Genomic DNA, 54,747 nt, shown 5'->3' on the forward strand with positions numbered 1-54,747 from the left:
GCTCCTGCTGTACCGCCTCTTCACCGGGCGGCGGTCGCGCTGACCGCGACCGGCGATCCGCGTCCGTCCGTAGCCGCATTACTTGCCCGGGCCCGAGTCCGGACGCCGCATGTGGGACTCCGTATCCGGACAGCGAAACGGAACGGCATCGGCCCCGGGGCTTCGCCCCCGTGACCGGTGCCGTTCGCCGTTTCCCGGCGACAGAAGACGGACTGCCGCAGGTCAGCGCGCTGGAAGCGACCGAGGTGGTGGCTGGGAGACGAACAGCGGGCGTGTCCGGGCCAGTCATCTCACCGAGGGCGTCGGCGCTCCCCGCACCCGCGGGGACGGCTCCGGGACCGACTGCGGCAAGGAACCCAGGCAGTGTGCTCACCGGGGCCGCAGGGGTGGTGCCTGTTCGGGCGTCGTTGGGCGGGTGTGTCCGCGGGTGGGGGTGGGCGTTAGGGCTGGGCGGGGTTCGCGGTTATGGGGTTCTCCGGTGTATCCGGTGAGTGTGTAGAAGGGGCCGATGCGGTCGGGGGTGCCGTCGCCTTGGTGATGGATGAGGGTCTGGGCCAGATTGAGGGCGCCGGGAAGGGCGTTTAGGCCGGTTTCCTCGGACAGTTCGCGTACGGCGGCCTGGGCGGGGGTTTCGCCGGGGTAGGGCGGCATACGCTCCGAACGACACGTTGTTGACGAACACCCGATTGCCGGCGTGCCCAAGGTCCACGCGCAGCTCGACGCCGTCCGTGAGGGCCTCCAGCGCCGCTGAGGGATCTACCCGGTCCAGGCCAAGGCCCATCGCGAAATGATTGCGAGTACCCGCCGGAATCACCAGGAAAGGCAAGTGGCTCTCCGCGGCGACCTCGGCGACAAGCGCCTGCGTGCCGTCTCCGCCGGCCACCCCGAGCAGATCCGCGCCATCATCCACCGCGCGTCGGGCGACAGCCGCCAACTCCTGCGGCGGGCAAGGGTCGATCACGAAGACCCGGGCCCCGAACGCACGGGCTAGAGCTGCGTCGGCGTCTGCTCCGGTTGTCGGCCCAGTGATGTCGCGCCTGTACTGGCGTGTTCTCGCAGGCATGGGCGCCGCACGGTGCCCGTCATGTCCGGCCGGCTGCCTGATCCGCGCCGCCTGCGGGCGATCCTCGAGCACCTGGAGCGGCAGGTCGCCGAAACCGACGACCATCGGCATCCCTCTGCGGCTCCAGCGCGACCGGCCGACGGCAGCCACGAGTGCCCACCGAGTCCGACGCGCTCGACCGATCGGCACCGATCACTCCCACGCCGGCCCAATCACGGCCTCATGAGCAAGGACCAGGGTTCCTCGTCCTCTGGTGGGTCGGTGTCTCCCCGGAAGGCATGGAGTCGCTGCGAGCCACCGGTGCGGACATCGCCAAGCGCGTGGGGCCGGTCACGAGAGCCGGCCGCGCAGCGCCCGCACCGGTGCGCGCCGGGCGACCCAGGCGCTGACCAGGCCGGTCACGGCGCCCGCGGCGACATCGCTGGGATAGTGCGCGCCGCTCTGCACCCGTTCGACCGCGACCAGCGCGGCCGGGACCGCGCACAGCATCCCCATGGCCGGCCAGGCGGGGAACACGGCCGAGGTGAAGGCCGCGGCGGCCGCCGTGTGCCCCGACGGGAAGGAGGACGACTCGGGACGGTCGTCGACCTCGTCGTGCGGGATCCACTCCTTGGGCGGCCGGGGCCGGTCGGCCACTTGCTTGCACAGCCCGTTGGAGAGGAACTGCGCCAGTGCCAGCGCCGCCAGGCCCGCCCCGGCCGCGCGGCGCCCGCGAGGGCCGCCGGTACAGGCCATCACCAGGGCCGCACCGCACCACAACTTGGAACCCTGCGCGCACTCCTCGACCGCCGACAGGGTCCGGTGCACGCCCGGCGGGGCGGAGGCGGCCAGCCACTGGGTCAGGCGCCGATCGGTCTCACGCATCATCACCCGCACTGTCATGAGCTGCGGATATCCCCGTGACGCCCACGCCATGCCTGCGAACGGGCACGGTCCGTGGCCTCGCCGGACCCGGTCGGCGGCGTCCGCGGGTGCCCGGGGCCAGGGCCGCGCCCAGGAGCCGGGTCCGCCGGCCGGGTCCGAGGCGCGCGCCGGCCCACGGTCACCTCGCCTCGCAGGTTCCGCCCGGTCCCGCTCGCTTCGCCTGATCCGCCTGGTACCTCGCGCCGTTCGACCGCCCGGTACCCTGCGTCGCATGATCCGCGTGTGGACCCTGCCCCTGTTGTTCGTGCTCTGCGGCTCGGCCCTCGCCACCGAGTCGGCCGTCCAGGGCAAGACCGGCACCGCCGCGGTGCTCCTGCTGCTCTTCGTGGTGCTCGCGGGCGTGAACTCGCCCCTGGCGTTCCCCAGGTCGCTCGGCGCGCAGGAGGCGCGCCGCCGCAGCGCGGCCGACGGCCGGCCGGTCGTCTACTGGCGGCCGGGCTGCACGTACTGTCTGCGTCTGCGCTTCCGCCTGGGCGGCGGCGCCCGCCGCGTGCACTGGGTGGACATCTGGCGCGATCCGCAGGGCGCCGCGGAGGTGCGGGCGGTCAACGACGGGAACGAGACCGTGCCGACGGTCGTCGTGGCGGGGCGGTCGTACACCAACCCCGATCCCGCCTGGGTGCGCGAGCAGCTCGCCCGCCCGCGTGAGCGGTGAGCGTGCCCGTCCCCGGTGCGCGTGAGCGGTGAGTCGGGCGGGTGTGCCGTCAGACCGCCGAACTCCGTAGATAGGCGGGCAGGACCTGCCGGATCGCCGGATCGGACGTCCAGCCGGCGGCGGGCAGTTCGTCGGCGGTGACGGTCGACCGGTCCCCCTTGTCGGTGCGGACGACGGCGCGGAACGTGTCCCCGTGACGAGCCGACCTGTTGGCGAGGTAGCCGGCCAGGAGCGCCCGGCCCAGCTCGGCGGGATCGGCTCCGGTGGTGGCGCGTCCGTGGTCCTTGCAGATCCACACCCGGCTGAACGGCTCGTGCCACTGGATTTCCCACCGCAGACAGCCGGCGGTGTCTTCGCAGCTCATGAAGGTGATCCTGCCCCGAACCACGACCCGGTGACGTCGATACCGGCGGGTACTGTCCGAAAGCCACCGTCACAGGCCGTGGTGCGGACCGGGGACGCGGCACAGGGCGATGACCGCGGCGTCGTCGTCGAGGCGGCCGCCGGCGTGGGAGAGCAGGTCGCTCCTGAGGTGGTGCACGAGTTTCTCGGGGGTGCTCCCGGCCCACAGGGCGGCCCGCTCCGCGAGGGGGTAGAAGGCGCGTGAGGAGTCGCGCGCCTCGATGACACCGTCGGTGTAGAGCAGGAGGGTGTCGCCCGGTTCGAAGGAGAACACGTCGACGGTGTAGGCCTCCGGGTCCGGTCTGCCGATGCCGAGCGGGGGCGCCGGGTGCACGGGGACGGTGACCGCGCCGTCCGGACCGAGCAGCAGCGGCGGGGGGTGCCCGCAGCTGATGATCCGGGTGACGCGGTCCTCCTCCGGCACCTCCACCAGCAAGGCGGTGGCGAACCGTTCCCCGGTCTCCTCCTCGCGCTCCAGCTGGTGCAGGTTGCGGGTCACGCTCCTCTCCAGGGCGGCGGCCAGCATGGGCAGGCCGGCGTGCTCGTGGGCGGCCTCCCGGAAGGCGCTGATGAGCAGGGCGGCCTCGCCGATGGCCGGCAGCCCCTTGCCGCGCACGTCACCGATCAGGATCCTGACGCCGGAGTCGGTGGGTGTGGCGGCGTACAGGTCGCCACCGATCTGCGCCTCGTCCTCGGCCGCCATGTACAGCACGGCGATCTGCACGCTGCCCAGTTCCTCGGGCAGCGGCCACAGCAGGACGTGCTGGGTGGCCTCCGCGATGGAACGCACCCGGGCGAGCTGCCGTTGGTGGCGTTCGCGTGCCGCGCAGAAGAACACGATCAGGATCGACAGCACCGCCAGGGCGAGGACCTGCACGACCACGTTGCGCGAGAACAGCATGCCGAAGTGCCAGCCGACGTACGCCTGTGCCGCCACGCTGAGGAACCCGACCAGCGCGGTCAGCCGGGGGCCCGCGAAGGCCACGGTGAGCGCGGGGGCGATGACCAGCAGCGGGCCGAGGTGCACGTCCTCCGGGACCAACTGGTCGACGGCCGTGATCACCAGGATGAGCGCGACCGGGATCGTTAGGAGAGCGTGGTTCGACCGCCGCGGCCGCCAGACCCGGGCCCAGCCCTGCCGGGTGTCCATGCCTCCACACTGCACCGCGGCCGGGTCACCCGGCGAGCCGATCACCGGCCCGATCGGCCGGCCCGGCGCGCGGCGAGGCGGGGGGACGGCGGACGCGCGCGGGACGGCGGGGCGCGCCTCCGCCCTTCTAACTCCAACCTGCGTTGTTCCTAGACTGGGCGCATGGAGGACATCGACGCGATCGCGACGCTGCAGGACCCCGTACGGCGCCGCCTCTACGAGTACGTGACGGCCCAGGGCCGCGAGGTCGGCCGCAACGAGGCCGCCGAGGCGGCCGGGGTGACGCGCTCGCTCGCCGCACACCATCTGGACAGGCTGACGGAGGCCGGGCTGCTGGAGAGCGGCAGCCGGCGCCTCACGGGCCGCTCGGGCCCGGGGGCGGGCCGGCCCGCCAAGGTGTACACGCGGGCCCGGGCCGAACGGACGGTGTCCCTGCCCGCCCGCGACTACCGCACCGCCGCGGAACTGCTCGCCGAGGTGGCCGAGGGGGCCGGGCTGGACGCCGGGCTCAGCGCGGCGGCCCGTCGCCGGGGCGAGGCCCTGCGCGGCTCGGCGGCGCCCTGCGGCGACGTCGAGGAGGCCATGGAGATGCTGGCGGCCCGCGGCTACGAACCGCACCTGGAGGCCACCGGGGACGCCGACGGCTCGGACGCCGGGGAGTCTGCCGGGGAGGGCGCGCGCGTCGTCCGGATGCGCAACTGTCCCTTCCACGCCGTGGCCGAACGCTTCCCGCCCCTCGTCTGCGGCATGAATCTCGCGCTGCTGGAGGGGCTGCTGGGTGCGGACGGACCCGTCAGTGCCCGCATGGACGCTCGGCCGGGGGAGTGCTGCGTGGTGGTGGAGCCTTCTAAAAACAATATTCATTGACATAGAAAACGGGGGCGTGCTGGGATGTGGTCATGACCGCATCCCAGCACGCCTTCCACCTCGCCCAGCTCAACGTCGCCACACTCCGCCACCCGCTCGACGACCCGCGTGTGGCGCCGTTCGTCGAGATGCTCGACCCGGTCAACGCCGCCGCCGACGCCGCGCCCGGATTCGTGTGGCGGCTCGTGGAGGAGGGGGAGGCCGACGCCACCCGCCTGCGCCCCGCGGGCGAGCACGTCATCGTCAACCTGTCGGTGTGGGAGACCCGGGACGCCCTGTGGGACTTCTCCTACCGCAGCGGGCACCTGGACGTGATGCGGCGGCGCCGGGAATGGTTCGAGCGGAACGTGGAGGCGCACCTGGTGCTCTGGTGGGTGCCCGCCGGGCACCTCCCGACCGTCGAGGAGGCCCTGGACCGGCTGGCGGGGCTGCGGGCGCACGGACCGTCCCCGCGCGCGTTCACCTTCACTTCCGCCTACACCGCCACCGAGGCGGCCCGGTCCGAGCGGGATCCCCGGCCCGCGGCGACGGTATAGGGGCGCCCCGCGCCCCAGGCGCTGCCGTACGGCACTCCGTCCGCCATGACCTCCCGTGTCCCGCGCGCGAACCGCGCCCGCACGACGGGGCGCGGGCCGGACGCGTCCGACGGGCTCGCCGCGTCCCGGACCGGGGGCGCGGACATGCAGAACGGGGGCGCTCCCGGTGTCGAGAGCGCCCCCGTTGCCCGTGTCCCGGCCGTCAGTGCCGGCCGGTGTCCTTCAGCGACTCCTTCGCCTCGCGGGCGTTGCCCGCGGCCTCGGCGGCGTGTCCCTTGGCGACCAACTTCCTGTTGCCCGTGGCACGTCCGGCGGCCTGGGCCGCCTTGCCGACTGCCTGCTCGGCCTTGGCGCGGGCCTTCTCACTGGCGGACATGCTGCTCACCTTCCTCGGTGCCGGTGTCGACTGCTGGCTGTGCGCATGACCCCTCACCGTCCCGGTAAACACCACGACTTGAACCTCCGGCGCCATCCCCGCGACGGCGGTCCGTGCACGCGGCGCGCGCATGCCCTCCACCACGTGGAAGTAACGCGGAATGTGTGTGCTTGCGCCGAGGAAGCGGGGGCATGCGGTGGCCAGGAGGTTGATGACAATGGTTCCCCTGCTTCTGGTTCTTCTGCTGGCTCTGATCCTCTTCGGCGCGGGCTTCGCCCTGAAGGCGCTGTGGTGGATCGCGGTGATCGTGCTCGTGGTCTGGCTGCTCGGCTTCGTCGTCCGTTCCGCGGACAGCGGCGGCCGTAAGGGCCGCTGGTACCGCTGGTAGCCGCGCACGCCTGAGCGCCGCGGCGCGGACGGCACGTCAACAGGTCCCGGCCGGGAACGGCCGGGACCTACGTGTGTGTCCGCATCGGCCGGGGCGCCGGTGGCCGAAGCCCCGTGGCTGAGGGGGCATCAGATGTGCGCTGCCGCACCGGGACCCTGTGTGACCTGGGTGAGTCGGGCAAATGGGGCAAAGGTCGGAATTTGCGGCAATGGTCCGGGTATCGGGAGGTGACAGTCCCTACGAGGAGGAGGCACATCCCATGACACCGGAACAGGACGTCGTCGAGATGATCCTCGCAGATCACCGGAGGCTGGAAGATCTGCTCCGCCTGATGCGCAGTTCCGAGGCCGACCGCCGGACCGCGCTGCACGACTTCGCCCACCTGATGATCGCTCACGGAGAGGCCGAGCGCACCTCCGTGCACCCCGTCCTCGCCACCTTCGAGGAAACCGCCACCGTCGAGCACATCGAGGCCGCGCACCAGGAGGCCGTCAAGATCGTGTTCGCGCTCCTCCAGGTCCGCGAGGTCGGCTCCGCCGAATGGGACTGGAGGCTGGGGCAGTTGGCCCTGGCCACCGCGCGCCACTCGGACGAGGAGGAGCGCATCCTCGTCAACTGGGCGCGGGAGAGCCTCAGCCGGCGGTGCCGGGAGGAACTCGGCGCCGGTTTCGCCCGGACCGAGGACGACCTGCTGACGGCACGGTGCGGCAGCGTCGCCAACGTGCACCGCATCGTTCGCACCGCCGCGCCCGCGTGATGCCCCCCGCCCCCCGGAGCCCCGCCCCCCGGAGCCCCGCCTCCGGGAGCCCCGCCGGCCGTGCCGTACGGCCCGCCGCGAGCAGGAGACCGACGACAGGAGCTGCCATGGAATGGAGCCTGGACACCTTCCTCACCCAGGTCACCGAACGCGCCGGCTACGACCGGACGCAGCAGGGGGCCAGAGCCGTCCAGAACGTGCTGGAGGTCCTCGGCGCCCACCTGGTGGGCGACGACCGCACCGACCTGGCGGCCCTGCTGCCGGACGGGTGCGGCCCATTGCTGACCGCGAGCGAGCCGGCCAACGAGCCCCTGACGCCTGCCTCGTTCGTGCAGGCGGTGGCCTGCCGCAGCAACGAGGACCTCGCCGAGGCCAGGCGCGAGATCGACGCCGTGCTCCCCACCCTCGCCGAGGTCGCGGACGCCGCCCTGTTGCGCCGCCTCCTCACCCAGCTTCCGCCCGGGCACGCCGGCCTGTTCGGCTGCACGGACCCCGGCTGACGGGCCGGACCGCCCCCTTGCCGGCACCGCGGGGCCGGCGGGGGAGCGGCGGGTCAGTCGCCGACGGCCTGCACGATGTCCTGGGGGTCCAGGCCGGTGAGCTGCGCGATGCGCGGCGCGGGGATGCCGGCGGTGATGGCGCGGTGCACCAGCGACTGCCAGTCCTGGGTGGTGTCCCGGAAATCGAGCAGCTCCGCCTCCAGGTCCGTCACGGACGCGGGAGCACACGCGTGCTCGACCCGCAGCGTCTCCTGCTCGCTGAGCGGAACCGGCAGGCGTTCCGCGTCCTCCGGGATGAGCACCTCGGCGCCTGCCGGAACGATCCTGACGCGTTCGGAGGAAGCGGGGATCCCGTGGGCCTGGAGCCAGCCGTGCACCGCGGGGCTCCCGGCACACTCCAACTCACCGACCGCTGACAGGGCCGCGCCCAGACGCGGATGACGCTCGGGCAGGACGAACAACAAGGCATCGTCGGCCATGGCCAGGACACCCCTCCTTGAAGACACCGGACAGGAACCTCATCACTATTCCCTCAGAAGACGATCTGCCCGCATCGGCACCGCCCACTCACCCGGCGGGATGGCCGTACCGTTCACCTGTACGCATCGCGGGCCCTCGCCCGGGGGTTCCGCGGGGACCGGTCCGGTTCACGTGTCGTTGTACATGTCGACCCAGACCGTCTTGCCCTGCCCGGTGGGGATGTTGCCCCACTGGGTGGAGAGGGCGTCGACGAGGAGCAGACCGCGGCCGTGCTCGGCGTGCCGGCCGCTGTCACCGGCGTGGGCGGGCAGCGGGGGAGTGGGGTCGGTGTCGCGCACTTCGAGACGGAGGTGGTCGGGGAACTCGCGCAGGCGGAGGTCGACGTCGCTGTCGGCGTGGACGAGGGCGTTGGTGACGATCTCGGAGGTGATGAGCTGGAACCGGTCGATGAGGTCGTCGAGCCCCCAGGTGTGGAGGCTGTCGGTGATGAACTGCCGGGCGGACCTGACGGCGTCGAGATCGTGGCGGCGGCAGTGCATCCCGGTGATACGGCGGCCGGAACCGGGCTGGGGCCCTTCGTAGTACGCGATGAGGAGGGCCACGTCGTCGTGGTGGGTGGTGTGGGCGCCGGCGTGGCGGATCAGGTGGTCGGCGAGCTGGTCGAGAGCGGGCGGTGGCGGGGTGAGGAGGTTGCGGGCCCAGGAGTTGGTGTCGAGCCGCCGGGTCTCGGTGAGCCCGTCGGTGTAGAGGAAGAGGAGGGTGCCGGGGGCGAGGGGGGTGTCCGTCGTGCCGTACTCGGTGTCGGGGTCGATGCCGAGGGGGATGCCCGCGGGCGGCGCCGGGGTGGTGAGCGTCCCGTCGGGGGTGCGGATGAGCGGCGGGGGGTGGCCGGCGAGGGCGGTCTCCGCGGTGCCGGTGGTGGTGTCGAGGCCGATCACGCAGCAGGTGGCCATGAGGCCGGTGTCCAGCTCGCTCAGCAGGCGGTTGGCGCGGGTGAGCACGGCGCCGGGGGAGTGGCCCTCGGTGGCGTAGGCCCGTACGGCGCTGCGCAACTGGCCCATGACGATGCCGCTGTCGACGCCGTGGCCTTCGACGTCGCCGACGACCAGGGCCAGGCGCCCGCCGGACAGCGGGATCACGTCGTACCAGTCGCCGCCGAGTCCCGAGGTGGACGGGGCGGGGACGTAGCGGGCGGTCGTGATCATGCCGGGCACCTCGACGACATCGCGGGGCACGAGTTCCTCGCGCAGGTTCTCGGCCAGCCGGCGGGTGCTCTCGGTGAGCGTGGCGCGTTCGAGGGCGGGGCCGAGGAGATCCATCATCAGCAAGGCCACGGCCTGTTCGGCGGGACCGAAGGCGCGGGGGTGGGAGAAACCGAGGGTGCAGACGCCCAGGGGGCGGCCGCCGGCCAGGACGGGCAGGCAGGCGATGCCTTCGAGGCCGTCGTCGACGGCGTGGGGGTACGACTTCAGGAGCGTGGACCGGTCCTCGGCGTAGACCGGGGTACGGGTGAGCAGGGCGTCGGCGTCGGGGCGGTGCGGGGTGGCCGTGGCGCCGTGGTGGAGCCGGAGGGCGGCGGCCGGGTACCCGCTGTGCCCGGCGACCCAGAGCCGGCCGTCCTTGCACGTGTGCACGACGAAGGCGGAGGCACCGAACGGCGTCATGACACGCTGCCGGACGACGGCCATGACGTCCTGGACACTCGTCGCCTCGTTCAGCTCGGCGGCCAGCCGGTGGACCTGGTACATGAAGCCGGCCTCGGCGGAACCGGGGCAGCCGGGCAGCCCCCAGCCGGTGCCGCCACCGGCGTCCGGGCGGTCCGCCGGCGGGTGCGGCCGGACCGGGAGCAGGGCGGGTTTCGGGCCCGGGCGCATGTCGGTGCCGTGCCCGGCCATGACGTCGAGGGCCCGGCCGAGGGCGGCGGCCGTCTCCTTCAGCCAGCCGGTCTCGCGGGCGGGCAGGAAACGGGTGCGCGGGGGGACCCAGACGCACGCGAGGACCCCGACCCGGCCGCGCGCGGTGTCGAGGGGCACGGCGACGACCGAGTACGGGAAGGGGACGCGCGCGGCGAGCCGGAGACCGGGCGGGTGGGGCGTGGGGAAGCCCGCCGTGGCCGTCTCCCCCGTGCGGTAGGCGGCCGCCGTGGCGTAGGGGGAGTCGACGTCGACCCGCTCGGGCATGGCGAAGAGGGCCGGCTGGGAGCCGCCGATGACGGCGCCGTGCAGGGTGCGGTGGTCCTCACCGATCAGGTAGGCCAGGCCGGCGTCCGCCCCGAGCCGTTCGATCACGGTCTGCACGGTGGCGGCGAGCGCGCGGTCACGGCACAGGGCCGGGTGGGTGTCCCTCTGGTGGATCATGACCGTGCCCCCACGTCGTGGCCCCGTCCCCGGGGGTGGGACGTTCGGTTGTCGGGCGCCTTTCCTCCATGCTCCCTCCGGCGGGGGAGCGCCGCACAGCGATGGCGGCGGCCGATCGGCAGGGGCGGTCGCGCGGCCGGCGGGCGTGCCGGGCGCCGCGGGCCCGTCCGGCCGGCACCTCCGCGGGGCGTCGTGTCCAGCCGAGTTCGACGGCCGGCGTTCGTCACCCCTTCCAGCTGGCGGCTCATGCGCTCCAGGACACGGACGGCCGTGCGGTACTCCTCCGGGGAGCGGCTCGGGCTGTTCCGGACGACGTTGCGGACCTGCCAGGTGATGCGGGTGGGCCCGAACTCCTCCGGCATGCCCTTCATGTGGCGGGTGAGTGCCTCGCCGGTGCGGTTGAGCCGGTAGCCGATCGGTTTCATGTGCTCTGCTCGATGCCGGGCGTCACCGGTGTGCGGGCGCCGCGGACAGGAGGGCGGGCCAGTCCTGGGCGACGGCCCAGTCGGTGAAGCCGTGCCAACCGACCTCGGGGTGGTCGCGGCGCAGCCCGCTGACGTCGACGTCGAGACCTACGGTGCCGAAGTACTCGAACATGGCCGCCAGGTCGGCCGACCGGGTCCGGACATGGGCGAGGGGTACCTCCCGGTGGGCGACCGGGAGACCGGTGGCGGTCGTGAGGATCTCCGCCGTCTGGGCGGGGGTGCGTGCGTCGGAGGCGATGTCGATGCGGTGGCCGGTGAACTCGTCGCGGCGCTGGAGGACCAGCGCGGCGAAGGCGCCGATGTCGGCGGCGGGGATGAGCGTGAGGGGCTGGTGGGCGGGCATGGGCCAGGCGAAGGTGCCCTCGCGCAGTCCGTCGAGGGTCCAGCCGGTGGTGTAGTTGTCCATGAACGCGGCCGGGGCGATCACCGTCCAGGGCACTCCGGCCGCCCGCAGGTGCTGCTCGACCTGGTGTTTGCTCTCGTAGTGCGGGATGCCGGTGCCTCGGTCGGCGTGGGCGGCGGAGGTGAACACGATGTGCCCGAGGCGGGCCTGTGCCGCGGCATCGACGAGGGCTCCGCCCTGCCGGACCTCGGTGGCGGTGTCGGTGCCGAACGGGGTGGTGACCGCGAAGACCGAGTCCACTCCCGTGAGGGCGGCCGCCAGCGAGGGGCGGTCGTCGAAGTCGGCGTGGTGAACCTGGGCGCCGAGGGCGCGCAGGGAATCGGCGGCGGGTGAGGCGGGCCGGCGGGTGAGCGCCCGCACGTGGTGTCCTGCCGCGAGCAGGGCGCGGGCGGTTGCCCCGCCCTGGGCTCCGGTGGCTCCGGTGACGGCGACGGTGAGCATGGTTCTCCAACACGTAGGATTGCTGCGCGACACATTGACTGCGCCACGCAGGAGATTAGGGCAATATGCTGCGCCGCGCAGCGATTTGGAGGTGCGACCCAGATGACGGACTCACGTCGGGCCCGGCTGTACGAGGAGTTGTCGAGGGAGTCCCGTCGCTACCTGGCGGCGTACGTGCTGTTCAACCAGGCCATCGCCGACCATCTCGGACTGCACCCGACCGACGTGCAGTGCCTCAGTCTGCTGACGGTGGAGCCCGGGCCGCTCACGGTCAGGCAGGTCGCCGACATGACGGGCCTGACCACGGGCTCGGCCACGCGCCTGGTCGACCGGCTCGAACGCGGCGGCTACGTGTCCCGCGCCCTCGACCCGCGGGACCGCCGCCGCGTGCTGGTCAGCCCGGTACCGGACCGCATCGCCCGGGTCACGGCGGTGTGGGACGACCTCTACCAGACCTGGCAGGGACTCCTCGACGACCACACCGAGGACGAACTGGAGGTGATCACCCGGCACATGCGACGGGCGCACGACCTCAGCCACGCCCAGATGCGACACCTGCGGTCCCGGCCCGAGCCGGACTGAGCCCACCGCGGCGGCCGGGGAGCCGCGGCTGCCGCGGAACGCCGGGGCCGAGCCGGCGGAGCCGTCCGTGGCGCGGGCCGGCGAGGCCGTCGCGCACCGCCTCCCGTTCGGCTTCCCGGCGGGCGGCCGGTCGCCCGACTGGGTCCTCGGACGCGCACGCCGGTGCACATGTCGGCACAGTGGGGTGCAACTGTGGGACGAGCGCGTGGAGCGGGACGGTGGCACGTCGGCCCCGGCCGGAGCGCGCCGGCCGCGGGAGACATCCACACAGCGGTCCCGGGAGGATCCGTGCACGACAAGCCGCTCAGCAATCTCGTCAGCGACCTGCTGCGCCTCGCGCCGCACCCCGCACGCGGCGCGTCGCGCCGTCCCGGTCCGGACCGGTTCGGGCTGGAGGAGTCGAAGGTCCTCGGTTTCGTCGACGGCACCCTGGACCCGGAACAGGAGGCGAGGCTGGCGGAGGAGGTCGCCGAGGTCCTGCCCCTGGGCTGGTCCCTGTCCCCGCGGGCCAAGGAGCGCCTCAGCCAGGTCACCGACCACCTCGGCGGCGAACGCCGGTTGCTGGAATGGCTGGACGGCCACCCCGGGCTGCCGCGGCTGACGGCACGGCTGTTCGCCCTGACCGGCAACCTCGACCGGTACAGCGACGATCCCGCGGTCGTCGAGGCGCTGCGCTCCTGCCGGGGCCGTCAGCCGCTCCCCGCCCCCCTGAAGGGCGTCCTGCCCCCGGAGACCGGCGTGGAGACGCTCGGCGACATCGCCTACCGCATCGACGAACTGCTCTTCGAGCACCGGACGCAGGACGCGACCCGGCTCGCCCTGGCGGCGACGGACTGGATCAGGGACGCCACCCGGCAGGCGGCGAGCCCGGCACCGGTCATCAGTGAGGTGGGGGACCTGATGACCCACCTCGGCGAGGACATCGGCGAGGCCGCCGCCCCCGCGTAACCACGGCCGTCCCGTTCCCGTACGGCCCCGGCCGGTCCGCGGACACGCACCGACCGGGGCGCCGGACCCCTCATCCCTCCCGGTGGTCCCGCAGCAGCCGGCGGATCTCGGCCAGCGTCTCCCGGTCGAGGCCCTGGCCACCGGTCGTCAGGGCGTCCAGACGTTCGGCGGTGCGCAGGTCGTAGGCGCGTTCCTCGTCCTCCCCCGGCACCGCGGAGTACGTCTCCTTCTCCGCGAAGCCGACGACGACGTCGACGGCCTTGGCGATGATCCAGGTCAGCACGAACGAGTAGCCGGCCACGGCGAGAACGGCGACGATCTGCCGCCACAGCAGGGAGCCGCCGCCCCCGTAGAAGACACCCTGCTTGCCGCTGACGCTCGACGTGGCGAACAGGCCGACCATGATCAGGCCGACGAGGCCGCCCGCCCCGTGCACCCCGACGACGTCCAGGGTGTCGTCCACGTTCAGCCGGTACTTCAGGGTGACGGCGAACGCGCAGACGCAGCCGGCGACGAGCCCCGTCACCAGGGCGCCGGTGGGATCGATCTCGCCGCAGGCCGGCGTGATGGCGACCATGCCGGCCACAGCCGCGGAACCGACGCCCATCATGGTGACCCGCCGGGTCCGCCAGTACTCCACCAGCGGCCAGGTGACCATCGCGCCGGCCGCGCCGAGCTGGGTGTTGATGAACGCGGTCGCGGCGGTGCCGGTGTCGCGGAGGGCCGATCCGGCGTTGAAGGCCAGCCAGCCGAACCACAGCAGGGCCACACCGATCATGACCAGCGGGATGTTGTTGGGCCGCGGTTCCTTGCGCCGGAAGTCGTCCGGGCCCCGGATGACCAGCGCGACGGCCAGCCCGGCGATGCCCGAGTTCAGCTCCACCGGCAGGCCGCCGGCGAAGTCCAGCGCGCCCAGGTGCGCGGTGATCCATCCGTTGCCCGCGTCGAAGACCCAGTGCGCGATCGGCGCGTACACGATCAGCAGCCACAGCACCGAGAAGACCAGCCATCCCCGCATCGTGGCCCGGCCGGCGATGGATCCGCTGATCAGCGCCACCGTGACGATGGCGAAGCCCATCTGGAAGGTGGCGTACACGTAGGTGGGGATGGAGCCGGTCAGGGTGTTCGGGGCGATGCCGCGCAGCAGGGCGTGGTCGAGGTTCCCGATGAACCCGGCGCCGCCCGCGTCCGGGCCGAAGACGAGCGAGTACCCGAGGAGGTACCAGAGGATGCTCACGAAGCACAGCGAGGCGAAGCTCATCTTGAGCATCACCAGGATGTGCTTCGTGCGGACCATGCCGCCGTAGAAGAAGGCGAGGGCGGGAGTCATCAGCAGCACCATGGCGGCCGCGGCCAGCATCCAGGCGGTGTCGCCGGAGTCGTAGGCGGGGGGCATGGGGGCGGGTGCGGTGATCACGGCAGGGTCTCCTCGTCGCGGCGGGCGAAGGCGTTCACGGTTTGCGCAGGTCGGGGGCGGGGTGACCGGTGAGCAGCAGGCGTACGGCGGACCACGCGGCGCGGACGGCCCGGGTGACGCGGGGCTGTTCGTGGGCGAGGACGCGCACCCAGGCTCCGCACTCGTCCGGCAGGACGCTCGCCCCGTGCAGGACCTCGTGGCCGGTCAGGGAGTCGTGCAGGACGTCGGCGATCTCGGCGGCACGGCGGCGGCCGCTCACCACGAACAGCGAGGCGACGTGGTCGTGTCCGGCGAAGACACCGGGACCCGTCACCCCGCCCGGCCGCCCCGGCCGCAGCCGCAGGGTGTCCACCGCCCGCACCGTCCCGTCGGGCCGGCGGATCACCAGGTCGCTGCCGAGCACGGTGTAGGCGTGCCGTTCGCCCCGGGCGATCCGGCCCGCCGTGACCGTTTCCGCGTACACCAGCGTGGCGTCCTCGTCGACGGTCAGCTCCGCGTGCTGGTGGAAGCGCGCTCCGGCGAAGGGGATCAGCGGATCGGGCACGTACTCGACGTAGGAGCCGCCGGCCGCGGTCAGGTGGACGCGCTGCGTCGCGTAGTCCTGCTCCATCCGGTACACCTTGGTGGCGGCCTGCGTGGTGCACAGGACCTGGGTGTCCGGCCCGCACCGCAGGTCCAGCCGGTAGCGGTCCGCCTGGGCGACGCCCCCGCCGGTGGCCATCACGTAGACGCACGCCATGCCGGGCAGGGCCGGGTCGACGTACAGCGGGCGCATGATCTCCAGGGGTGACTTCTGGTACCGCTCGACCAGTTCCGTACGGTCGCCGCGGCGGGCGAAGCCGAGATCGAGGACGCCGACCTTGGCGGGCGAACCGGGGCCGAGGGTATCGGGCGCCGCCGAGAACGCCGACAGCTCCGGCGGGAGCCGGGCCGGCTCGTAGTACTCCGGTGCGAGCCGGTCGCGGACGGTCCGCACGTCGGCGACGCCGGCCACGTCAGACCAGCGCCTTGCGCCGGGACTCCAGGAAGGCGGCGACCTCGTCGACACCCTTGCCGGTCAGACAGTCGGTCAGCACCACCGGTCCGTCGCCGCGCACCCGGTGGGCGTCGGACTCCATCACGCCGAGGTCGGTCCGCACGTACCGGGCGATGTCGATCTTGTTGATGACGAGCAGGTCGGAGTCGGTGATGCCCGGGCCCCGCTTGCGCGGCATCTTCTCCCCCTCCGCGGTGTCCAGCACGAAGACGAACACGTCCACCAGGGCCGGGCTGAAGGTGAGGGTCAGGTTGTCGCCACCGCTCTCGTAGAGGAGCACGTCGATGTCCGGGCAGCGCTCCAGCATCTCGGCGCCCGCGGCCAGGTTCATCGTCGGGTCGTCGCGCACGGCGGTGTGCGGGCAGGCGCCCGTCTCCACGCCGACGACGCGGTCGCCGTCCAGGACGCCGGCGAGCGTGCGGCGGACGTGCTGGGCGTCCTCCTGGGTGTAGATGTCGTTGGTGATCACTCCGGGCCGGCGGCCGCCCTCGATCAGGACCGGCACGAGTGCCTCGACGAGGGCGGTCTTCCCCGAGCCGACGGGGCCGCCGATGCCGACGCGCAGGACGTTGTCTCGCATGGTCTCTTCCTCCCGTACCGCAACGGTCAGCTGGCGAACAGGCGGGCCTCGGCCCGCTCGTGACGGGCGGACATGACGTCCGCGGCGAACGTGGTGGCACCGATGTCGTCGAGGTCGCGGTCCAGTGCCTCACGGGTGGTCTCCGCGATGACCGGGACCGTCCGCCGCAGCAGGACCTGGGCCAGGCGGTGGTCGGTCAGCCGCAGTCTGAGTGCCGCGCCGGCGAAGCTCGCGCAGAACGCGAAGAGGTCGGCGGCGACGGCCTGCCGCGCGGGTACCCCGGCCGACGCGTACACGATCCCGGCGGCGACGGCCTGCGTGCCCGGCGCCCCGCGGGCCGTCACCTCGCGGTGGTACCGGGCGACGTCCTCCGCGCCGAAGACCTCGGCGGCCAGGTCCAGCAACTGCCGCCCGGTGCGCACGGCGGCCTGCCGCACCTCCCGGTTGAGCTTCGTGGCGTACAGCCGCCGGTCCGTCGCGGCCACCGCCGCCCAGTCACCCGCGCCGGCGGCCCGGTGGGCCAGGGCCAGCGCGGTGGCGTCGGACGGGCCGACGCCGTTCCTGAGCAGGTCGTGCAGCAGCGCGGGCAGGGAGTCCCGGTCGACGGCCCCTGCCTGGACGTAGCCCTCCAGACCGTGGGACAGGGTGTAGAAGCCGCTGGGGAAGGCCGAGTCGGTCAGCTGGAGGCTGACGAGGAGGTGCTCCAGGTCCGTGTCCGGTGGCGCACCGTCCCGGGCGGGGTCGTCCGGGACGGCTTCCGCGTCGCGGTACATGCGCTCAGGCCAGGAAGAAAAGCTGGTTCAGCGGCAGTTTCCCGGCCGGGTCGATGGTCACCACCTCGCCGTCCACCGTGACCTTGTACGTCTCCGGGTCGACCGCGATGTCCGGCACCACGTCGTTGCGCACCATGTTGTGCTTGCCGATGGTCCGGGTCTTGCGCACCGGCAGCACCATGCGTTCCAGGCCCAGCCGCTCGGGCACTCCGGCGGCGACGCCGGCCTGTGACATGAAGGTGACGTGCGTGGCCTGCAGGGCGCGCCCGTAGCGGCCGAACGACGGCCGGTAGTAGACGGGCTGCGGGGTGGGCAGCGAGGCGTTGGGGTCGCCCATCTGCGCCCAGGAGACGATGCCGCCCTTGATGACCATCTTCGGCTTGGCCCCGAAGGAGTGGATGGGCCACAGCACGATGTCCGCCAGCTTGCCGGCCTCGATCGACCCGATGTGGTCCGAGACGCCGCTGGCGATGGCCGGGTTGATGGTGACCTTGGCCAGGTAGCGCAGGACGCGCTGGTTGTCGTTGCGCTCGGAGTCCTCCGGCAGCGGTCCGAAGGCCTCCTTGCACACGTGCGCGATCTGGAAGGCCCGGGTGACGGACTCGCCGATCCGGCCCATCGCCTGGGAGTCGGACGAGATCATGCTGATGATGCCCCGGTCGTGCAGGACCGTCTCGGCGGCGATCGTCTCCGCGCGCACCCTGCTGTCGGCGAAGGCCACGTCCTCGGGGATGTCGTGGCTGAGGTGGTGGCAGACCATCACCATGTCCAGCAGTTCGTCCACCGAGTTCCTGGTGTACGGCAGCGTGGGATTGGTGGACGACGGCAGGACGTTGGGCTCGCCGGTGACCCGCAGGATGTCGGGGGCGTGGCCGCCGCCCGCTCCCTCGCTGTGGAAGGTGTGGATCGTACGGCCGTCGATCGCCGACCGGGTGTCCTCGAAGAACCCGCCCTCGTTGAGGGTGTCGGTGTGGATGGCGATCTGGATGTCGTGGCGGTCGGCGACGGCCAGCGCGTTGTCGATGACGGCGGGGGTGGAGCCCCAGTCCTCGTGGACCTTCAGGGCGGCGGCGCCGGCCTCGATCTGCTCGTCCAGCGCGCCGGGCAGGCTGCCGTTGCCCTTGCCCATGATGCCGAGGTTGACCGGCAGGCCCTCGGCGGCCTGCAGGAGCCGGGCGAGGTTGTAGGGGCCGGGGGTGCAGGTCGTGCCGTTGGTCCCGTCCGTCGGCCCGGTGCCGCCGCCGAACAGCGTCGTGATGCCGTTGCTGAGGGCCTGATCGCACTGCTGGGGGGTGATGAGGTGCACGTGCGCGTCCATGGCACCGGCGGTGGCGATCAGGTGCTCCCCGGCGATGACCTCCGTGCCGGTGCCGACGACGAGGCGGGGGTCCACGGCGTCCTGGGTCTGCGGGTTGCCGGCCTTGCCGATGCCCGCGATGAAGCCGTCCTTGACGCCGATGTCGCACTTGACCACGCCGGCCACCGGGTCCATGACCACGACGTTGGTGATCACCAGGTCGAGGGCGCCCTGCGCGGCGGTGGCCTGCGGATCGGAGGCCATGCCGTCCCGCATGGTCTTGCCGCCGCCGTAGACCACCTCGTCGCCGTAGGACCCCTCGCGGACGTCCCTCTCGACCTCCACCACGAGGTTGGTGTCGGCCAGCCGGAACCGGTCGCCCACCGTCGGGCCGAACATGGCTGCGTACTGCTCACGGGAAAGGGTGGGCATGTCAGTGGGACTCCTTCTTCTCGGCCTTCCCGGCCTTCCCGGCGCCGGACCTGCCCGGCCCCGCCTTCTTCCGGTCCGCCTTGTCCCCGCCTTCGTGCCGCGCGTCGTCGTCCTGGCCCGCGCCGCGGAAACCACGCCGCAGGGCCCGGCCGACGGCCTCGACCCGGGCCGGGTGCGACTTGGTGCTGCCGTTGAGGAGGCCGCTGAAACCGGTGAGGCGGCCGGTGCCGGCGTACGCGCACAGCTCCACCTCGTGGGTGCCGCCGGGTTCGAAGCGGACCGCCGTGCCGGCGGCGATGTTCAGGTGCATGCCGAGCGCCACGTCCCGGTCGAAGTCCAGGGCGGGGTTCACCTCGAAGAAGTGGTAGTCGGAGCCGACCTGGACCGCCCGGTCGCCGGTGTTGCGGACGGTGACCCTGACCGTCCGCCGGCCGGCGTTTATCTCGATCGGACCGTCGCCGTACTGGTATCGGGGAGGAAGCGTCATCGTGGGCTCCTGTGTGGGGGAGGGGCGTGCGGGACGGCACCGGGGTGCGTGCGTCCGTCGTACGGCGCCGCCCGGACGGCGGCGCGCGGGCCGTGGGGCCGGTCGTGGGGTGCTTCGGGTCCGCCGTCGAGCTCCGGGGGAGCGTGGGGTCCGTGCGGGGACCGGTGTTCCTCCGGGCCGTGGGCGCGGCCGGACGTGGGGGCGTGCCGCCCCTGCCCACGGGGGTCGGCGTGCCGGCCGGGCTCGTGGGCGTGCCCGCCCGGCCCGTGCGCGTGGCCGTGGCCGTGGGACGCGGTGAGGCCCCGGGACAGGCCGTCGTCGCCCAGCCGTTCGTGCCGCTCCCACGCCTCGCGCACCCGGGCGTCCACAACACCCGCCACCGCGGCGGCCGGGAGCAACGATCCGCCCACCCGGCAGTACCCGGGATCCGGGCTGCCGGGGACCACCCAGGAGGCGGGCAGCAGGACGGCGCTCCGCGCACCGAGGGCACGGCAGCGCCGTACGCCTTCGGCCGGATCCGGGTCCCCGCCGATCAGCGCCACCTCGACCGTGCGGTGCCGGCCGTACTGCCGTACCAGGCGGGCGATCCGGAAGAGGTCGGCGTCGGCGAACGGGTCGCCCGACGGCGCGGTGACCAGCAGCGCCGTGTCGTCGGCCACCCGCGTGGCCGCGGCGCGGAGCCAGCCGACCAGGTGGTCGGCGGTGCCGAACGGCGCGGCCAGCACGGTCCCGGCGCGCTGTCCGGCGGAGAGGTCCAGCAGGGCGCGCGCGGCGTCGGCGGCCAGTTCCGGGTCCCTGCCCAGGGTCATCGGCACCACGCAGACGGGCTCGCCCCGGTCGCGCAGCGCGCCGACGCACCGCACCAGCGCGCGTCCGCCGGTCACACAGGGAACGCGCGGGTGCAGCAGGCCGCGCAGGGCCCGCCCGCCGTCGCTCTCGTGCCCGGCGACCGCGACCACCTCGCCGCTGGGCACGGGTCAGCCGCCGACCGGGTCGTGGCAGGAGACGAGCTTGTTGCCGTCCTCGAAGGTGGCCTCCACCTGGAGCAGCGGCAGCATCTCCCGCACGCCCGGCATGGTCTCGTCCTCGCCGATGACGGTGCGGCCCAGCTCCATGCAGTCGGCGACGGTCCTGCCGTCCCTGGCCGCCTCCAGGATGGCCTCGCTGATCAGCGCCACCGACTCGCTGTAGTTGAGCTTGAGTCCGCGCTCGCGGCGTTTGCGGGCCAGGTCGGCCACCACGTAGACGAGCAGTTTGTCGATTTCCCGGGGGGCCAGGTTCATGAACCGCGCCTTTCCTTCTCGTACGAACGGTGTGTGCTCCGCTGAACGGGTGGCTGCTCCGTGAGGTCCCGGGCGGGGGGCGGCCTTCAGGTCACGTCGGCGCGCGTGATGCGCGGGAGGAAGGGGACGGCCGCCAGCAGCGCCCAGGTGGTGATGTTGAACGGCCAGGTGAACGTGTGGCTTCCGAAGGCGGTGAAGAACACCGACAGCGAGGCCGTCAGCGCGGTGCTCGCGGCCGCGGCCAGCACGGTGTACGCGTAATTCCAGACGGTCGGCCGCAGCAGGACGACGCCGAACGCGAGGGCCGTCAGCACGGCGTTGTAGCCGTAGATCCCCTCGTGGATCAGGACGGCCGGCGCGCCGAGCGCCCACGCGGTGAGCAGGCCGACGACGCTGCCGACCGCGGCGAACAGGCCCACCTTCCAGCCGGCCAGGAACAGCCCGGCCAGCATGATCAGACCCACGTACCAGGTTCCGGCGAAGAAGATCTGGGAGACGTTCGAGAAGAACCCCTGCCACAGGTCGGTCCAGCCGACGACGGGACTGGTGGGAGTGGCCGGTGTGACGGCGCTGGGCGGGGTTCCGTGCCAGACGCGTGCGAACGAGGGGGCGCCCAGGACCATGACGAGGGCGACCAGGCAGAACGGCCCGGTGAACGCCTTGAGTCCGAAGGGTGCGAGCAGGTGGGTGAGGGCGGCCGTGACCAGGGTGCACATGACGGCGGCGGACACCGCCAGGACGTAGCTCGACGGGTGGTTGCCCAGGTACACCACCATGGAGATCGCCCCGAGCACGCCGCAGTAGGTCATCAGGCCCTGGGTCAGCGTGTCCCGCTCGACCGCGAGCAGGCGGGCCGTGAGGGTCGAGACGACCGCGCCGATGACGGCGAAGAGCCCCATCTGCCAGCTCTCCACCCACAGTGCCGCGAGGATGACCAGTGACGTCCACACACTCGCCTGGAAGTCCACCTGGCCCACGCCGCGGACCGCGCCGAGCAGCGTCTCCCGCGGAGAGGACGACGGTGGCGCGGCCGAGGGTATCGGGGGCTGGGAAGTCAACGGGTGCTCCTTCGCGCGGACGTGGCTGATGGGCCGAACGCGGGACGGGCGGCAGGATCCACCACCCGGCACGGGTCGATGGAACGTTTCACTGCTTAATGTGACGATATGCAGCTTCTGCGTGATGTGCACCTGCACCCCCACCCGGACCACACGGCCGGCTCGCGCGCCCCCGTGGTCGCCGTCGTGGCGGTGGGCGGCGCGGCAGGCGCGGTCCTGCGCTACGGCGCCTCACACGTGTGGCGCAACGGCAGCGACGCCTACCTGGTGTGGCGGACCGGGGCGGCGGTCTTCCCCTGGACGACCCTGCTGGTCAACGCGGTCGGCTGCTTCCTCATGGGGGTGCTGACCGTCGCCGTCAAGGAGCGCTTCACCGGGGCGCCCCGGCTGCTCAACCCCCTGCTGGGCACGGGCGTCCTCGGCGGCTTCACCACGTTCTCGTCCTACACGGACGACACCCGGCGGCTGATCGAGAACGACCAGGCGGCCCTGGGCATGGGGTACTTCTTCCTGACCGTGGCCGGCGCGCTCGGCGGCGTGTCCCTCGGCGTACTCCTGGCCCGCCTGGCGCTGACCCGCCGCCGCCCCGGCCCCGGACCGCGGGGCGGTACCTGATGGGCGAGTGGCTCCTGGTCGTGGCGGGCGGAGCGGTCGGCGCACCGGCCCGCTACCTGATCGGCACGGCGACACGCGAGCTTCTGCGGTCGGCGTTCCACTGGGGCACCTTCCTCGCCAACATGGCCGCCTCCCTGCTGCTGGGCTTCTTCGTGGAGGCGGGCACCGGCGGCGCGCTCGGGGCGCCGGGGCAGGCGCTGCTGTCGACGGGGTTCTGCGGCGCCCTGTCCACCTGGTCGACCTTTTCGCAGGAGCTGCTGTCCATGACGAGCGCCCGCCGGATCACGGGGGCCGCCGGCTACCTGCTCGTGACGGTCGCCCTGGGTCTGGGACTGTCCTTCGCGGGCGCGGCCGCCGCCCGGAGCCTGTGGTGAGCGGTACCCGCGGGACGCTCCCGCGCTGTGCGGCGGCACCCCTGCCCGGTCTGCGGCAGGGGTGCCCATGAGGGGGCGGCCGGTCAGGCGGGTGTCACCGGTGTCTGGAGTTCGGTCACCCAGTCGTCGCGGTCGTCGGGGCATTCCAGGCTGACCTCGCGGGGGTAGCCCTCGGCGCGGTAGCCGCCCGCGTCGATCCAGCGGGCCAGGGTCTGGACGGTGGGGAGCACGGTGTCCATGGAGCCGCGGTGGACGATCGTCGCCGCCCGGCCGAAGCCGGGCAGGTCGTGGATGTGCAGGGATCCGTCCCGGGGCGGGGCGGCGACCTGGACGGCGGCGTGGACGGTGATCCGCCCGCCGCCTTCGGGGGCGTCCTCGTAGTACGCGATGCCGGGACCGGTGGGGGCGATGCCCTCCGCCTCCAGGCGGGCGAACAGCTCGGTGTAGAGGGGCCCGACGACCGGGCCGATGTCCCCGGGGTCGAAGCCGGCGGCGGTCGCGGTCAGCTCCGCGACCCGGACGGCGGGGACGTGCTTGAGGACGACGTCGTGGGTGGGCATGTGCCCCTCGCTCTCGATCGCTCGGAGCCTCGCCTCGACCTGGACCAGCCGTGCCTCCGCGGCGGTCACGGCCGCCCGCAGTTCGGCTCGCCGCAGCCGGAGCATGCCGCGCAGTTCCGCGGGCTCCGCCCTGTCGTCCACGATGTCGCCCACCTGCTGGAGGGTGAAACCGAGGTCCTTGAGCGCGATGATCCGGTTGAGGCGGGCGAGCTGGGCCGCGGTGTAGTAGCGGTACCCGCTCGACGGGTCGACGTGGGCCGGGCGCAGCAGGCCGGTCGCGTCGTAATGACGCAGCATCCGGACCGAGACGCGGCCGTGCCGGGCGAAGTCTCCGATGGTGAACATGATGTCTCCGAGTCGACCGCCTGACACGGTGTGAGGGTCAAGACGCTACCCGGCGGACCGTCCGCGCCCCGCCCCGGGCGGCCCCCCCACCGGGGACGGCCGGGCAGGTCGCTCCCGCCGCGCGGATAGGCGAGCCGGCGGGCGCTGGATAGAGTGTTCCGTCACAACCGGTTGTGGGGACAACCGAAGCGCCTCGGGGAGGGCACGCACCGCATGAGTCGTCGTTCCAACGGTTCGGTCGGCGTCTGGGCTGAGATGCAGCGCCAGCAGCAACGCCAGGTGGAGGCCGACGAACGGCGACGGCGGCAGGAAGCGCAGCAGGCGCGCGCCCGGCAGCGGCGAGCTGCCCAGAGCCACCGCGAGTACATGCAGGCGGAGGCGGCGCGGCGCACCGAGGAACTGGACGCGCGGGTCGCGTCGCTGCAAGGTCTCCTCGCCGCGGGCTGCCGGGCCCCGGCCTTCCGGGCCTCCTCCCTCATGCACCCGGAAGAGGTCCAGCCGTTCGCCCCCGGGCCGCTGGCGCAGCCCGTGCCCATGCCGGACCCCGCGCACTACCAGGCGCAGGGCGGGTGGACCGCAGGCCGCCGCGCGCAGGCCGAGGCTCGGGCGCGCTTCGAGCGGGACTGGCACGCGGCCCGGGCGGCGGAGGAGCGGCGCCGGCAGCAACTGGCGGCGTACCAGCGGGAGTACCAGCAGTGGGCCGATGCCCAACTGGCCGGGGTGCGGCGGCACAACGCCGGCGTCGCCGAGCTGGACGAGGGGGTGCGGCGGCGCGACCCGGACGCCGTGGTCGAGTACTTCTCCGCCGCTCTCTACGCGTCGACCGCGTGGCCGGAGGGTTTCCCCCGCCGGGTGACGGCGGCCTACGACCCGGCGGCCGGGCAACTGGTGCTGGACTGGGAGCTGCCCGCCTACGACGTCGTCCCCGAGACGAAGTCGGTGCGGTACCAGCAGGCGGCGGACCAGTACAAGGAGACTCCCCGGCCGGTGACCCAACGCCGGGCCCTGTACCGGGAGGTCCTCGCCCAGTGCATGCTGCTCGTCCTGCACGAACTCTTCGCCGCGGACGAACAGGGCGCGCTGGACTCGGTCACGCTGAACGGGTTCGTGGACGGGCACGACCCCGCGACGGGCCGGCCGGGCCGGATCCACCTGGCCACCGTCATGGCGCCGCGTGCGACCTTCCGCGAGCTGCACCTCGCACAGGTGGACGCCGGCAGCTGCCTGGCCGACGGACTGCGCGGGCAGCTCACCGCCCGCCCCGACCAGCTCACCCCCGTCCGGCCGAGCCGCCGGCCCGAGGAGGTCGGGAACCGTGTCGTCACGCACGGCGGCGACGAGGAACCCGACCTGTACGAGATGGATCCGGTCGCCTTCGAGAACCTCGTCGCCGATCTCTTCCGGGCCATGGGGATGCAGGCCGTCACCACGCAGCGCTCGAACGACGGCGGGGTGGACGTCGACGCGCTCGACCCGGCGCCCATCCGGGGCGGCAAGATCGTCGTGCAGGTGAAGCGCTACCGCAACACCGTGCCGCCCACCGCCGTCCGTGACCTGTACGGGACGGTGCAGGACGCGGGCGCCAACAAGGGCGTCCTCGTGACCACGTCACGCTTCGGCCCCGGCTCGCACACCTTCGCGAACGGCAAGCCGCTGGAGCTGATCCAGGGCACCGAACTGGTCGACCTGCTGCACCGGCACGGTCTCCGCGGCCGCCTGGGCGACGGGGCCCGTGACAGCGGGACGCGGCCGTCGCCGCCGGTCCACGAACCCCGGCTGCCCGACGACTACAACGTCCTGGGCATGTCCTGGACGGGGAGCGTCGCCCTGGACGTGTGCGCCCTCGTCTGCCGCGGGGACCGGGTCCTCGGCGACGATCACTTCGTCTTCTTCAACAACCCGCGGACGCCCGACGGCGTGGTGCGCGTGTTCCCCGCCACCGCGCCGGACAAGGCCGCGATCTGCGTCTCCTTCGACGCGCTGCCGGCCGAGGCCGACCGGTTCGTCCTGGTGGCCGCCGTCGACCCGGAGGTCAACCCGGACGCCGACCTCTCCGGCTTCACGGACGCGTGCATCCGGCTGCTCGACCCCGGCATGACCGAGCTGGGCAGGCTGGAGGTCTCCGACGGCCGGCCGGGTGAGACCGCCCTGGTGCTCGGCTCGTTCCGCCGCAGGTCCACCGGGGACTGGGACTTCGTCCTCGGCGGCAAGGGGTACACCGGCGGGCTGGAACAGCTCGTCGGGGACTACGGCATCGAGGTGGAGTAGGTCCGCCGGGCAGCGGCCGTACGTGATCGCCGGCAGGTCCCGCCCGGGGGCCGGCGGTGCGGGGCGCGGTGCGCGCCTCGGCCGCGGTGCGCGGGCTCAGCCCCCGTGCGCCGGGAACTGCGCAAGCTGGTCCTTGATCCAGGGGTTGTAGACCACGAGCTGCCGGGCGGCGGCCGGGTCGAAGGTCGCCACCTGGCCGACGACCCAGGGGTCGACCTGCGCGCCGGACGGCTGCTGCCGGGCGGTGGGGTGGCTGACGGCCTTGGTGACCTGGGCGGGAACGTGCGCCGGTGCCTGCTGGTGGGACGCCGCCAGGGCGGGGGCGCCACCGGCCAGCAGGGCGCCTCCGGCGATCGCCACGGGGATGCCGGCGGTCGCTGCCCGTCGCATCAGGTTCTTCACGGTGGTACCTCCAGGCTCGTGGTCGTCATCGGCGGTGGAGGGAAAGTGGAATCGATCCCTCCGGTTCGTTCGCCTACCCGACGCGATGCCCGGCATGCGCGCCGACGGGCGGAAGGTTTCCCCGGCCGGGCCACCCCCGGCCGGGCTCCGGAGCGTCACCGGGATGAGATTTTGTGCGACCGCCGGCGGATCTCTCTCCGCCGATCGCGCCCGGCGACCCGTCGTCGGCGCGAGCAGCCCGGCAGGGCGGGGCGGGCGGTTCGCGGTTCCGGGCGGCGCGGCTCGTCAGGACCGCCCGGGGGAGAGCCGGTGCGTCAGCCGGTCGATCGCCCGCACGGTCCGCGCGCGGGCCGCCGCCACCTCCTCCAGTTCCGGGCCGTACCGCCCGATCGCCGCGTTCTGGTAGGCCGACTCGACCGCGAACCAGACACCCACGAGATTGGTGCGCGCCTTGCACGCGACGTCCGCCCGCGCCTGGGCGATCTCCGCCCGGGACGGCCGCTCGGCGTTCGCGGACGGCACCTCGTCCATGGGCGTGTCCATCCGGAAGCCCCGGGAGCGCAGGCACGCCGACCAGGCCGAGAACACCCTGCGCACCCGGGGATCGGCCATGGACCGTTCGAAACCGTCGGCCTTGACGCGGGCGACGATCCCCTCCGGGTCGGTGCCCGGACCCTGCGGACCCGCGGCACCGAGCACCCGCTCGGCCTCGCCGAGGCACCCTCCGCCCGGGATGGCCCGGCCCGCGTGGGAGGTGACGGGTGAGCCCGAGGTGTCCACCCCCGTGAGGACACCTCGGACCACCGGCGAGGGCGGCTTCGGCCCCGCGGACCGGACCGGGACGGCGCCCGCCGCGGTGGGGGCGTGGTAGCCCCACGTCCGGGCCTCGGCGGCATCCGTGAGCCCGTAGCGCCGGTACAGCACCGTGTACGCGTCCAGGGCCTGCCGCCGCGGCCCGGAGCCGGCCGGCGGGCGCACCGCGTGCGGGTACGGCACGGACAGCCGCCGCATGCAGGCCCGTACGACCGCGTCGTCCGCCTCGTCGAGGGCCACGGACTGGCGGGGGGTCAGCATGTAGCGCTCCACCGGCAGGTGGAGGCCGCCGACCCCGAGGACCCGGGGGACCGCGCCCAGGACGGGCGGCTCGGGCGGTCCCGGCGACGGGGAGGGGGCGCAGGCTGTGAGGGCCGTCAGCAGCAGCGCGCCGGTGGCGAGCGGGGCGCGCCACGTCCGGCGCGCACCGGCGGGAGCGGGGAGGTACGCCATGTGAGGGCTTCCTTCGGAAGGCGGACGCGGTGCCCCGCCCCGGGGCGGGGCACCGCGTGATCCCGGGACGGGTTCAGTGGCCGATGCCGGGGCAGCGGGTGTGGTCCGAGACGGCGATGGACGCCTCGTTGTTGCGCATCCAGCTCGTCAGGTTCCCGCCCTTGTAGGGCGCGAGCCAGTTGGAGTCGCCGCGGTACTGCGGCGAGTACCAGATGCCCACGTTGCACCCGGTGCCGTTCTGGGCGGAAGCGGCGTTGTTGCGGACCTTCTTGCCGGCGCCCGGCTTGCTGCCGGTGAACTTCTTGCTGCCGAGGTCGCCGATCAGCAGCGCCTTGCTCCGGTACGGCGCGTTCTTCGCGTTGGGCGAGTAGTACAGGCAGAACGTGTACGGGCTGGCGGCGTTGCAGTCGGACTTGCTGTTCCAGCTGCCGATGTTCGCGCTGCGGGCCTCGGCGTGCGTGGCGAGGCCGCCCAGGGCCATCGCGGCCGTGGCCATGAGTACTCCGGCGCGGGTGGTGACCCTCTTGGTGATCGTCATGTCGCCTTCTCCTGGCGTCGTGTGTCGTCTCCGCGGGACGCGGAACGGCCCTCCGGCGAGGCCCGCGACACCGAGTTCAGCCGCCGGCGCGTTGTTCAGCAGCCCCCCGGCGCCGTACTGAACAATCCGGATCCGCCCGGCCGCGGGCCCGGGACGCGCTTGCGGCGGGCCCCGGCGGCTCCCTAGGGTGGCGGGCCGGGCGGGGCGCCGGTGGGCGGGGCGCCCGAGGGGAACGGGGGCCGGCCGCATGGGCCGTAGCGAGAATCCGGTCGATCCGGCCGCCGGGCCGGTGCAGCGCCTCGCGTTCGAGCTGCGCAAGCTCCGGCAGGAGGCGGGCGGCCCCACCTATCGTGAACTCGCCCGCCGGGCGCACTACTCGGTGACCGCGCTGTCCCAGGCCGCGGCCGGCGAGCAACTGCCCTCCCTGCACGTGACCCTGGCCTACGCAGGGGCCTGCGGCGGTGACGCCGGGGAGTGGGAGCGGCGCTGGCAGGAGGCGGACCGGCAGGTGCGGGACGCGGCGGCGGCCGCGGACGACGGCGCCGAGCCGCCGTACCAGGGCCTCGCCCGGTTCGAGTCCGGCGACCACGCACGGTTCTTCGGCCGGGACCGGCTCCTGGCCGCCCTGCGGAGCCTGGTGGCGGAGCGCAGGTTCACCGCGCTCTCCGGCCCGTCCGGGAGCGGGAAGTCCTCGCTCCTGCGGGCCGGGCTGATCCCCGCCCTGCGCGCCGCGGGGGAGGTGGCCGCCCTCCGGGTCATCACCCCGGGCGAGCACCCCGTCCGCGACCACGCCCCGGTGCTGGAGCCGGGCCCGGACGGCGACACGCTGATCGTGGTCGACCAGTTCGAGGAGGTCTTCACCCTCTGCCGGGATCCGGGGGAACGCGCGGCCTTCATCGACCTGCTGCTCACCGCCCGCGCGCCGGGGTCCCGGCTGCGGGTCGTCATCGCCGTACGGGCGGACTTCCACGGGCGGTGCGCCGAGCACCGCGGGCTGGCCGACGCGCTCGGCGGGGCCGGTCTGCTGGTCGGACCGATGGACGCGGCCGAGCTGCGGGAGGCCGTCGTCAGGCCGGCCCAGGCGGAGGGCCTCATCGTCGAACGCGCCCTGACCGCGCTCCTCGTCGAGGAGACCGCCGGCGAGCCCGGTGGTCTGCCGCTGCTGTCGCACGTCCTGCGGGAGACCTGGCGCCGCCGCCGCGGCCGGGCGCTGACCATGGAGGCGTACGAGGCCGCCGGGGGCCTGCGCGGCGCGATCGCCCGGACCGCCGAGGACGTCTACGCCGGGCTCTCCGCGGACCACGCCGAGCTGGCCCGGCTGATCCTGCTGCGGCTGATCACCCCCGGCGAGGGCGCCCCGGACACCAGGCGCCCGGTCGACCGCTCGGAACTGGTCTTCACCGGCCCGGCCGCCTGCGCCGACGTCAGCCTGGTGCTGGACCGGCTGGCCCGGGCCCGGCTGATCACCCTGGACCACGACCGCGCCGACCTCGCGCACGAGGCGCTGATCACCGCCTGGCCGCGGCTGCACGGCTGGATCGAGCGGGAACGCGAACAACTGCGCACGCACCGGCGGTTGACCGAGGCCGCCCGCGCCTGGGACGAACTGGGCCGCGATCCCGGCGCGCTGTACCGCGGCACCCGGCTGGCCGCGGCCCTGGAACAGCTCACCGGGTCCTCGCTCACCCCGTTGGAGCGGACGTTCCTCACCGAGAGCGGCACGGCCCGCCGCAGCGAGCACCGCAGGCGCCGTGGCCTGGCCGGGGCCCTCGCCGTACTCGTCGTCCTCGCCCTCGTCGCGGGAGCGGTCGCCTGGCAGCAGCACCGCACCGGCGACCGCCGGCACGTCGAGTCCGAGGCCCGCCGGATCGCGGCGGTCGCGGACAGCATGCGCTTCTCCGACCCGGTCACCGCGATGCGGCTCAGCGTGGCCGCCTGGCGGCTGGCCGACACCACGGAGACCCGCTCGGCGCTGATCGCGGCCGCGGCGCAGCGGGAGGCGGACGTGCTGCAGGTCCCGGGCGCGGACGCGGGCCCCGACGACCAATCCGGCGGCGAGCCGCGGCGGCTCACGGCGGACGGCCGGTACGTGGTGTCCGTCACGCCGGACCGGATCCGGACCTGGGACCTGCGCACCCACCGCCGTACGCACTCCGCGCCGGGCCCGGGGCACCTGATGGACTCCGGCGGCGTCCCCGCGGTGAGCCCGGACGGGCGGACGCTCGCGGTGCCGGCGGACGGTTCGATCAAGCTGTGGGACGTGCGGGCCGCCCGGGTGACGCGCACGCTCGGCGGGGTGGACGCGATGGACGTCTACTTCGGCCCCGGTGGCGACCACCTGTTCGCGGAGGACTGGAGCCGGGGGACCGACAGCACGGTCTCGGTCTGGGACCTGCGCGACGGGCGCCGTCTCATGCGGGTGCGGGAGCACGGCGACGAGACCCTCCAGGCCGGGGCCCTCGGCCCCGACGGGCGGATCCTGGCGCTCTGCACCGACGTGCGGGGCCTGGAGACGTGGGACACCGTGCGCCGGCGCCGGGCCGCGGTGCCCCGGACGCCCACCGCCGACTGCGGCTCCGGCCGGCCGGCCTTCTCCCCGGACGGCCGGACGCTGGCGCTCCCCGCGGACGACGGCGTCCGCAGGTGGGACGTGCGCACCGGGCGGAGGCTGCCGTCCCTGGAGGCGGACGACGTGGACGACCTGCGCTTCAGCCGGGACGGGCGCTTCCTGGTGGGGACCGGGTCCCGGGCGCTGTACCTCTGGCGCCTGTCGCTCCCCGAGGAACCGGTGCTCACCCAGCGGTTGCCGGCGGGGTCGCTCGCCGACCTCGCCCTCGACCACGGGACCGGCGACCTGCGCTACCTCAACGGGTCGGGGACCGTGGTCCGGTCGCTGGCCCTGGGGCGGGCGCTGACGGCCCGGTGGGAGGACGAGCCGACCCACCTGGCACAGCTCTCGGCGGACGGGCGGGTGCTGGCCCGGCTCCGCGGGCGGCCCGGCGCGCTGCGTCTGGAGGTCGTGGACACCGGTACCGGGCGGGTCGTCTTCCGCGCCCCCGGGCGATCCTGCCCCGCTGCCGAGGGCATGGACGACACGGCGTGCGCCGACCTCGTGGCGCTGAGCCCCGACGGCGGGTACGTCGCCTACGGCCAGGGCTGGAGCGAGGACGGTCCCGCCATACGGGCGGGGGTCACCGTCTGGGACGTGCGGACGGGCCGGGTGCGGGCCGGCGGTGCCCGGTCAGGGCGCGCGGTGGCCGACGGCCGGGAGGCCAACGGCCTGGCCCTCGGCGACCACGCCCGCACCCTGGTGGTCTACCGCGCTACGGACCCGGTGTCCGCGGAGGTCTGGGACCTGCGCCGGGACCGACGCGTGCGGTCGGTCCGGGCTCGTCGGAGTACCGGCGGCGCCGGCGCGGTCTTCCGGCCCGTCGGCAGCAGCGGGGCCGTCTTCGGCTCCCTGGGCGAGAGGCTCGCGCTGAGCCCGCGCGGGGACCGGATGGTGACGGACGAGGGAGTGGTCGGTGAACTGGGGGCGGGGGGAGGGCTGGAGTACCGCCTGCTCGGCGACGACATGACCACGGTCGCGGCGTTCGGCCCGGACGGACGGTACGCCGCCGTGGGGGACACCGCCGGCCGTGTCACCCTCTGGGACGGCGCGCTCCGCAGGCGCCTCGGGGTGCTGGACGGCCGCGCCTCCGACGCCGCGGCCGACCGGGTCGGCATGGTCGCCGCGCTGGCCTTCTCCCGTGACGGCGGCACCCTGGCGGTCGGCGGGGCCACCGGCACCGTCCAGATCTGGGACGTCGCCTCCTCGCGGCTGCTCGGGTCCGCGCTGCCGGCCCCCGGCGACCAGCCCCTGGCGCTGGCCTTCGGCCCGGACGCCGAGACCCTCTACGCCGCCGGTGCCAACGTCCCTGTCACCAGGTACGACCTGTCGCCCGGGCACCTGTCCGCCGAGGTCTGCCGACGCACCGGCACGGGTCTGTCCGCCGCCGACTGGCGGACGTACCTGCCGGGCATCCCGTACCGGAGCACCTGCTGACAGCCGTCGCGGCGGGCCGGTCGGTGGCCGGCCCGCCGGTTCGGTACGGGGTGCGGCCGGGGGCCGGAGGGGGAGCGCGGCGTCCTCCGGGTGGGGGCCGTGGCGTGGCCGCCGTCCCGTGGGGGCGCGGTGCGCCCCGCCGTGCGCGGGACGCTCAGCCCTTGTCCCCGGACAGCCCCAGGTCCGGTGAGCCGGCCGGCAGCGCCGACCGCGCGGCCTCCTCGGACGCGATGCCGGGGAGCATCTGCCGCCACCAGACGGTCAGGCGCTCGTGCAGGTCGCGCAGACCGCACTTGACGTGCGAGAGCATCTGGAGGCCGGTGAACGAGCCGACCACGCTCGCGGCCACGTCCTCCGGCACCGTGCCCTCCCGCAGCTCCCCGGCGCCCTGCGCGCGCACCAGTTCACGACTGAAGGTCTGCAGCCACCAGTCGTACATGTCGGAGTCCTTGGCCTGGAACGTGCCGCGCTCCACCGTGAGCCGTATGCTCGCGCGGAACAGGACGTCGGTCCGCAGCCGGTGGGCCAGCAGGTGGGTGAGGTCGATGGCCTGCTGGAGCGGCGAGGGGGACGGGGCGCGGGTCTCCGTGGGCACCTCGGTCTGGGCGGTCATCACCCCCAGCGCGATCTCTTCCTTGGACCGGAAGTGGAAGTACATGGCACCTTTGGTGATGCCGCTGCGGTCCTGGATCTCGTTGATGCTGGCGGCGGCGTAGCCCCGCTCGTCGAAGACCTCGGCCGCACCGACCAGCAGTCTCCTCCTGGTCTCGATCGCTCGTTCCTGTTGCGCCATCGTTCGTCAGTCCTCGTTCCCGGACATGTCAGGTTCATGAAACTGCCCCGGCAGTAGACCCTGAAAACAAAACGTACGTTGGGTATTGTATGACTCAACAGCTGTTCTTGACCATCTGCTCTCCCTGTGGGCGCCAGGTGCCGCCCTCGGGAAGCAGCGTAGACAGGAGCCGTGCGAGATGTCGGTCGATCTTTCCCCACCGTCCACTTTCAGCGGCAGTCCTCCGGTGTACGCCGAACGCCTGCGTCCCCCGTCGTTCGAGCGGTCGGCGCCGCGCGACCTCGTCCACCGGCGCGCCATCGGCGAAGTCCCGCCGACCGATGGGAAGCGCCTGGGCGCGCGCCGCTTCGCGGTGGGTGCCCGGTGGCCCCGCGGACACGGCTTCTACGGGCCGGTCGGTGGCCGCCGGCACGACCCGCTGCCGGCCGCCGAGAGCATTGGCCAAACCTCGTCCCTCCTCAGCCACGTGTGCTACGACCTGCCGCATGACCACCCGACGCTGATGACGGAGCTGAGCATCGACCTCGATCCGGACGCCCTCCGCCTCGACGACCGGCCGTTCGACGTGGGCCACCAGGGCAGCCGGTTCGCGGGGATGACGATGAACGTCGCACTCGCCCGCGGGCCGGTCCGACTGGGCCGCGGCCGCATGACGTTCAACTCCCTGCGGCCCGCCGTCCACCGGCGGCTGCGGGGCGCGCACGCCACGGTGCCCGCCCAACTGCCCGAGCGGCCCGCGCCCCTGTCCCCGCGCGAAGTGGGGCGGGCCGTCGAGGCGGACGTGGTGCTCGGCCGGCCGGTACGGGGGAGCGGCGCGGCCGGCCGGTACGGGGGAGCGGCGCGGCCGGTTCGGGCGAAGAGGTCTGGCCGCTGCGGGCCAACTGGGACCACCCCTCCCTCTTCGACCATCCCACCGACCACGTGCCGGGGATGCTGCTGCTCGAAGCCGCGCGGCAGGCGGCGCACCGCCTCGTCGGCCCGGGCGCGGTACGGGTGGCCGCGATGACCAACCGCTTCCACCGCTACGTGGAGTTCGACGCCCCCGGCCTGGTCCGGGCGCGGCGGTCCCCCTCCGGCGGCGGTGCGCACGAGGTGAGCGTGACCGTCGAGCAGTGCGGCGCCGTCGCCTACGAGTGCGTCCTCACCGTCCACGGCGCCCCCGTCCCGTCGGGCAGTGGTCCCGAGTGAACCCTCCGCGCGTCCTGGTCACCGGAGGGTCCGGGTTCATCGGCGGCACGGTCGTCCCGCTCCTGCGGGCCGCGGACGTGCCGGTGCGCCTCCTGGCGCACCGGCGCCCCGCGCCGCGGGGGAGAGGCGTCGAGGTGGTGGACGCGGACCTGACGGACCCGGCGACCCTGCGCGGCATCTGCCGCGACGTGGACTGCGTACTGCACCTCGCCTCCTACATAGGGAAGGACGAGGAGCGGTGCGTCGCCGTGAACGTCGAGGGCACGCGCCGTCTGGTGGCCGAGGCGCGGCGGGCGGGCGTGGGCCGGTTCGTCCAGCTCAGCACGGCGGCCGTGTACGGCAACGGGCCCTTCCGGAACGTGGCCGAGGGCGCGGTGGAGCCGTCCCCCGTCTCGGCCACCAGCCGCAGCCGCCTGTCCGGCGAGCGGTTCGTGCTCGCCGCGGGCGGCGCGGTCCTGCGTCCGTACCTCGTCTACGGCGAGGGCGACCGCTGGGTGATGCCGGCCCTGCTGCGCGTCCTGGGCGCCCTGCGCTCGGGCCTGCCCGACCAGGGCTCCGCGCGGTTGTCGCTCACCGAGGTCGGCAGCCTCGCCACGAGCCTCGTCCGGATGACGGTGAGCACACCGCCCGGGCAGGCGTCCGGCGTCTTCCACGCCTGCCCGCCGCGGCCGGTCAGCCTGCGCCGGCTGGTCGCGACCGCCCACCGTCACCTGGGCTTCCCGCTCGTGCGGGGCGACCAGCCGTTCGCGCGGGCCCGGGAGGAACTGACCGCGGCCGGGTGCGACGGCCACCTCCTGGACCTGTTCGGGGTCGACCACTGGTTCGACGCGACCCGGCTGCGCTCCGTCGGCGGCTGCGCCCCGGAGGTGGGGCTCTCGGCGGGCCTGGCGGCCCATGCCGCCTGGTACCGCGAGCAGTTGCCCTGACGCCGCGCCCTTCCGCCACGCCCGGCGGCCGGCCCCGCGCGGGCCGCCGGACGTGGCGGAAGGCGGGGAGGAACGTAGGTCACAAGGAACCCCCTTCCCCTTCCGTTAAAAACAATCCGAACGTTAGGCTTCCTGCAAAACAAACCAAACGTTTGACTTATACGCGACTTCAGCCGCACCCACCGGGTGCAGAACACCGGCACCGAGGCCCGCGTGCACCTGGTCATCGACGTCCTCGTCACCCCCGGCCTGGCCGTCCTCTTCCCGGACGACTGGCAGACGTACTTCCGCGACGGCGAGATCCTCTTCAACCGCCAGGAGTGCCCGCAGACCGCCGACGAGCGCCGCCGGGTCGCCACCCGCTTCCCCGTCCCGGCCGGTTTCCACCTTTGGGAGGCCGACACCTCCCTCTCCGCGGACCTGCCCCGGGAGACCGCGACGCTGGCCGCGGACGGCGACCGGATGACCCTGCGCCTGCCCGGCGACCGCGTCTTCGCCCTGGTGCACCTCGGCGAGAACGAGTACCGCCTGGCCGGCTGGAGCGAGGAGCGCACCCTCCAGGTCTTCCCCGACGGACCCGCCCCCAGGGTCGTCCTGCGCACCCGGGAGGGCGGCGAGGTCCGCGAACTCGCCGTGACCGCCGAACACATCGCCGCCTGAGCCACCACCGTGCGGGGCGCGGCACGCCCGCGCCCCGCGCCCGACAGAGGGACACCATGACTGCCTTCCGTGACAGCGGCGCGCCGCCCGGGGCGGACGCCGGAACCCAGCGGCCCGCCGTCGTCGTCATCACCGACCTGGTCGTCGTCGCCAAACACCCGAGCCTGCTGGACGCCGCCGAACGCCGCGGAGTCACCCCGCTGTTCGTGTTCGGCCCCGAGACACCCGCCGACGAGCTGGCCGGGCACCGCCGGGACCCGGGGCACCCGCTCTCCCGCGTCGCCGACGAGGACCTCCGGCACGTCGGGGACACCTCGCTCGACACCCTGCTGCGCGCCGTCGCGCCCTGGCTGAACGACCGCCCGGTGCACGCCGTCCTCGACGTCGGCGAGGTGTTCGTGGAGGCGGCCGGAGCCCTCGCCCAGACCCTCGGGCTGCCCGGCCCCGGCGCCCACGCCGCGCGCGTCTGCCGCAAGGCGTCCAGTGCGCCGCGGCCGGAGGGCACCGCGACGGGTTCGTAGAGGGCGAGGGAGCGGACCGTCCCGGGCCGGCGTGCCGCCGCCTCCAGCGCGACGAGCCCGCCGAGCTCCAGCGGGGGCGGCGTCGCGCGACGTCCGGCGCGCCGTCCGATGACTTTCCGCATCACCTACAGTCATGACTCACGACCGGTGCGCGGGAACGGCGCGCATGCTCGGCACGCGGACCGGCTCACTCTCCTCCCACCAGGTACGAGACGCCCAGGAGCCCCCGTATGCGCACTCTGATCAGCACCGCCTTCGTCTCCCTCGACGGCGTCGTGGAGGCGCCGGGCGGCGAGCCCGGATACCGCAACTCCGGCTGGACCTTCAAGCACACCGAGTTCCTGCCGGAGGCGTTCGAGATCAAGGGCCGGGAGCAGGAGGAAGCCACCGCCATGCTGCTGGGCCGGGTCAGCTACCAGGCGTTCAGCCCGGTGTGGCCCGACATGGCGGACTTCGCCGGCTACAAGGCGATGCCCAAGTACGTCGTCTCCACCACCCTCATCGAGGACGACCTGGTGCCGAACTGGGGCGAGACGACGATCCTGCGCTCGCTCGACGAGGTCGCCGCGCTGAAGGAGACCGAGGGCGGCCCGGTCATCGTCCACGGCAGCGCCGCGCTGAACCACGGCCTCGCCGACGCCGGCCTGATCGACCGCTACCACCTGCTCGTCTTCCCGCTGCTCCTGGGCGCGGGCAAGCGGCTGTTCAGCACCGCGGACGTCGACGCCCGGAAGCTGGAGCTGGTCGAGCACGAGGCGTACGCCAACGGCCTGCAGAAGCAGGTCTTCGACGTGGTCCGCTGACCGGCCGGGAACCCGCCGCGCACGGCCGATGTCAGTGGCGGCTGGGACGCTGGTCCCCATGAACGGTGACGAGCAGCTGCTGCGCGGCCGGGTCTACGGCCGAGACCACGACGATCCCGACCCCGGCCCGCTGCCGCACCGGACGTACGCCGCGCTGGTGGGCGGGCCGCTGGACGGGCTGCTGCTGGACATCACGGACCGGCGGCCGGAAGAGGTGGACGAGGGCGCGGCCCTGCCCACCGAGCTGGGCCAGTTCCCCGGCGGCCGGTCGCTGTACGACCCGCGCCCCGGCGAACCGCGGACGCCCGGACCGGGCGTGGTCTGCCGCTTCCACTACTCGGGGGACACCCCCTGACGGCCGCGCGGACGGGTCCGGCACCATCGGAGGGCCCGTAACGCCGGTGCCGCGGCCCACTCCGTCACGGGCAGCCACTCGGTGAGCGGGCCGACGGTGCCCCCATCGGGCCGGTCTTCCCCGTCCGCTCTACCCCGTCCGCGGAAAAAGGGTTGACCGCGGCCCTCCGTCGCAGGGGGCGGTGCCGACGGGGATGACGTCGACCGCGGGCGCTCAGCCGGCTGTTGAGAGGCGAGCTGAGGGGCCCTGGCCGGGCCCGGCTGGAACTGGTCGAGTTACTGCCGGAGCGCCGTGGGCGGGACGAGCCGGTCACCGCGGCAGTGGCGCAGCCAGTACGGGCCGGGCGGCTCCGTAGCGGTCAGCGCGGGCAAGGCGAGGTGGTGCGGTCGGCCGAGGCACAGGGAGTGGCGGTGCGCGCCCCACTGCTCGCTGGTGCCGGGCCATGAAGAAGGTCGCCAGGCGAGGTGGCGAGGTCGTCCTGATCGACGGCACCCCCATCCCCACCCAGCGCCACACCGGCCGCGCGAACCGCCCGAACCACTCCGGCAAGCATCGCCGCCACGGCTTGCACGTGATTGCGATTGCCCTGACCGATGAGCGGGGCCGCCTGATGTGGATATCGGCCGCCCGGCCCGGCCGCACCCACGACATCACCGCCGCCCGCCGCGACCACATCCTGGCCCACCTGCGCGCTGCCGGCCTCGGCGCCCTGGCCGACCTGGGCTTCATCGGCCTGGCCGACGACGGGGACGATCCCGTCGTCGTCACCGGCTTCAAGGCCACCCGCGCCCGCAAGCTCACGCCCGCCGGGAAGGAGGCCAACCGAGTGCTCGCCGCCGGACGCGCCCCCGTCGAACGCGGCTTCGCCCACCTGAAGAACTGGCGGATCCTCACCGAACTCCGCACCGACCCTGCCCGCGCCACCCCCCTGCTTCGCGCGTTGCTCGTCCTGGCGAACATCGAGGCCACTACCGGCAAATGATCTCTACCGCAGGCAACCCACGGCCAGCACAAGCACCCGGAACAGCGTCACCGAGCCGGGATCGGCTGGGTGAGGTTCACCGGATTGCCGTCGGGGTCAAGAATGTGGGCGACGCGCTGTCCCCACGGCATGTCGTTGGGGCCGCCGCGGACCGATCCGCCCAGCGCCGTTACCCGGCCGAGCATCTCATCGACATCGTCGACACCGATGCTGAGCAAGATCCGCGACGCCTCCCGGTCCCCCGGGTTCGCCTTGGCCACCAGCCCGAGGTCGGTGTCGCCGATGCGCAAGCCGAGGTAGAAGACCGGGCCTTCCTCCGGCACCCGGAAGATCTCCTCGGCGCCGAACAATTGCGTATAGAAGCCGAGCAGGACGTCGTGGTCGGCAGTCAAGATCACTGGCTGGATGGTGGACATGGCACTCCAGTCGAGAACGATCGTGTCGCTGGGTAGACCGCTCGAGGACGGTGAACTCATCGGCGAAACCGCCCTGCCAGACGATCTGTACCCCGGACTGCCGCCCACGACCGGCACGAGCACCCCGAAACGGAGTCACGCCACCCCGTTGACCAGACACTTCAAGATGGCGGAGCTTCATTGATGAGGGCGATGCAGCGGTTCGCTCCGGGGCCGTCTGAGCGCCAGCCGATGCAATGGAGGTTCCGGCAGTGCGCTGACCTGCGCCGGTGCACCCTCGCTGTCACGAACCGCGCAGTTGTCGATGATACGGACATGTCAGTGCCCGGCGACGTGGACGTTGTCAGTAGGCAGCGGTAGGGGTCTCGCCCTTCAGTGCCTGCTGGGCACGGGTGGCAACCGTGTGGGTGAGGTTGCTGAGCGTGTCGAGATCGACGCTGGTCCCGTGCTCGTTCCGGGCATAAACGTTGAACATGACGGTCCCGCAGTGGACGACGCTCCGTGCCTCCCCGTTGTCCACGCCAGTGAGGACGCCGGAATAGACCACGCTGAAGAAGGCCGAATCCTCGCAGTAGGAGGGCAGCGCTTCTTCCGTCACGCCGCTGGGCGGGTTGCCGGCCTCCTCTGCCTTCTGGCCGAGGTATCCCTGCACGCCGGCGTCGTAGCTGGAGTACGTCACGACCTCGATGTGCACCTTGTCGAAACCGGCCTCGGGTCCCGCGTTGTACCACGCTGTCAGGTCCAGCAGCGAGTGCTTGCAGATGTCGCGGAGCGTCCCGTCCTTCTCGACGCCCACACGGCTATGGGGGCATGTTCCCTTCTGCGGTGAGCCGCTGGCGAAAGTCCAGCCGTCCGGCAGACTTTCCGGACCGGGGAGGATCCGCTCCGCCAGGGCCGCGTCGCTCACTACCGGGACGGACGCGCCACCGGACGGCGCCGATGGGGCGGAGGACGCCGTGCGGGGACTTCGCGGAGAAGTACCGCGGGACACCACCCCCGGAGAGTCGTCGCCGGCAATCACCTGCGCCCCGCCATATGCGGCCAGGGCCAGCAGCGCAAGCAGCAGCGCCCCGGCCGCGGTGAGAGATACGCGAGCGCTCCGGGTGTTGTTGATCGTCAGCGGGCCCAGTGAGATCTGGCTCCGCCGCACCTTGGCGCCGGCGCCGATGACGATGCTGTCCTCATACGAGTGGCTGATCATGTAGGCGGGGGGAGCGGCCCGAGGCGACCCGGCCAATGCTGCGGCCACACGGTCTTGGAAGTCGGGGTCGGCTTCGATGGCCTCGCGGATCGCTTCCTGGAGTCCTTGTGTTGCATCTGGATCCGCCGGGGCAGCGCTCACCCTGGCCAGAGCGGCCCGGCCTTCCTCCGAAGTGCCCAACCGTGCCCGTACCACGTCTCCCAACGCCCGGCCTGCCTCGGTGCCTGCCCCTGTCGCCATGGCGGTCAGTACCTGTACAGCCGATAACGCCATGCCCCCTGCTGCGTCCATGCGTCCCCCTGCGTGTCCGGGCATTGAGAGAACCACAGCAGCCGCCAGCCGCGCCAGATGCCTCGGGCAGCCGCGTCGGCCACGCGTAGGTCACCGCCGTTCTCACCGGCGACGTCCACTACGACCTTCGTCTCCCCGACTCCGACGAGGCGCCTACCTACTACTGGCACCCCTGGTGTCGGAACCACTGACATCTTGATGTCGCCCGACGGCAGTGGTCCGACTTCGATGGCGATCGGTCCAGGTTCGCTGTCACCGGTCAGCCGTCCCAGCGTCTTCAACCTGCCCGACGACACGGAGATTGTGAGTCTCACACCCCGTTTCCCCAGCTGGACGGGGTGAGCTGAGAGGCTCTGAGATGCCTACTCGCAGCCGCGCCTCCGTCGTCCTCTGACAGGCGATCTTGACCGTTTGCAACACCTGTGCGTCTGCGTCACGTTGTCGCATGCGAGCACCGCTGGTTCGCGGAGCGCACCGCATTTGTGTCCAGATCCGCAGAGATTCGGCCAGAGAGAGGGAAGTTGACCCTGCAAAAAAGCGGACCTTTTACATCGCCGCCTTCGGCGACCACACCGTGGCTGTCGACCGCGCGTCGCGGGCCCCGATGCAGGAGGGTTTTGTCCGGTCACAACGGACGGAAAAGACCAAAGGCAAGGAGGTTACCCACTCCTTGCCACCCTCAACTTATAGCGCACGGGGGGCCTTGCGGCAAGGCCCGGGTCGTGGCGCAGAATCGTCGGCCGAGGCCAGAACTTGGGGAAATCAGGGACTCGCGAAATGCGTGCGCCTTTATGGCTGTGGGTTCTGCGGGATGGGAAACCGCCGGTGGGACTCGCGGTGTGGTTGCGGGCACGCGACGCGGAGGTCCGGGTGTGCGCACCGCCGGACTACGTAGAGCAGCTGGCCGAAATGCAACTTTTTTGAATGGGGGGTTCATGATTGATGTGATCGTTGCCGGCGGCGGACCGACCGGCTTGATGCTGGCCAGCGAGTTGCGGCTGCACGGCGTGTACGCGCTCGTGCTGGAGAAGGACGCGGAGCCGACCAGGATCGTCCGCTCGCTCGGGCTGCACGCGCGCAGCGTTGAGGTGATGGACCAGCGCGGTCTGCTGGAGCGGTTCCTCGCGCTCGGCAGGCAGCACCCGGTCGGTGGTTTCTTCGCCGCCATTGACAAGCCAGCGCCGGACCAGATGGACACCGCACATCCGTACACTCTCGGCATCCCGCAGACCGACACCGATCGTCTGCTTGCCGAGCACGCCACCGAACTCGGCGTCGAGATCCGGCGCGGCTGCGAACTCGTCGGGCTGAGCCAGGACGAACACGGGGTGACCGCAGAACTTGCCAACGGCACGCGGCTGCGCTCGCGCTACCTCGTCGGTTGTGACGGTGGCCGCAGTACGGTGCGCAAGCTGCTCGGCGTCGGCTTCCCCGGCGAGCCCTCCAGGGTCGAGACGCTGCTGGGCGAGGTGGAGGTGACCGCACCGCCGGACACGCTGAAGGCCGTGATGGCTGAAGTCCGCAAGAACCACAAGCGGTTCGGCGCCATGCCCCTCGGGGACGGGGTGTACCGCCTCGTCGCGCCCGCCGAAGGGGTGAGCGAGGACCGTACGGTCCCGCCGACCCTGGACGAGCTGAAGCGGCAGGTGCGGAAGCTCGCCGGCACCGACTTCGGCGTGCACTCACCACGATGGCTCTCCCGCTTCGGCGACGCCACCCGGCTGGCCGAGCGCTACCGGACCGGCCGGGTGCTGCTGGCCGGCGACGCGGCGCACATCCACCCGCCGACCGGCGGGCAGGGGCTCAACCTCGGCATCCAGGACGCGTTCAACCTCGGCTGGAAGCTGGCCGCCGAAGTCAACGGCTGGGCACCGGAGGGACTGCTGGACAGCTACCACACCGAACGGCACCCGGTGGCCGCCGATGTGCTGGACAACACCCGCGCGCAGATGGAGCTGATGTCCGTCGAGCCGGGTCCCCAAGCAGTGCGCCGGCTGGTGTCGGAACTGATGGACTTCGAGGAGGTGAACCGGTACCTGATGGAGAAGATCACGGCGATCGGGGTCCGCTACGACTTCGGCGAGGGGCATGAACTGCTCGGCCGACGGCTGCGGGACGTGGGGCTGAAGCGGGGTCGCCTCTACGAGCTGATGCACGGCGGCCGCGGGCTGCTGCTCGACCAGACCGGCCGCCTCTCGGTGGCAGGCTGGGCAGATCGAGTCGACTACGTCGCCGACATCAGCGAGGAACTGGACGCGCCCGCGGTGCTGCTGCGGCCGGACGGCCACGTGGCGTGGGCTGGTGACGATCAGCAGCATCTGCTCGACCGGCTTCCCCAGTGGTTCGGCGCCGCGGTCAGCTGAGCGCGCATCCGGGGCACGAGAGCCCACCGGGCCTGAGGCCGGTCACTCGTCCCCGGCGGCATCCGGGTTGCGCAGAGGCCGCATTCCGCCGGGTAGTTCCGGCGTTGAGGACCAGGCCCAGGGCGCCGATCTGGTCCTCCACGCCGTCCTGGTGCCGCTGGTCGAGCTGCCCGGAGCCGCCGTGGAAGATCTTCCGCGCGAGTGCGTGGCGGCCCTCCTGGAGGTTGGCCGGGCTCTTGATCTGCCCGCGGCGGCCGGGCTCGTCGGCCAGGCGCAGGATGTGCAGGGTCTTGGCGATCCGTCCATAGTGGGCGATCGCGTCGCCGAGCGGGGTGGGTCGGCCGTCGCGGGACAGCATCCGGATCACGTCGTAGGCGCGCATGGCGCCGGTGTGGACGGATCCGATGATCCGCAGGATGTCCTCCCAGTGGCGTTCGATCCTGGCGAGGTCACCCGGCCGCGGGCGGCGTCCTGGAAGGCGCCGTAGTCGGCGGTGCGGTCGATGTGCCACATCTTCTGGTCCGGCGGGTCAGCGAGCTGCGGTGCGTACGCGAATCCGGCCAGGGGGAGCAGTCCGAAGACGATGTCGCTGTACCGCCGGCACTTGGCCGAACCCGGGCCTTACCGAACGGAGTCGCCGTTGGTACCGTCGGCTGGCTCAGCAGCCGCTCCCGTGACGGAGGCCAAGTGGAAGTCACTCTGTCCTCGACCGGCCCGGACGGCGGGAAGGCCGCGGCCACCGGCGAGCTGCACCGGTGGTTGCAGCGCCAGCCGGAGCTGCGCGGCCGCCTCGTCCGGCAGCCGGCAGCCGCGCCGCAGCCCGGGACCATGGGCGCGTCCGGAGAACTGCTGACCCTGCTGCTGGCACCCGGCGGCCTCACCGCCGCCCTGGGAGCGGCCGTCGTGGCCTGGCTCCAGAACCGGCGCGGCGACCAGACCGTCACCATCACCCTGCCCGACCAGACCCAGATCACCGTCTCCGCCACCAAGGTGCGCGGGCTGACCGCCCAGGCCACCGGTGACCTGGCCCGGAGCATCGCGGCGACGGTCGAGGCGTCCGGGCGGACACCGGACGGCGCGAGCGGGCGGAACACGCCCCGGGACGCCACCGTGGTCCGGGACACCGCCGAGGTCCGGGACGCGGTCGGACCGGCCGGGAACAGCGGGGAACGGGCCTGAGACCATGGCGGCGGACGGGGGAGACGCCCGCGACCTGGCGGGCAGCGACTGCCGGGCCCTGCTGGTCGGCACCGGCCGGCACACCGAGGGGGCACTGCTCGCCGGCCTGCCGAGCGCCGTACGGACAGCCCGGGCACTGGCGGACACGCTCACATCGGCCTGCGGGATGCCCGCCGGCCACGTACGGCTGGTGACCGATCCGGGATCGTCCGCCGACATCCTCGGCCCGCTGGAGGAGGCCATCGGCGAGGCCCAGGGCGGAGCGCTCGTCTTCTGCTTCGTCGGCCACGGGCTCCTGGGCCCGGGCGGGAGGCTGTATCTGGCCACGTCCGCGACCCCCTCCCACGACAACACCGTCCACGCCGTCCCGTACGCCGAGATCGAGAACCGGCTCGCCGACGCACCGGTGCGCCCGGTGGTGATCCTCGACTGCTGCTTCTCGGGCCTCGCGGAGGCCGCGGGCGGCGGACAGCGCGAGGACCCCTATCTCTCCGTACGGCCGCACGGCAGCTTCCTGCTGGCCTCGGCCACCCACTACGCGGCCTCCTTCGCCCCCGAGGGCGAGCGGTACACCCTCTTCGGCGGGGAACTGCTGCGACTGCTCCGGGAAGGCGAGCCCGGCGGACCGCGCTGGCTCACCCTGGCCGACGTCCACCGCCACCTCGACCGCCGCTTCGAGGACTCGCCCGCCCGGCCGCACGCCGGCAGCGTCGGACGGCTCGGCGACCTGGTCCTGGCCGCCAACCCGCGCTACACCCTGCCCGCCGCCCCGGAGGCGGGACCGGCACCGGGGGCCGGTGACGGACCCTGCCCGTACCCCGGGATGCGGCCGTTCCCGCCGGAGCAGCGCCACCTGTTCTTCGGCCGGGAGGAACTGACCCGGCGGCTGCTGGAACGGGTCACCGCGGAGGACCACGGCGGCCCCGTCGTCCTCGTCGGGCCCTCGGGCGTGGGCAAATCGTCGCTGCTGCGGGCCGGTCTCGGCGCCGCGCTCGACAGCACGGACCTGAAGCCGGTGCTCATGGTCCCCGCCCCCGGAGCGCTGCCCTTCCGGACGCTCACGGCGGCCTGGGCGCGAGCCGTCGGTCGGCCCTCCGGCGAGGTGGAACGCGACCTGGGCGCCGGACGGTTCACCGCACCGGCCGGCCGCCGCACGGCGCCGCGCGTCCTGATGATCGACCAGCTGGAGGAGATCTTCACCCACTGCCGGGACAGCGAGGAACGCCGGTTGTTCGTCCGCGCCCTCGAGGGCCCGGCGGACGGCACGGGCCCGCGGGTGGTCCTGGGACTGCGGGCCGACTACCTCGGCCAGTGCCTGCGCGATCCCCGGCTGGCCGGGATCGTCGGCGTCGGCCAGTTCCCCGTACCGGTGATGAACGACGACGAGCTGCGGGCCGCCGTCGAGCAGCCCGCCCGGAGCGCGGGACTGCGCTGGGAGGACGGCCTGCCGGAGCTGCTGCTGCGGGAGCTGCGGCAGGAGCGGGTGGGCACCGGCGACGCAATCGCCCTGCCGTTCCTCGCCCACGCTCTCCAGGAGACCTGGCACCGGCGGCGCGGCGCCGAGCTGACCTTCGCCGGCTACCAGGCGTCCGGCGGCATCCGCACCTCCGTGGCACGGACCGCCGAGGACATCCACGACGCGCTCGACGCCGACGGCCGCGAGCGATTACGCGCCCTCCTGCTGCGGATGGTGCACCTGGTCGACGCCGAGGGCCGGGCGGTACGGCGCCGGGTCCCCCTGGAGGACCTGGACGGCGCCGGTGACCTGCTCGGCCGGCTGGCCGACGCCCGACTCGTCGTCGTGGACGACGGAGTGGCCCAGCTCTGCCACGACTCCCTCCTGCACGGCTGGCCGCGGCTGCGCGGCTGGATCAACGCCGACCTCGACGCCCTGCTGGTGCGCCGCCGGCTCGCCCAGGCCGCCGACGCCTGGGCCGAGACCGGCCGGCCGGTGAGCGGGCTGTACGCGGGCAGCCACCTCGCCGGCGCGCGGGCGGTACTGGCGGACGACGGGGCCGCGCTCGGACTGCGCCCGGTGGAGCGGGACTTCATCGCGGCCGGCGAGCACGCCGAGCGCCGCCGCAAGAAGCTGTACCGGACCTTCGTCGCCGTCGTCGTCACGCTGGCCCTGCTGGCGACGACCCTGGCCGTGCTCGCTCGCCGCGCCCAGGGCGACGCCGAGGCGCGGGAGACCCGGCTGATCGCCGAACAACTCGCGCGGCAGGCCGACGGAATGCGGAAACAGGACCCTCAGACGGCGCTGCGGCTGAGCCTGGCTGCCTACCGCACCGCGCGGACCCCGGTCACCAGGTCCGCGCTCTACTCCTCGTACATCTCGACCGTGCCCGTCGACCTCAGGAACGGTGTCGAGCAGCCCGTGCTCAACATCGCCTACCGCTCCGACGGCGACGTCCTGGCCACCAGCCAGCGCGGCGGGCGGGTCCAGCTGTGGGACATCACACGCCCCACCGTTCCCCGCGAGGGCGCCGGTCTCAAGCCGGGTGACGCCGCCGTCCTCGCCTTCCAGCCGCGCACCCACCTCCTCGCCGTCCAGACACGCGACCGCCTCCTGGTGTGGGACACCACCGACCCCCGCCACCCACGAAAGAGGGCCGAGCGCCGCACCGGCAAGGGGACGACGTACTCCCTCGCCTTCAGCCCCGACGGCAGGACCCTGGCGAGCGGCTCCGACGAGGGGCTGCTGCGGCTGTGGGACATGACCGACGCCGACCGGCCCCGGCTGCGCCACGAGAAGTCCGTCGCCGGGAACGTCGAACTCATCTCGGTGGCGTTCACCCGCGACGGGCGGCACCTGCTCATCGGCAACGGCAGTCCGGAAAGCGGGGCCTCGTCACACGCCGTGGTCAGACTGTGGGACGTCGGCGATCCGGCCCGTCCGGTGCTGCGCGACACAGCCGGGGCCGACACCGTCATGGCCGTCGCCGCGCACCCGCGCCGGGACCTGGCCGTGGCCGCGGGCGCGGGCGGCAGGATCGTCTGGTGGCGGGTCGAGGACGGGCGACGGCTGCGCCGGATCGCACCGGAGAAGCCGTACCAGGGCGCATGGGACGTGCTCGGCTCGGACGACGGCATTCCCTCACTCGCCTTCCGCAAGGACGGCGAGGTCCTCGCCGGTGCCGACAACGACGACTTCCACCCGAAGATGCTGCTGCGCAAGGTGGGGGCGGAGTCCTCGCTCTACTACGACAGCTTCGGGGAGGACGGCGAGCGGCCCGCGGGCGAGCCCGTCCAGTCCGTCGCGTACAGTCCCGACGGCAGGTACTTCGCGGCGGGGGACATGGGCGGCTCGGTGCGCATGTGGCCGGAGCGCCCCCCGGCGCCGGCGTTCCCCGGCCGGCCCTCGGACACCGATCCCGGTACCAAGGCGGTCAGTCCCGACGGCCGTTACTTCCTCGGGCAGGAGGACGAGGAGGACTACACCCACACGAACCGGGTGTGGGACGTCGGCGCGGCCACCCGGCCCCGTCCGGTCTTCACGGTGCCCAAGCCGTGGCAGGCACGGTACTTCCTGCCCGGCAGGAAGAAGCCCCCGGTACTGGTGGGCCACTCGTACGAGGACGGCACCAGGAGTCACGTCTTCCGTTTCTGGGGCTTCGACGGCGCCGGAGGCCGCCCCCGGCACGGCAGGGACATCCCGCTCACGGCGGACGAGGTGGTGACGGCCGTGAGCACCGACGGCACGCTGTTCGCCATCGGCCTGGAGGGCACCCGCCGCCTCGAGGTGTGGGACCTGAGCGACGTGCGCGAGCCGGTCAGGCGCTCTGTGATCGACGCCCCGACCGACAGGGGCCGCGGCCAGCCGTGGTTCCTCGGCGACCGGACCCTCGTCACGATGGAGGACAAAGGGACTTCCCAGGACCTGCGCCTGTGGGACCTCGCGGATCCCCGCAACCCGCGCAAGGGGGCCACGGTGCCGGACGGCGCCACCGGAGGCGGACTGGCCTACCTGCGCGAGTCGCACACACTGGTCGTGGAGAGCACCGGGGAGACCCTGCGGCTGTGGGACACGAGCGACCCGGTCCGGCCCCGGAAAGGGGGTACGCTGCGCGGCACCTCACACGGGTACTACCCGGTCACCGGGGGCCGGCTGGCGACCATACTGCGTGACGGATCGGTTCGCTTCTGGGACATCGGCGACATCCGCCACCCGAAGCGCCAGGAGACCCTCCGGCTGGACCGCACCGTGGACTCCATCACGGTGACCCCGGACGGACAGCAGGTCGTGACCGGCATGAGCGGCGGCAGCCAGTGGGCCGACACCCCCGCGGAGTACCGCATCTGGGACACCGGCCCGGACGGACGGTGGCGCAGCCCCGCCCAGACCAGCCTGGCGGGCGTGTCCGACATGCAGGTCCTCCCGGGCAACAGGTCCCGGATGGCGGTCGTGGCCAAAGTCGACGGCGAGGAGCGGACGTTCCTGCTCGGCCTCAGGAGCGACCGCGTCTACGAGGAACTGTGCCGCACCCATCCGCTGAGCGTCCCCGAGAGCCAGTGGAACACCCTGTTCCCGCAGCTGGCGTACCGCACCTCCTGCGGCTGAGGAGCGGGCACCTCCTGCGGCTGAGCCACGGCTCCTCCTGCTGCTGAGGCGGGTCCGCCGGGCCCTCCGGGCGGCTGGGGCGGGCCCGCCGGACCGGACGGCCCGGCGGCTGGTGTGGTGCCCCGGACCGGACGATCCCGTCGGCCGGTTGCTCCCGTGCCGGCGCGGCGCCCGGACCGCCCCGGTGGGCCGCGCCAGGGGGGGCATCCCCGGTCCGTGGGCGCCGTGCGCGGGCCGAAGACCCCGCCGGCGCCCGTGGCGCGCGCGGGGAGCGACCCCGCCCGGCGCGTCGAAGGCCGGTGACGACCGGCGGGCATCGCAGGCTGGCACCGGTGCGGGCGCTCCGGACCATGAGTACCGCTGCCAGGGCACAGAGGCCGCCGAGCCACAGACCGCCCTGGAGGGTGGCTTCGTTCACGTCAGGTAGCAGCGTTCGATCAGCAGTTTGGGCAGCGTTGGTGATCTCGAGTGACGCAGGTGCCCACGAGAAATGACGTCGCCGTGGTGGGGTGCCACCGGAGTGCGGCAGAAGCGGTCCGTCTCTTGATCACCGGCCGTTGGACTCCCGGCGTTCGATGCTGTCGATGGATTGGAAGGCCAAGCCTTGGACGACGACCCTTGGGACGACTGGCCGGAACGGTAGGTCGGCACGGACTGCGACGTCAGGGCGCCCGTCAGCGCGTTTCCGCGGGAGGTCAAGCCACGCCCACCAGCCTTCAGCCCCGCGAACTCGCGGAGGCGAGGGGTCAGCGGGTGGGTGGGACGAATTCGGGCTGGTCGAGCAGGCGCAGCCAGCTTCCATCAGGCTGGCGCCGGACGACCTGCGCCCGGGCACCGGTCCCGTCCTTCGGAGGAGTCGAGGTGAGGGCGATGTCGCCACTGATCAGCGTGGGCAGCGGTTGTTCCTGCTCAAAACGGGGACGGTTGGCCAGCACCTTCTCCCACAGCGCGTGGATCGCCTTCCGGCCCACCGTCTCGTCGCCGGGTGGGTAGGCCATCACCGCACCCTCTTCGTAAAGTGCGGCGACCCCGGCCGCGTCACCGGCGTTGGATCGTTCGACGAACAAGCGGGTGATGTCCTCGGGTCGCATGGCCTTCTCGTACTCCGGCATGAGTTCCTCCTGACGTCGGGCTTCGACGCTTCCCAGCGTGGCCGCCGACCGACCAGAAATCCAACAGATGAATCTTCTGAAAACTAGAATCTGCAGTCATGGAGCTGAGGCAGCTGGAATACTTCGTCGCGGTCGCCGAGGAGCAGAACTTCACCCGGGCAGCCGAGCGGGTGCACATCAGCCAGTCCGGCGTCAGCGCCCAGATCCGCCAGCTGGAACGGGAACTCGGAGCTGAGCTGTTCGACCGGTCGTCCCGCACCGTCACCCTCACCGTCGCGGGAAAGGCCGCACTCGAACACGCCCGCGCCGCACTCGCCGCCGCTGGGGCAGTCGGCCAGGCGGTGGGCGAGGTGGCCGACCTGATCCGGGGGCACCTCACCGTCGGAATGGTCATCGGCTGCACCCTCACCCCGCTGTTCGACGCCCTGGCCGCGTTCCACCAGGCACATCCCGGTGTGGAGATCTCGCTGCTGGAGGACAGCTCCGACCGGCTCATCGAGGGGGTGCGCACCGGCACCGTCGACCTGGCACTCGTCGGGGCAGCAACCGCCACCCCCGACGGGCTGGACGCGCTGACCATCATCAGCGAGCGGCTCGTCGCGGCAGTCCCGACCGGGCACCCCTTGGCGAAACAGCGGCGGGTCACCCTGCGCGACCTGATCGCCTACCCGATCGTGTGCATGCCGCCCGGCACCGGCCTGCGCACGGTATTCGACCAGGCGTGCGCCGCACAGGGCCTCCAACCCGCGATCTCTCTGCAGGCCAGCGCCGCGGACGCCATTGCCGACCTCGCTGCCCGCGGGCTCGCCGTCGCCGTCCTCAGCAACTCCATGGCCGCGAGTTACCGCGACCGGCTCGCCGCCCGCACCATCGATGATGTCGATACACCCGCATTGCTCGCCCTGGTCTGGAAGAACACGCACAACCCGGGGCTGCGTGAACTGCTCGTGCACAGCCGGCAAGCATTCACCAAGCCCGACCCCGCGACTTCACCGCGAACCCACGGGCCTACCCCTGACATCAAGGCGACAGACCCTTGAGTTCCCCAGCGGGTCTGAGTAGTTGAGGTACAGGAAGTAGCGCTGCGAACGATCATGGTCCGATCGGTGCGAGGGTGCTGGCACGGTTCTCGTACTCGCGGCGGGCCTTGCGCTGGGCCGGGACCACGGGGGCGCCCTGGCCGCCGTCTGATTCACCGCCGCGACGACAGGCCACGGTGCCCGAAGCTTCGCAGTGGTCTCCCGAGGAGGATGGGGAGCGGGGCTGGGTGCGCCGGGCCTGCGTGTTGAGGGGGAGTGTGTGGTTGTTGTGGTCGCTGCGGCCCGGGTGGAGTGCCGGGCCGCAGTGAGGGCTTGCGGCGGTGGGTGTTACTGCTTGGCGGTGGGTTCTGTCTGCTGGTTGTAGATCTCCTGGCCCGCGGCGTTGTAGGCGTGGACGTAGGGGGAGGGGGAGGGGGAGTTCTTTTCGAGGCCGGAGATGGCGGCCGTGTAGACGAATGCGCCGTCTGCCATGAGGGCCGGGTACTGCGTCGGGTTGTCGCCGTAGCTGATGGTGATCTTGGCGACGTCGGGTGTGTAGTGGCCGGCGCCCAGTGAGAGGGTCTGTTCCCTGTTGGCCGGCTCGCTGAAGCTGTCGAAGAACTCGATCAGGTGGCCGGTGCCCCACAGGCGGTCGTTGATGAACGTCGGCGGGACGGACATGCTGGTGCCCTTGTGGCCCTTCGTCTCGCACTGTACGTACTGGTGGGCGGAGTTGACGGCGATGACCACGCCGTCCGTGTCCCGCGTGGCGAGGGGAGCGCGGACCGCGATCACCGCGTGGTAGTTCGAGGCGTCCGGGCCCAGGCAGGAGGCCAAGATCCCGGCGACGGCCCCGGCACCGATCGGGGACGTCCTCGTGCTGGTAACGGTGAACCCTGCCGGGGTGGCGGTCACGCGGTTCCCGGAGACGCCGTTATCGGAGACCACCGAGGCGCCGGCGGAGCCGGTGCCGGGAACCTTGGCGGCGGGCGCACCGGACGGCTTGCCGAGAGCCGTGGCGGTGGGCTGGGGGGTGCCGGTCGCAGCGCTGGCCACTCCCGCCGTCGCGATGGCTGCGGCGGTGGCCGCGATGAGCATGATCGGGCGGATACGCATGAATCAGTGTCCTTTCCTGCGGGCGTCCGGTTGATGCCCGCGCCCCTGTACGTCCCTCGGTGCCCGCGCGGTCGCATCCCGGACACGTGGTCCATGTCACAGGACGTGAGCGCGACCTGGGGACGGCGCTCGTGCGTACAGGCTTGAGCGGCGCGAGGCTGCGCCCGGGAGGCACGGCTCCACCGCCGTGGTCGAGGAGGGCTTCCCGGCGAACCGCCGAGCCGATCGAGAGCACCAGGAGAGAGGCCGTTGATGACGCCACAGGAGTTCGACGCGTTCTACGCAGCGTCCTTCTCCCGCCTGACCGGGCAGCTCTACGCGATGACCAGCGACTGGTCCGAAGCGCAGGACGTGGTCCAGGAGGCCTTCATCCGCGCGTGGGACCGAAGGCGCACGTTCGACCCCGACGAGGCCCCGGAAGCCTGGATCCGGACCACCGCCCGGCGGCTGGCCATTTCACGTTGGCGACGTCTGGCCCGGGGTCTGCACCTGGCCGGACGCCACCACCATGAACCCCGCACCGTCGAGCCGCCCACTGAGGAGTACTTGATGCTGGTCATCGCGCTCCGCGACCTGCCCGAGGCGCAGCGCAGCGCCATGGTCCTGCACCACATGTGCGACCTTTCCATCGAGCAGGTCGCGGCCGAGACCGGCGCCAGTGTCAGTGCCGTCAAGAGCCGCCTCGCCCGCGGGCGGGCCGCGCTGGCGGCCCGGCTCGGCGATCAGCCCCCGACCAGCGAGGAAGGACGGCTCCATGTCTGACCCCCTCCACGACACCCTGGGAGACCGGCTGCGGCTGCTCGGCACGCAGATGCCGGCACCGACCCTGCCCGCCGCGGAGATCCGCCGACGCGGCGACCGGCGCCGCCACCGCCGGCACGCCCTGGGCGCGACCGCGGCCTGCACCGCGGCAGCCCTGTGCCTGGTTCTCCCGTCCGTGCTGCACTCACCCGGCCTACGGCACGGAGCAGCCCCCACGGACACCCCCTCCGTGTCAGCTTCCCCCCGCCCCCCGGCCGGGTTCACCGTTACCAGCACGAGGACGTCCCCGATCGGTGCCGGGGCCGTCGCCGGGATCTTGGCCTCCTGCCTGGGCCCGGACGCCTCGAACTACCACGCGGTGATCGCGGTCCGCGCTCCCCTCGCCACGCGGGACACGGACGGCGTGGTCATCGCCGTCAACTCCGCCCACCAGTACGTACAGTGCGAGACGAAGGGCCACAAGGGCACCAGCATGTCCGTCCCGCCGACGTTCATCAACGACCGCCTGTGGGGCACCGGCCACCTGATCGAGTTCTTCGACAGCTTCAGCGAGCCGGCCAACAGGGAACAGACCCTCTCACTGGGCGCCGGCCACTACACACCCGACGTCGCCAAGATCACCATCAGCTACGGCGACAACCCCACGCAGTACCCGGCCCTCATGGCAGACGGCGCATTCGTCTACACGGCCGCCATCTCCGGCCTCGAAAAGAACTCCCCCTCCCCCTCCCCCTACGTCCACGCCTACAACGCCGCGGGCCAGGAGATCTACAACCAGCAGACAGAACCCACCGCCAAGCAGTAACACCCACCGCCGCAAGCCCTCACTGCGGCCCGGCACTCCACCCGGGCCGCAGCGACCACAACAACCACACACTCCCCCTCAACACGCAGGCCCGGCGCACCCAGCCCCGCTCCCCATCCCAGGGAGTTACGCAAGGAACGAAACCACGGCCGGGAGCGGGGCGCGTGCCGGCAGTTCCGTCCAGGTGACTGCGTGGTCCACCGCGAGCCGCCCGCATTCCTCGACGGAGGTGTGAAGCGCCGGTGCAGTGGGCGTCGAGAACCCGGCCGCGCAGGCTGCGCGGGTGCCGCCGAGGCGGTCGATTGCTGCTGTGCTGCGGCATCCGAGATGAACCGGCCGAAAGCTCATCAGCTCGTGCGAGTCGGTTTCCCGAGGTGGGTGAGTGCGGCTGTGACCAGGGCCTGGACGCCGGTGTCCAGGGTGGGCTGCAGGACCGGTGCGAAGCGGGGGCTGTGGTTGACCGGGATGTCCTGGGCCACGGTGCCGCGTTGCCGGGCGGCCTCGTAGGCGTCCGGATCGACGCCGCCCAGGGCCCAGTAGGTGTACGGGGTGCCGAAGGCGTCCGGGATCCGGCTGAAGTCCTCGCTGGCGCTCTGCAGCTCGGTAGTGACCGCACGCTCTCCGAACATCGCGGCGAAAGCGGCGGAGACCTCGCGGGTCACCACGCCGTTGTTGACAGTCGGCGGAAAGCGGGTGCCATCCTCGATCTGCGGCGCGCGAGTCGCCCCGGAGGCGTCACACTCGGCATGGACGATGCGCCGCACGGCTGCCAGGACGGCCCGCCGGGTCTCGTCGTCGTACGTGCGCACGTTCGCCAGCAGTTCGGCCGGCTCCGGAATCACGTTGCCGCTCGAGCCCGCCTGGACGGAGCCCACCGTGGCCACGACCGGCTGGGTGGCGGCCAGCTCGCGCGAGACAATGGTCTGGAGCCGGACGACGATCATCGAGGCAATCACCACGGGGTCGATGGCGGCCTGCGGTGCCGAGCCGTGAGCGCCCCGGCCATGGACAGTGATCTTCACATTGTCCGCCGCGGAGAGAAAGGACCCGGCGCGCGTGCCAACCTGCCCAGCCGGATAGGGAAGCACATGCTGGGCGAAGGCGACGTCCGGGCGAGGAACACGGTCGGTCAGCCCGTCGGCGAGCATCCGGTCAGCACCGTCCCCCGGCTCCTCGGCAGGCTGGAACAAGGCCACCAGCGTGCCCTGCCACGCCCCCGGCGCGGCGGCCATGAGTCGCGCAGCCCCCAGCAGGCAGGTGACGTGCATGTCATGACCGCAGGCATGCGCCACGGGCACCCGGCGGCCGGAAGCGTCCGTGGCTTCGGCCGTGCTGGCGTAGGTCAGACCGGCCTCCTCAAGGACCGGCAGAGCGCCCGGCCCGCGATGTCGGCGTCGCCTACGGCGCCGAACCCCGACACCTGCCCGCCGCGCTGCTGGCTCGCCTGGCGGGCCGCCAAGCTCGCCGCCGGCGCCGACCCCGCAGGTCCCGCCTTCCGGCTCGTCGGCCAGTGGGGCAACCTCGGCACCACCCGGCTCTCCCTAGACGGCTGCGGACGCGCGATGTCCCGCGCCGCGCAGTACGCCGGGCTCGCCGGACGCCGG

52 protein-coding genes and 4 pseudogenes are annotated in these 54,747 nt (G+C 72.9%); 27 read left to right on the forward strand and 29 right to left on the reverse strand.

Features of this window, described 5'->3' with window-relative positions:
• Nucleotides 1-369: 369 nt before the first annotated feature.
• Together ACZ4K2_RS34375 and ACZ4K2_RS34380 are read right to left on the reverse strand one after the other, a co-directional pair.
• Nucleotides 370-651 (reverse strand): NUDIX domain-containing protein, encoded by a 282-nt coding sequence (locus ACZ4K2_RS34375; protein WP_467480299.1) that lies wholly within the window; start codon nt 649-651, stop codon nt 370-372.
• A pseudogene (locus ACZ4K2_RS34380) lies at nt 641-988 on the reverse strand (diacylglycerol/lipid kinase family protein); the annotation flags it as partial. The pseudogene ACZ4K2_RS34380 and the gene ACZ4K2_RS34375, both read right to left, overlap by 11 nt.
• A gap of 314 nt (nt 989-1,302) precedes the next feature.
• On the opposite strand from ACZ4K2_RS34380, the pseudogene ACZ4K2_RS34385 reads away from it, so the two are divergent.
• A pseudogene (locus tag ACZ4K2_RS34385) lies at nt 1,303-1,389 on the forward strand (MarR family transcriptional regulator); the annotation flags it as partial.
• Between the two features lie 4 nt (nt 1,390-1,393).
• Here ACZ4K2_RS34385 and ACZ4K2_RS34390 read toward each other — a convergent pair.
• Entirely contained in the window at nt 1,394-1,930 is a 537-nt protein-coding gene (locus ACZ4K2_RS34390) for a phosphatase PAP2 family protein (protein ID WP_467480297.1), read from the reverse strand.
• A 268-nt stretch (nt 1,931-2,198) separates the two neighbouring features.
• Between ACZ4K2_RS34390 and ACZ4K2_RS34395 the strand changes: the two genes are divergently transcribed.
• On the forward strand, nt 2,199-2,642 hold the full coding sequence (locus ACZ4K2_RS34395; RefSeq protein WP_467480295.1) for a glutaredoxin domain-containing protein: 444 nt from the start codon (nt 2,199-2,201) through the stop codon (nt 2,640-2,642).
• Nucleotides 2,643-2,691: 49 nt separating this feature from the next.
• Here ACZ4K2_RS34395 and ACZ4K2_RS34400 read toward each other — a convergent pair whose 3' ends face one another.
• On the reverse strand, nt 2,692-3,006 hold the full coding sequence (locus tag ACZ4K2_RS34400; protein ID WP_467480293.1) for a hypothetical protein: 315 nt from the start codon (nt 3,004-3,006) through the stop codon (nt 2,692-2,694).
• A gap of 69 nt (nt 3,007-3,075) precedes the next feature.
• Nucleotides 3,076-4,194 (reverse strand): PP2C family protein-serine/threonine phosphatase, encoded by a 1,119-nt coding sequence (locus ACZ4K2_RS34405; protein ID WP_467480291.1) that lies wholly within the window; start codon nt 4,192-4,194, stop codon nt 3,076-3,078.
• A gap of 162 nt (nt 4,195-4,356) precedes the next feature.
• On the opposite strand from ACZ4K2_RS34405, the gene ACZ4K2_RS34410 reads away from it, so the two are divergent.
• A complete protein-coding gene (locus ACZ4K2_RS34410) occupies nt 4,357-5,061 on the forward strand; it encodes a helix-turn-helix transcriptional regulator (RefSeq protein WP_467480290.1) in 705 nt (234 codons plus the stop codon).
• Nucleotides 5,062-5,093: 32 nt separating this feature from the next.
• Nucleotides 5,094-5,597 (forward strand): DUF3291 domain-containing protein, encoded by a 504-nt coding sequence (locus ACZ4K2_RS34415; RefSeq protein WP_467480288.1) that lies wholly within the window; start codon nt 5,094-5,096, stop codon nt 5,595-5,597.
• Nucleotides 5,598-5,799: 202 nt separating this feature from the next.
• Here ACZ4K2_RS34415 and ACZ4K2_RS34420 read toward each other — a convergent pair whose 3' ends face one another.
• Nucleotides 5,800-5,973 (reverse strand): CsbD family protein, encoded by a 174-nt coding sequence (locus ACZ4K2_RS34420; RefSeq protein WP_467480285.1) that lies wholly within the window; start codon nt 5,971-5,973, stop codon nt 5,800-5,802.
• A gap of 217 nt (nt 5,974-6,190) precedes the next feature.
• On the opposite strand from ACZ4K2_RS34420, the gene ACZ4K2_RS34425 reads away from it, so the two are divergent.
• From ACZ4K2_RS34425 to ACZ4K2_RS34435, 3 genes are all read left to right on the forward strand, one after another.
• The gene (locus ACZ4K2_RS34425) at nt 6,191-6,361 is read left to right on the forward strand and encodes a DUF5670 family protein (protein WP_059247750.1); all 171 of its coding nucleotides are present in this window, start codon (nt 6,191-6,193) and stop codon (nt 6,359-6,361) included.
• A gap of 259 nt (nt 6,362-6,620) precedes the next feature.
• Nucleotides 6,621-7,118, forward strand: a complete 498-nt coding sequence (locus tag ACZ4K2_RS34430) for a hemerythrin domain-containing protein (protein ID WP_467480283.1) — start codon at nt 6,621-6,623, stop codon at nt 7,116-7,118.
• A gap of 107 nt (nt 7,119-7,225) precedes the next feature.
• On the forward strand, nt 7,226-7,618 hold the full coding sequence (locus tag ACZ4K2_RS34435; RefSeq protein WP_467480281.1) for a DUF2267 domain-containing protein: 393 nt from the start codon (nt 7,226-7,228) through the stop codon (nt 7,616-7,618).
• Nucleotides 7,619-7,671: 53 nt separating this feature from the next.
• Here the strand turns inward: ACZ4K2_RS34435 and ACZ4K2_RS34440 are convergent, their stop codons facing one another.
• The 3 genes from ACZ4K2_RS34440 to ACZ4K2_RS34450 form a co-directional block, all read right to left on the reverse strand.
• Entirely contained in the window at nt 7,672-8,097 is a 426-nt protein-coding gene (locus tag ACZ4K2_RS34440; protein WP_467480279.1) for a DUF6003 family protein, read from the reverse strand.
• A 168-nt stretch (nt 8,098-8,265) separates the two neighbouring features.
• Nucleotides 8,266-10,455: a SpoIIE family protein phosphatase gene (locus ACZ4K2_RS34445; protein ID WP_467480277.1), complete on the reverse strand. Its 2,190-nt coding sequence runs from the start codon at nt 10,453-10,455 to the stop codon at nt 8,266-8,268.
• A 447-nt stretch (nt 10,456-10,902) separates the two neighbouring features.
• Nucleotides 10,903-11,784, reverse strand: coding sequence for an NmrA/HSCARG family protein (locus ACZ4K2_RS34450; protein WP_467480275.1), 882 nt, complete (start codon nt 11,782-11,784; stop codon nt 10,903-10,905).
• A 102-nt stretch (nt 11,785-11,886) separates the two neighbouring features.
• Here ACZ4K2_RS34450 and ACZ4K2_RS34455 point away from each other — a divergent pair, with 102 nt between their 5' ends.
• Nucleotides 11,887-12,366: a MarR family winged helix-turn-helix transcriptional regulator gene (locus ACZ4K2_RS34455; protein WP_467480273.1), complete on the forward strand. Its 480-nt coding sequence runs from the start codon at nt 11,887-11,889 to the stop codon at nt 12,364-12,366.
• A 288-nt stretch (nt 12,367-12,654) separates the two neighbouring features.
• Nucleotides 12,655-13,314, forward strand: a complete 660-nt coding sequence (locus ACZ4K2_RS34460) for a hypothetical protein (RefSeq protein WP_467480271.1) — start codon at nt 12,655-12,657, stop codon at nt 13,312-13,314.
• Nucleotides 13,315-13,384: 70 nt separating this feature from the next.
• Here ACZ4K2_RS34460 and ACZ4K2_RS34465 read toward each other — a convergent pair whose 3' ends face one another.
• From ACZ4K2_RS34465 to ACZ4K2_RS34505, 9 genes are all read right to left on the reverse strand, one after another.
• Nucleotides 13,385-14,731 carry an ammonium transporter gene (locus tag ACZ4K2_RS34465; RefSeq protein WP_467480269.1) on the reverse strand — a complete coding sequence of 449 codons (1,347 nt, stop codon included), beginning with the start codon at nt 14,729-14,731 and terminating at the stop codon, nt 13,385-13,387.
• 34 nt (nt 14,732-14,765) lie between these two features.
• On the reverse strand, nt 14,766-15,725 hold the full coding sequence (locus ACZ4K2_RS34470) for an urease accessory protein UreD (protein WP_467480267.1): 960 nt from the start codon (nt 15,723-15,725) through the stop codon (nt 14,766-14,768).
• 1 nt (nt 15,726) lies between these two features.
• Nucleotides 15,727-16,347, reverse strand: a complete 621-nt coding sequence (gene ureG, locus ACZ4K2_RS34475) for an urease accessory protein UreG (protein ID WP_467480265.1) — start codon at nt 16,345-16,347, stop codon at nt 15,727-15,729.
• 26 nt (nt 16,348-16,373) lie between these two features.
• Nucleotides 16,374-17,120, reverse strand: coding sequence for an urease accessory protein UreF (locus ACZ4K2_RS34480; protein WP_467480263.1), 747 nt, complete (start codon nt 17,118-17,120; stop codon nt 16,374-16,376).
• A 4-nt stretch (nt 17,121-17,124) separates the two neighbouring features.
• Complete coding sequence (ureC, locus tag ACZ4K2_RS34485) at nt 17,125-18,849, reverse strand: urease subunit alpha (protein WP_467480261.1); 1,725 nt, start codon at nt 18,847-18,849, stop codon at nt 17,125-17,127.
• A gap of 1 nt (nt 18,850) precedes the next feature.
• Nucleotides 18,851-19,336, reverse strand: coding sequence for an urease subunit beta (locus tag ACZ4K2_RS34490; RefSeq protein WP_467480259.1), 486 nt, complete (start codon nt 19,334-19,336; stop codon nt 18,851-18,853).
• Nucleotides 19,333-20,310 carry a sirohydrochlorin chelatase gene (locus ACZ4K2_RS34495; RefSeq protein ID WP_467480257.1) on the reverse strand — a complete coding sequence of 326 codons (978 nt, stop codon included), beginning with the start codon at nt 20,308-20,310 and terminating at the stop codon, nt 19,333-19,335. The genes ACZ4K2_RS34490 and ACZ4K2_RS34495 overlap by 4 nt, the downstream gene beginning before the upstream one ends.
• A gap of 3 nt (nt 20,311-20,313) precedes the next feature.
• Nucleotides 20,314-20,619 carry an urease subunit gamma gene (locus ACZ4K2_RS34500; RefSeq protein WP_467480254.1) on the reverse strand — a complete coding sequence of 102 codons (306 nt, stop codon included), beginning with the start codon at nt 20,617-20,619 and terminating at the stop codon, nt 20,314-20,316.
• Nucleotides 20,620-20,705: 86 nt separating this feature from the next.
• The gene (locus tag ACZ4K2_RS34505; protein WP_467480252.1) at nt 20,706-21,677 is read right to left on the reverse strand and encodes an urea transporter; all 972 of its coding nucleotides are present in this window, start codon (nt 21,675-21,677) and stop codon (nt 20,706-20,708) included.
• A 108-nt stretch (nt 21,678-21,785) separates the two neighbouring features.
• On the opposite strand from ACZ4K2_RS34505, the gene ACZ4K2_RS34510 reads away from it, so the two are divergent.
• Together ACZ4K2_RS34510 and ACZ4K2_RS34515 are read left to right on the forward strand one after the other, a co-directional pair.
• Nucleotides 21,786-22,292, forward strand: a complete 507-nt coding sequence (locus ACZ4K2_RS34510) for a fluoride efflux transporter FluC (protein WP_467480251.1) — start codon at nt 21,786-21,788, stop codon at nt 22,290-22,292.
• Nucleotides 22,292-22,666, forward strand: a complete 375-nt coding sequence (locus ACZ4K2_RS34515) for a fluoride efflux transporter FluC (RefSeq protein ID WP_467480249.1) — start codon at nt 22,292-22,294, stop codon at nt 22,664-22,666. The genes ACZ4K2_RS34510 and ACZ4K2_RS34515 overlap by 1 nt, the downstream gene beginning before the upstream one ends.
• 83 nt (nt 22,667-22,749) lie before the next feature.
• On the opposite strand, the gene ACZ4K2_RS34520 is transcribed toward ACZ4K2_RS34515, so the two are convergent.
• Nucleotides 22,750-23,571 (reverse strand): MerR family transcriptional regulator, encoded by an 822-nt coding sequence (locus tag ACZ4K2_RS34520; protein ID WP_467480247.1) that lies wholly within the window; start codon nt 23,569-23,571, stop codon nt 22,750-22,752.
• Nucleotides 23,572-23,784: 213 nt separating this feature from the next.
• Between ACZ4K2_RS34520 and ACZ4K2_RS34525 the strand changes: the two genes are divergently transcribed.
• Complete coding sequence (locus ACZ4K2_RS34525) at nt 23,785-25,839, forward strand: restriction endonuclease (RefSeq protein ID WP_467480245.1); 2,055 nt, start codon at nt 23,785-23,787, stop codon at nt 25,837-25,839.
• 96 nt (nt 25,840-25,935) lie between these two features.
• Here the strand turns inward: ACZ4K2_RS34525 and ACZ4K2_RS34530 are convergent, their stop codons facing one another.
• The 3 genes from ACZ4K2_RS34530 to ACZ4K2_RS34540 form a co-directional block, all read right to left on the reverse strand.
• Nucleotides 25,936-26,229 (reverse strand): hypothetical protein, encoded by a 294-nt coding sequence (locus ACZ4K2_RS34530; RefSeq protein WP_467480242.1) that lies wholly within the window; start codon nt 26,227-26,229, stop codon nt 25,936-25,938.
• Between the two features lie 297 nt (nt 26,230-26,526).
• Nucleotides 26,527-27,507 (reverse strand): hypothetical protein, encoded by a 981-nt coding sequence (locus ACZ4K2_RS34535; protein ID WP_467480240.1) that lies wholly within the window; start codon nt 27,505-27,507, stop codon nt 26,527-26,529.
• Between the two features lie 73 nt (nt 27,508-27,580).
• The gene (locus tag ACZ4K2_RS34540) at nt 27,581-28,045 is read right to left on the reverse strand and encodes a hypothetical protein (RefSeq protein WP_467480238.1); all 465 of its coding nucleotides are present in this window, start codon (nt 28,043-28,045) and stop codon (nt 27,581-27,583) included.
• A gap of 247 nt (nt 28,046-28,292) precedes the next feature.
• Between ACZ4K2_RS34540 and ACZ4K2_RS34545 the strand changes: the two genes are divergently transcribed.
• Nucleotides 28,293-32,090, forward strand: coding sequence for an nSTAND1 domain-containing NTPase (locus ACZ4K2_RS34545; RefSeq protein ID WP_467480236.1), 3,798 nt, complete (start codon nt 28,293-28,295; stop codon nt 32,088-32,090).
• Between the two features lie 154 nt (nt 32,091-32,244).
• Here ACZ4K2_RS34545 and ACZ4K2_RS34550 read toward each other — a convergent pair whose 3' ends face one another.
• Nucleotides 32,245-32,883: a ScbR family autoregulator-binding transcription factor gene (locus ACZ4K2_RS34550; RefSeq protein ID WP_467480234.1), complete on the reverse strand. Its 639-nt coding sequence runs from the start codon at nt 32,881-32,883 to the stop codon at nt 32,245-32,247.
• A 178-nt stretch (nt 32,884-33,061) separates the two neighbouring features.
• Here ACZ4K2_RS34550 and ACZ4K2_RS34555 point away from each other — a divergent pair.
• The 8 genes and pseudogenes from ACZ4K2_RS34555 to ACZ4K2_RS34590 form a co-directional block, all read left to right on the forward strand.
• Nucleotides 33,062-33,529 (forward strand): annotated as a pseudogene (locus ACZ4K2_RS34555) (AfsA-related hotdog domain-containing protein); the annotation flags it as partial.
• A gap of 224 nt (nt 33,530-33,753) precedes the next feature.
• Nucleotides 33,754-34,071, forward strand: a complete 318-nt coding sequence (locus tag ACZ4K2_RS34560) for an AfsA-related hotdog domain-containing protein (RefSeq protein ID WP_467480302.1) — start codon at nt 33,754-33,756, stop codon at nt 34,069-34,071.
• A complete protein-coding gene (locus ACZ4K2_RS34565; RefSeq protein ID WP_467480232.1) occupies nt 34,068-34,997 on the forward strand; it encodes an NAD-dependent epimerase/dehydratase family protein in 930 nt (309 codons plus the stop codon). Before ACZ4K2_RS34560 ends, ACZ4K2_RS34565 begins: the two co-directional genes overlap by 4 nt.
• A 186-nt stretch (nt 34,998-35,183) precedes the next feature.
• Nucleotides 35,184-35,657 (forward strand): hypothetical protein, encoded by a 474-nt coding sequence (locus ACZ4K2_RS34570; RefSeq protein WP_467480230.1) that lies wholly within the window; start codon nt 35,184-35,186, stop codon nt 35,655-35,657.
• 56 nt (nt 35,658-35,713) lie between these two features.
• Nucleotides 35,714-36,178, forward strand: a complete 465-nt coding sequence (locus ACZ4K2_RS34575) for a hypothetical protein (protein ID WP_467480229.1) — start codon at nt 35,714-35,716, stop codon at nt 36,176-36,178.
• A gap of 230 nt (nt 36,179-36,408) precedes the next feature.
• Entirely contained in the window at nt 36,409-36,981 is a 573-nt protein-coding gene (locus tag ACZ4K2_RS34580) for a dihydrofolate reductase family protein (protein WP_467480226.1), read from the forward strand.
• 58 nt (nt 36,982-37,039) lie between these two features.
• On the forward strand, nt 37,040-37,336 hold the full coding sequence (locus tag ACZ4K2_RS34585) for a hypothetical protein (RefSeq protein WP_467480224.1): 297 nt from the start codon (nt 37,040-37,042) through the stop codon (nt 37,334-37,336).
• 442 nt (nt 37,337-37,778) lie between these two features.
• A complete protein-coding gene (locus tag ACZ4K2_RS34590; RefSeq protein WP_467480223.1) occupies nt 37,779-38,318 on the forward strand; it encodes a transposase family protein in 540 nt (179 codons plus the stop codon).
• 47 nt (nt 38,319-38,365) lie between these two features.
• Here the strand turns inward: ACZ4K2_RS34590 and ACZ4K2_RS34595 are convergent, their stop codons facing one another.
• Together ACZ4K2_RS34595 and ACZ4K2_RS34600 are read right to left on the reverse strand one after the other, a co-directional pair.
• Nucleotides 38,366-38,734, reverse strand: a complete 369-nt coding sequence (locus tag ACZ4K2_RS34595) for a VOC family protein (protein ID WP_467480221.1) — start codon at nt 38,732-38,734, stop codon at nt 38,366-38,368.
• Nucleotides 38,735-39,077: 343 nt separating this feature from the next.
• Nucleotides 39,078-40,226, reverse strand: a complete 1,149-nt coding sequence (locus ACZ4K2_RS34600; RefSeq protein WP_467480219.1) for a hypothetical protein — start codon at nt 40,224-40,226, stop codon at nt 39,078-39,080.
• A gap of 935 nt (nt 40,227-41,161) precedes the next feature.
• Between ACZ4K2_RS34600 and rox the strand changes: the two genes are divergently transcribed.
• A complete protein-coding gene (gene rox, locus ACZ4K2_RS34605) occupies nt 41,162-42,589 on the forward strand; it encodes a rifampin monooxygenase (protein ID WP_467480217.1) in 1,428 nt (475 codons plus the stop codon).
• 100 nt (nt 42,590-42,689) lie between these two features.
• Here the strand turns inward: rox and ACZ4K2_RS34610 are convergent.
• Nucleotides 42,690-43,183: pseudogene (locus ACZ4K2_RS34610) on the reverse strand (Tn3 family transposase); the annotation flags it as partial.
• Between the two features lie 93 nt (nt 43,184-43,276).
• On the opposite strand from ACZ4K2_RS34610, the gene ACZ4K2_RS34615 reads away from it, so the two are divergent.
• Nucleotides 43,277-43,768 carry an effector-associated constant component EACC1 gene (locus ACZ4K2_RS34615; protein ID WP_467480215.1) on the forward strand — a complete coding sequence of 164 codons (492 nt, stop codon included), beginning with the start codon at nt 43,277-43,279 and terminating at the stop codon, nt 43,766-43,768.
• Between the two features lie 4 nt (nt 43,769-43,772).
• A complete protein-coding gene (locus ACZ4K2_RS34620) occupies nt 43,773-48,329 on the forward strand; it encodes a caspase, EACC1-associated type (RefSeq protein WP_467480213.1) in 4,557 nt (1,518 codons plus the stop codon).
• 746 nt (nt 48,330-49,075) lie between these two features.
• Here the strand turns inward: ACZ4K2_RS34620 and ACZ4K2_RS34625 are convergent.
• On the reverse strand, nt 49,076-49,441 hold the full coding sequence (locus tag ACZ4K2_RS34625; RefSeq protein ID WP_467480211.1) for a YybH family protein: 366 nt from the start codon (nt 49,439-49,441) through the stop codon (nt 49,076-49,078).
• Between the two features lie 98 nt (nt 49,442-49,539).
• Between ACZ4K2_RS34625 and ACZ4K2_RS34630 the strand changes: the two genes are divergently transcribed.
• Nucleotides 49,540-50,481, forward strand: a complete 942-nt coding sequence (locus ACZ4K2_RS34630) for a LysR family transcriptional regulator (RefSeq protein WP_467480209.1) — start codon at nt 49,540-49,542, stop codon at nt 50,479-50,481.
• Between the two features lie 327 nt (nt 50,482-50,808).
• On the opposite strand, the gene ACZ4K2_RS34635 is transcribed toward ACZ4K2_RS34630, so the two are convergent.
• Complete coding sequence (locus ACZ4K2_RS34635) at nt 50,809-51,576, reverse strand: hypothetical protein (protein WP_467769998.1); 768 nt, start codon at nt 51,574-51,576, stop codon at nt 50,809-50,811.
• A 252-nt stretch (nt 51,577-51,828) separates the two neighbouring features.
• Here ACZ4K2_RS34635 and ACZ4K2_RS34640 point away from each other — a divergent pair, with 252 nt between their 5' ends.
• Together ACZ4K2_RS34640 and ACZ4K2_RS34645 are read left to right on the forward strand one after the other, a co-directional pair.
• Nucleotides 51,829-52,338, forward strand: coding sequence for a SigE family RNA polymerase sigma factor (locus tag ACZ4K2_RS34640; RefSeq protein WP_467481143.1), 510 nt, complete (start codon nt 51,829-51,831; stop codon nt 52,336-52,338).
• On the forward strand, nt 52,331-53,143 hold the full coding sequence (locus ACZ4K2_RS34645) for a hypothetical protein (protein ID WP_467769999.1): 813 nt from the start codon (nt 52,331-52,333) through the stop codon (nt 53,141-53,143). Before ACZ4K2_RS34640 ends, ACZ4K2_RS34645 begins: the two co-directional genes overlap by 8 nt.
• 347 nt (nt 53,144-53,490) lie before the next feature.
• Here ACZ4K2_RS34645 and ACZ4K2_RS34650 read toward each other — a convergent pair whose 3' ends face one another.
• A complete protein-coding gene (locus ACZ4K2_RS34650) occupies nt 53,491-54,654 on the reverse strand; it encodes an amidohydrolase (protein ID WP_467481040.1) in 1,164 nt (387 codons plus the stop codon).
• Between the last annotated feature and the right edge of the window lie 93 nt (nt 54,655-54,747).

The organism is Streptomyces sp. NPDC025833 (genome assembly GCF_055558055.1).

Coding starts and splice junctions, on each gene's coding strand:
- ACZ4K2_RS34580 (WP_467480226.1), top strand. CDS start 36,409: ATGCGCACTCTGATCAGCACCGCCTTCGTCTCCCTCGACGGCGTCGTG.
- ACZ4K2_RS34535 (WP_467480240.1), bottom strand. CDS start 27,507: ATGGCGTACCTCCCCGCTCCCGCCGGTGCGCGCCGGACGTGGCGCGCC.
- ACZ4K2_RS34550 (WP_467480234.1), bottom strand. CDS start 32,883: ATGGCGCAACAGGAACGAGCGATCGAGACCAGGAGGAGACTGCTGGTC.
- ACZ4K2_RS34630 (WP_467480209.1), top strand. CDS start 49,540: ATGGAGCTGAGGCAGCTGGAATACTTCGTCGCGGTCGCCGAGGAGCAG.
- ACZ4K2_RS34585 (WP_467480224.1), top strand. CDS start 37,040: ATGAACGGTGACGAGCAGCTGCTGCGCGGCCGGGTCTACGGCCGAGAC.
- ACZ4K2_RS34545 (WP_467480236.1), top strand. CDS start 28,293: ATGGGCCGTAGCGAGAATCCGGTCGATCCGGCCGCCGGGCCGGTGCAG.
- ACZ4K2_RS34395 (WP_467480295.1), top strand. CDS start 2,199: ATGATCCGCGTGTGGACCCTGCCCCTGTTGTTCGTGCTCTGCGGCTCG.
- ACZ4K2_RS34540 (WP_467480238.1), bottom strand. CDS start 28,045: ATGACGATCACCAAGAGGGTCACCACCCGCGCCGGAGTACTCATGGCC.
- ACZ4K2_RS34515 (WP_467480249.1), top strand. CDS start 22,292: ATGGGCGAGTGGCTCCTGGTCGTGGCGGGCGGAGCGGTCGGCGCACCG.
- ACZ4K2_RS34620 (WP_467480213.1), top strand. CDS start 43,773: ATGGCGGCGGACGGGGGAGACGCCCGCGACCTGGCGGGCAGCGACTGC.
- ACZ4K2_RS34525 (WP_467480245.1), top strand. CDS start 23,785: ATGAGTCGTCGTTCCAACGGTTCGGTCGGCGTCTGGGCTGAGATGCAG.
- ACZ4K2_RS34635 (WP_467769998.1), bottom strand. CDS start 51,576: ATGCGTATCCGCCCGATCATGCTCATCGCGGCCACCGCCGCAGCCATC.
- ACZ4K2_RS34450 (WP_467480275.1), bottom strand. CDS start 11,784: ATGCTCACCGTCGCCGTCACCGGAGCCACCGGAGCCCAGGGCGGGGCA.
- ACZ4K2_RS34455 (WP_467480273.1), top strand. CDS start 11,887: ATGACGGACTCACGTCGGGCCCGGCTGTACGAGGAGTTGTCGAGGGAG.
- ACZ4K2_RS34600 (WP_467480219.1), bottom strand. CDS start 40,226: ATGGACGCAGCAGGGGGCATGGCGTTATCGGCTGTACAGGTACTGACC.
- ACZ4K2_RS34625 (WP_467480211.1), bottom strand. CDS start 49,441: ATGCCGGAGTACGAGAAGGCCATGCGACCCGAGGACATCACCCGCTTG.
- ACZ4K2_RS34410 (WP_467480290.1), top strand. CDS start 4,357: ATGGAGGACATCGACGCGATCGCGACGCTGCAGGACCCCGTACGGCGC.
- ACZ4K2_RS34500 (WP_467480254.1), bottom strand. CDS start 20,619: ATGAACCTGGCCCCCCGGGAAATCGACAAACTGCTCGTCTACGTGGTG.
- ACZ4K2_RS34490 (WP_467480259.1), bottom strand. CDS start 19,336: ATGACGCTTCCTCCCCGATACCAGTACGGCGACGGTCCGATCGAGATA.
- ACZ4K2_RS34480 (WP_467480263.1), bottom strand. CDS start 17,120: ATGTACCGCGACGCGGAAGCCGTCCCGGACGACCCCGCCCGGGACGGT.
- ACZ4K2_RS34425 (WP_059247750.1), top strand. CDS start 6,191: ATGGTTCCCCTGCTTCTGGTTCTTCTGCTGGCTCTGATCCTCTTCGGC.
- rox (WP_467480217.1), top strand. CDS start 41,162: ATGATTGATGTGATCGTTGCCGGCGGCGGACCGACCGGCTTGATGCTG.
- ACZ4K2_RS34435 (WP_467480281.1), top strand. CDS start 7,226: ATGGAATGGAGCCTGGACACCTTCCTCACCCAGGTCACCGAACGCGCC.
- ACZ4K2_RS34440 (WP_467480279.1), bottom strand. CDS start 8,097: ATGGCCGACGATGCCTTGTTGTTCGTCCTGCCCGAGCGTCATCCGCGT.
- ACZ4K2_RS34405 (WP_467480291.1), bottom strand. CDS start 4,194: ATGGACACCCGGCAGGGCTGGGCCCGGGTCTGGCGGCCGCGGCGGTCG.
- ACZ4K2_RS34530 (WP_467480242.1), bottom strand. CDS start 26,229: ATGCGACGGGCAGCGACCGCCGGCATCCCCGTGGCGATCGCCGGAGGC.
- ACZ4K2_RS34590 (WP_467480223.1), top strand. CDS start 37,779: ATGAAGAAGGTCGCCAGGCGAGGTGGCGAGGTCGTCCTGATCGACGGC.
- ACZ4K2_RS34520 (WP_467480247.1), bottom strand. CDS start 23,571: ATGTTCACCATCGGAGACTTCGCCCGGCACGGCCGCGTCTCGGTCCGG.
- ACZ4K2_RS34575 (WP_467480229.1), top strand. CDS start 35,714: ATGACTGCCTTCCGTGACAGCGGCGCGCCGCCCGGGGCGGACGCCGGA.
- ACZ4K2_RS34390 (WP_467480297.1), bottom strand. CDS start 1,930: ATGATGCGTGAGACCGATCGGCGCCTGACCCAGTGGCTGGCCGCCTCC.
- ACZ4K2_RS34430 (WP_467480283.1), top strand. CDS start 6,621: ATGACACCGGAACAGGACGTCGTCGAGATGATCCTCGCAGATCACCGG.
- ACZ4K2_RS34445 (WP_467480277.1), bottom strand. CDS start 10,455: ATGATCCACCAGAGGGACACCCACCCGGCCCTGTGCCGTGACCGCGCG.
- ACZ4K2_RS34645 (WP_467769999.1), top strand. CDS start 52,331: ATGTCTGACCCCCTCCACGACACCCTGGGAGACCGGCTGCGGCTGCTC.
- ureG (WP_467480265.1), bottom strand. CDS start 16,347: ATGCGAGACAACGTCCTGCGCGTCGGCATCGGCGGCCCCGTCGGCTCG.
- ACZ4K2_RS34640 (WP_467481143.1), top strand. CDS start 51,829: ATGACGCCACAGGAGTTCGACGCGTTCTACGCAGCGTCCTTCTCCCGC.
- ACZ4K2_RS34510 (WP_467480251.1), top strand. CDS start 21,786: ATGCAGCTTCTGCGTGATGTGCACCTGCACCCCCACCCGGACCACACG.
- ureC (WP_467480261.1), bottom strand. CDS start 18,849: ATGCCCACCCTTTCCCGTGAGCAGTACGCAGCCATGTTCGGCCCGACG.
- ACZ4K2_RS34400 (WP_467480293.1), bottom strand. CDS start 3,006: ATGAGCTGCGAAGACACCGCCGGCTGTCTGCGGTGGGAAATCCAGTGG.
- ACZ4K2_RS34375 (WP_467480299.1), bottom strand. CDS start 651: ATGCCGCCCTACCCCGGCGAAACCCCCGCCCAGGCCGCCGTACGCGAA.
- ACZ4K2_RS34595 (WP_467480221.1), bottom strand. CDS start 38,734: ATGTCCACCATCCAGCCAGTGATCTTGACTGCCGACCACGACGTCCTG.
- ACZ4K2_RS34415 (WP_467480288.1), top strand. CDS start 5,094: ATGACCGCATCCCAGCACGCCTTCCACCTCGCCCAGCTCAACGTCGCC.
- ACZ4K2_RS34420 (WP_467480285.1), bottom strand. CDS start 5,973: ATGTCCGCCAGTGAGAAGGCCCGCGCCAAGGCCGAGCAGGCAGTCGGC.